Source organism: Pectobacterium sp. CHL-2024, assembly GCF_044751765.1.
GTDB lineage: Bacteria > Pseudomonadota > Gammaproteobacteria > Enterobacterales > Enterobacteriaceae > Pectobacterium > Pectobacterium brasiliense.
On record NZ_JBIXKO010000001.1, the window covers coordinates 115,343 to 173,013 of the forward strand.

Annotated in this window: 48 protein-coding genes and 2 pseudogenes (2 of these 50 running past the window's edge); 26 read left to right on the forward strand and 24 right to left on the reverse strand. The window is 51.8% G+C overall.

What is annotated here, in order from left to right:
• Positions 1–846, reverse strand: the start of a protein-coding gene (locus ACIPUG_RS00530) for an FdhF/YdeP family oxidoreductase (protein WP_400336852.1). Its footprint begins 1,467 nt before the window's first position; only the first 846 of its 2,313 coding nucleotides appear in the window; it begins with the start codon at positions 844–846; its stop codon lies off the left edge, out of view.
• A gap of 171 nt (positions 847–1,017) precedes the next feature.
• Here ACIPUG_RS00530 and ACIPUG_RS00535 point away from each other — a divergent pair, with 171 nt between their 5' ends.
• Entirely contained in the window at positions 1,018–1,920 is a 903-nt protein-coding gene (locus ACIPUG_RS00535) for a LysR family transcriptional regulator (RefSeq protein ID WP_400336854.1), read from the forward strand.
• Here ACIPUG_RS00535 and ACIPUG_RS00540 read toward each other — a convergent pair.
• Positions 1,911–2,981, reverse strand: coding sequence for a LacI family DNA-binding transcriptional regulator (locus tag ACIPUG_RS00540; protein ID WP_110163949.1), 1,071 nt, complete (start codon positions 2,979–2,981; stop codon positions 1,911–1,913). The two genes, ACIPUG_RS00535 and ACIPUG_RS00540, sit on opposite strands and share 10 nt — an antisense overlap.
• Before the next feature lie 320 nt (positions 2,982–3,301).
• On the opposite strand from ACIPUG_RS00540, the gene ACIPUG_RS00545 reads away from it, so the two are divergent.
• From ACIPUG_RS00545 to ACIPUG_RS00560, 4 genes are all read left to right on the forward strand, one after another.
• Positions 3,302–4,612 carry an MFS transporter gene (locus ACIPUG_RS00545; protein ID WP_014915704.1) on the forward strand — a complete coding sequence of 437 codons (1,311 nt, stop codon included), beginning with the start codon at positions 3,302–3,304 and terminating at the stop codon, positions 4,610–4,612.
• A gap of 33 nt (positions 4,613–4,645) precedes the next feature.
• On the forward strand, positions 4,646–7,009 hold the full coding sequence (locus ACIPUG_RS00550; protein WP_400336857.1) for a TIM-barrel domain-containing protein: 2,364 nt from the start codon (positions 4,646–4,648) through the stop codon (positions 7,007–7,009).
• 348 nt (positions 7,010–7,357) lie between these two features.
• Positions 7,358–10,234 (forward strand): flavocytochrome c, encoded by a 2,877-nt coding sequence (locus ACIPUG_RS00555; protein WP_400336859.1) that lies wholly within the window; start codon positions 7,358–7,360, stop codon positions 10,232–10,234.
• A gap of 115 nt (positions 10,235–10,349) precedes the next feature.
• Complete coding sequence (locus tag ACIPUG_RS00560; protein WP_400336860.1) at positions 10,350–11,321, forward strand: FAD:protein FMN transferase; 972 nt, start codon at positions 10,350–10,352, stop codon at positions 11,319–11,321.
• Between the two features lie 81 nt (positions 11,322–11,402).
• Here ACIPUG_RS00560 and ACIPUG_RS00565 read toward each other — a convergent pair whose 3' ends face one another.
• The 5 genes from ACIPUG_RS00565 to sapC form a co-directional block, all read right to left on the reverse strand.
• Positions 11,403–11,960 carry an inclusion body family protein gene (locus ACIPUG_RS00565; RefSeq protein ID WP_039503268.1) on the reverse strand — a complete coding sequence of 186 codons (558 nt, stop codon included), beginning with the start codon at positions 11,958–11,960 and terminating at the stop codon, positions 11,403–11,405.
• A gap of 389 nt (positions 11,961–12,349) precedes the next feature.
• Positions 12,350–13,138 (reverse strand): enoyl-ACP reductase FabI, encoded by a 789-nt coding sequence (gene fabI / locus ACIPUG_RS00570; protein WP_010276729.1) that lies wholly within the window; start codon positions 13,136–13,138, stop codon positions 12,350–12,352.
• A gap of 193 nt (positions 13,139–13,331) precedes the next feature.
• Entirely contained in the window at positions 13,332–14,147 is an 816-nt protein-coding gene (sapF, locus tag ACIPUG_RS00575; RefSeq protein WP_010276730.1) for a putrescine export ABC transporter ATP-binding protein SapF, read from the reverse strand.
• Complete coding sequence (sapD, locus tag ACIPUG_RS00580; RefSeq protein ID WP_109411180.1) at positions 14,147–15,139, reverse strand: putrescine export ABC transporter ATP-binding protein SapD; 993 nt, start codon at positions 15,137–15,139, stop codon at positions 14,147–14,149. Before sapD ends, sapF begins: the two co-directional genes overlap by 1 nt.
• Positions 15,140–15,155: 16 nt before the next feature.
• The gene (sapC, locus tag ACIPUG_RS00585; RefSeq protein ID WP_400336863.1) at positions 15,156–16,046 is read right to left on the reverse strand and encodes a putrescine export ABC transporter permease SapC; all 891 of its coding nucleotides are present in this window, start codon (positions 16,044–16,046) and stop codon (positions 15,156–15,158) included.
• Between the two features lie 497 nt (positions 16,047–16,543).
• Here sapC and ACIPUG_RS00590 point away from each other — a divergent pair, with 497 nt between their 5' ends.
• The gene (locus tag ACIPUG_RS00590) at positions 16,544–18,514 is read left to right on the forward strand and encodes an SIR2 family protein (RefSeq protein ID WP_400336865.1); all 1,971 of its coding nucleotides are present in this window, start codon (positions 16,544–16,546) and stop codon (positions 18,512–18,514) included.
• A 264-nt stretch (positions 18,515–18,778) separates the two neighbouring features.
• Here ACIPUG_RS00590 and ACIPUG_RS00595 read toward each other — a convergent pair.
• From ACIPUG_RS00595 to sapA, 3 genes and pseudogenes are all read right to left on the reverse strand, one after another.
• A pseudogene (locus ACIPUG_RS00595) lies at positions 18,779–18,975 on the reverse strand (transposase); the annotation flags it as partial.
• Positions 18,976–19,021: 46 nt separating this feature from the next.
• The gene (sapB, locus tag ACIPUG_RS00600; RefSeq protein ID WP_014915699.1) at positions 19,022–19,987 is read right to left on the reverse strand and encodes a putrescine export ABC transporter permease SapB; all 966 of its coding nucleotides are present in this window, start codon (positions 19,985–19,987) and stop codon (positions 19,022–19,024) included.
• Positions 19,984–21,672, reverse strand: coding sequence for an ABC transporter substrate-binding protein SapA (gene sapA, locus ACIPUG_RS00605; protein WP_400336867.1), 1,689 nt, complete (start codon positions 21,670–21,672; stop codon positions 19,984–19,986). Before sapA ends, sapB begins: the two co-directional genes overlap by 4 nt.
• A 171-nt stretch (positions 21,673–21,843) precedes the next feature.
• Between sapA and ACIPUG_RS00610 the strand changes: the two genes are divergently transcribed.
• From ACIPUG_RS00610 to ACIPUG_RS00620, 3 genes are all read left to right on the forward strand, one after another.
• Positions 21,844–22,284 (forward strand): antitoxin Xre/MbcA/ParS toxin-binding domain-containing protein, encoded by a 441-nt coding sequence (locus tag ACIPUG_RS00610; RefSeq protein WP_010276743.1) that lies wholly within the window; start codon positions 21,844–21,846, stop codon positions 22,282–22,284.
• On the forward strand, positions 22,281–22,769 hold the full coding sequence (locus ACIPUG_RS00615) for an RES family NAD+ phosphorylase (RefSeq protein ID WP_400336869.1): 489 nt from the start codon (positions 22,281–22,283) through the stop codon (positions 22,767–22,769). Before ACIPUG_RS00610 ends, ACIPUG_RS00615 begins: the two co-directional genes overlap by 4 nt.
• 381 nt (positions 22,770–23,150) lie before the next feature.
• Complete coding sequence (locus tag ACIPUG_RS00620) at positions 23,151–24,668, forward strand: cellulase family glycosylhydrolase (RefSeq protein WP_094433554.1); 1,518 nt, start codon at positions 23,151–23,153, stop codon at positions 24,666–24,668.
• Positions 24,669–24,738: 70 nt separating this feature from the next.
• Here ACIPUG_RS00620 and pspF read toward each other — a convergent pair whose 3' ends face one another.
• Positions 24,739–25,728 carry a phage shock protein operon transcriptional activator gene (gene pspF, locus ACIPUG_RS00625; protein WP_226292811.1) on the reverse strand — a complete coding sequence of 330 codons (990 nt, stop codon included), beginning with the start codon at positions 25,726–25,728 and terminating at the stop codon, positions 24,739–24,741.
• Positions 25,729–25,953: 225 nt separating this feature from the next.
• On the opposite strand from pspF, the gene pspA reads away from it, so the two are divergent.
• The 3 genes from pspA to pspC all read left to right on the forward strand — a co-directional run bounded on the left by pspA (position 25,954) and on the right by pspC (position 27,289).
• Complete coding sequence (pspA, locus tag ACIPUG_RS00630; RefSeq protein WP_010276756.1) at positions 25,954–26,619, forward strand: phage shock protein PspA; 666 nt, start codon at positions 25,954–25,956, stop codon at positions 26,617–26,619.
• 80 nt (positions 26,620–26,699) lie between these two features.
• Positions 26,700–26,924, forward strand: a complete 225-nt coding sequence (pspB, locus tag ACIPUG_RS00635) for an envelope stress response membrane protein PspB (RefSeq protein ID WP_010276759.1) — start codon at positions 26,700–26,702, stop codon at positions 26,922–26,924.
• Positions 26,924–27,289 carry an envelope stress response membrane protein PspC gene (gene pspC / locus ACIPUG_RS00640; RefSeq protein ID WP_336254249.1) on the forward strand — a complete coding sequence of 122 codons (366 nt, stop codon included), beginning with the start codon at positions 26,924–26,926 and terminating at the stop codon, positions 27,287–27,289. Before pspB ends, pspC begins: the two co-directional genes overlap by 1 nt.
• A 295-nt stretch (positions 27,290–27,584) precedes the next feature.
• Here pspC and ACIPUG_RS00645 read toward each other — a convergent pair whose 3' ends face one another.
• The 6 genes from ACIPUG_RS00645 to ACIPUG_RS00670 form a co-directional block, all read right to left on the reverse strand.
• Positions 27,585–28,076, reverse strand: coding sequence for a hypothetical protein (locus ACIPUG_RS00645; RefSeq protein WP_400336872.1), 492 nt, complete (start codon positions 28,074–28,076; stop codon positions 27,585–27,587).
• Positions 28,077–28,269: 193 nt separating this feature from the next.
• A complete protein-coding gene (locus ACIPUG_RS00650; protein ID WP_235208474.1) occupies positions 28,270–28,818 on the reverse strand; it encodes a hypothetical protein in 549 nt (182 codons plus the stop codon).
• On the reverse strand, positions 28,815–29,072 hold the full coding sequence (locus tag ACIPUG_RS00655; RefSeq protein ID WP_039279536.1) for a hypothetical protein: 258 nt from the start codon (positions 29,070–29,072) through the stop codon (positions 28,815–28,817). Before ACIPUG_RS00655 ends, ACIPUG_RS00650 begins: the two co-directional genes overlap by 4 nt.
• Positions 29,073–29,075: 3 nt before the next feature.
• Positions 29,076–36,449 (reverse strand): hemagglutinin repeat-containing protein, encoded by a 7,374-nt coding sequence (locus ACIPUG_RS00660; RefSeq protein WP_400336875.1) that lies wholly within the window; start codon positions 36,447–36,449, stop codon positions 29,076–29,078.
• Positions 36,450–36,476: 27 nt separating this feature from the next.
• Positions 36,477–36,992: a toxin-activating lysine-acyltransferase gene (locus ACIPUG_RS00665; protein WP_010295854.1), complete on the reverse strand. Its 516-nt coding sequence runs from the start codon at positions 36,990–36,992 to the stop codon at positions 36,477–36,479.
• Positions 36,993–37,003: 11 nt separating this feature from the next.
• Positions 37,004–38,746 carry a ShlB/FhaC/HecB family hemolysin secretion/activation protein gene (locus tag ACIPUG_RS00670; RefSeq protein ID WP_400336877.1) on the reverse strand — a complete coding sequence of 581 codons (1,743 nt, stop codon included), beginning with the start codon at positions 38,744–38,746 and terminating at the stop codon, positions 37,004–37,006.
• A 297-nt stretch (positions 38,747–39,043) separates the two neighbouring features.
• On the opposite strand from ACIPUG_RS00670, the gene ACIPUG_RS00675 reads away from it, so the two are divergent.
• The 4 genes from ACIPUG_RS00675 to tyrR all read left to right on the forward strand — a co-directional run bounded on the left by ACIPUG_RS00675 (position 39,044) and on the right by tyrR (position 44,890).
• Positions 39,044–40,441, forward strand: coding sequence for a YcjX family protein (locus tag ACIPUG_RS00675; protein WP_014915688.1), 1,398 nt, complete (start codon positions 39,044–39,046; stop codon positions 40,439–40,441).
• Complete coding sequence (locus tag ACIPUG_RS00680; RefSeq protein WP_400336879.1) at positions 40,438–41,481, forward strand: YcjF family protein; 1,044 nt, start codon at positions 40,438–40,440, stop codon at positions 41,479–41,481. Before ACIPUG_RS00675 ends, ACIPUG_RS00680 begins: the two co-directional genes overlap by 4 nt.
• Before the next feature lie 159 nt (positions 41,482–41,640).
• The gene (locus tag ACIPUG_RS00685; RefSeq protein ID WP_400336881.1) at positions 41,641–43,185 is read left to right on the forward strand and encodes a M20/M25/M40 family metallo-hydrolase; all 1,545 of its coding nucleotides are present in this window, start codon (positions 41,641–41,643) and stop codon (positions 43,183–43,185) included.
• A gap of 136 nt (positions 43,186–43,321) precedes the next feature.
• Positions 43,322–44,890, forward strand: a complete 1,569-nt coding sequence (gene tyrR / locus ACIPUG_RS00690) for a transcriptional regulator TyrR (protein ID WP_400336883.1) — start codon at positions 43,322–43,324, stop codon at positions 44,888–44,890.
• A 56-nt stretch (positions 44,891–44,946) separates the two neighbouring features.
• Here tyrR and tpx read toward each other — a convergent pair whose 3' ends face one another.
• On the reverse strand, positions 44,947–45,450 hold the full coding sequence (gene tpx, locus ACIPUG_RS00695; RefSeq protein WP_039496609.1) for a thiol peroxidase: 504 nt from the start codon (positions 45,448–45,450) through the stop codon (positions 44,947–44,949).
• 79 nt (positions 45,451–45,529) lie between these two features.
• The gene (gene mpaA, locus ACIPUG_RS00700) at positions 45,530–46,249 is read right to left on the reverse strand and encodes a murein tripeptide amidase MpaA (RefSeq protein WP_039509627.1); all 720 of its coding nucleotides are present in this window, start codon (positions 46,247–46,249) and stop codon (positions 45,530–45,532) included.
• Between the two features lie 165 nt (positions 46,250–46,414).
• Here mpaA and ACIPUG_RS00705 point away from each other — a divergent pair, with 165 nt between their 5' ends.
• The 3 genes from ACIPUG_RS00705 to ACIPUG_RS00715 all read left to right on the forward strand — a co-directional run bounded on the left by ACIPUG_RS00705 (position 46,415) and on the right by ACIPUG_RS00715 (position 49,809).
• Positions 46,415–48,031: an ABC transporter substrate-binding protein gene (locus tag ACIPUG_RS00705; RefSeq protein ID WP_400336885.1), complete on the forward strand. Its 1,617-nt coding sequence runs from the start codon at positions 46,415–46,417 to the stop codon at positions 48,029–48,031.
• Between the two features lie 124 nt (positions 48,032–48,155).
• On the forward strand, positions 48,156–49,139 hold the full coding sequence (zntB, locus tag ACIPUG_RS00710; RefSeq protein ID WP_039277455.1) for a zinc transporter ZntB: 984 nt from the start codon (positions 48,156–48,158) through the stop codon (positions 49,137–49,139).
• 493 nt (positions 49,140–49,632) lie between these two features.
• Complete coding sequence (locus ACIPUG_RS00715) at positions 49,633–49,809, forward strand: hypothetical protein (RefSeq protein ID WP_164671866.1); 177 nt, start codon at positions 49,633–49,635, stop codon at positions 49,807–49,809.
• 121 nt (positions 49,810–49,930) lie between these two features.
• On the opposite strand, the gene ttcA is transcribed toward ACIPUG_RS00715, so the two are convergent.
• Complete coding sequence (ttcA, locus tag ACIPUG_RS00720) at positions 49,931–50,866, reverse strand: tRNA 2-thiocytidine(32) synthetase TtcA (RefSeq protein WP_039550666.1); 936 nt, start codon at positions 50,864–50,866, stop codon at positions 49,931–49,933.
• Between the two features lie 322 nt (positions 50,867–51,188).
• On the reverse strand, positions 51,189–51,545 hold the full coding sequence (locus ACIPUG_RS00725; RefSeq protein WP_400336888.1) for a tyrosine-type recombinase/integrase: 357 nt from the start codon (positions 51,543–51,545) through the stop codon (positions 51,189–51,191).
• A gap of 298 nt (positions 51,546–51,843) precedes the next feature.
• Here ACIPUG_RS00725 and ACIPUG_RS00730 point away from each other — a divergent pair, with 298 nt between their 5' ends.
• The 3 genes and pseudogenes from ACIPUG_RS00730 (at position 51,844) to ACIPUG_RS00740 (ending at position 53,385) form a co-directional block, all read left to right on the forward strand.
• Positions 51,844–52,365, forward strand: a complete 522-nt coding sequence (locus ACIPUG_RS00730) for a hypothetical protein (RefSeq protein WP_379058729.1) — start codon at positions 51,844–51,846, stop codon at positions 52,363–52,365.
• A 216-nt stretch (positions 52,366–52,581) separates the two neighbouring features.
• Positions 52,582–52,860 (forward strand): annotated as a pseudogene (locus tag ACIPUG_RS00735) (2Fe-2S iron-sulfur cluster-binding protein); the annotation flags it as partial.
• The gene (locus ACIPUG_RS00740) at positions 52,855–53,385 is read left to right on the forward strand and encodes a lipid II-degrading bacteriocin (protein ID WP_400337565.1); all 531 of its coding nucleotides are present in this window, start codon (positions 52,855–52,857) and stop codon (positions 53,383–53,385) included. The pseudogene ACIPUG_RS00735 and the gene ACIPUG_RS00740, both read left to right, overlap by 6 nt.
• 9 nt (positions 53,386–53,394) lie before the next feature.
• Here the strand turns inward: ACIPUG_RS00740 and ACIPUG_RS00745 are convergent, their stop codons facing one another.
• Positions 53,395–53,748, reverse strand: coding sequence for a hypothetical protein (locus ACIPUG_RS00745; RefSeq protein ID WP_379058731.1), 354 nt, complete (start codon positions 53,746–53,748; stop codon positions 53,395–53,397).
• A 682-nt stretch (positions 53,749–54,430) separates the two neighbouring features.
• Here ACIPUG_RS00745 and ACIPUG_RS00750 point away from each other — a divergent pair.
• Positions 54,431–54,904, forward strand: a complete 474-nt coding sequence (locus ACIPUG_RS00750) for a terminase (protein ID WP_400336891.1) — start codon at positions 54,431–54,433, stop codon at positions 54,902–54,904.
• A gap of 617 nt (positions 54,905–55,521) precedes the next feature.
• On the opposite strand, the gene ACIPUG_RS00755 is transcribed toward ACIPUG_RS00750, so the two are convergent.
• A complete protein-coding gene (locus ACIPUG_RS00755; RefSeq protein WP_205541938.1) occupies positions 55,522–55,794 on the reverse strand; it encodes a hypothetical protein in 273 nt (90 codons plus the stop codon).
• Positions 55,795–56,337: 543 nt separating this feature from the next.
• Between ACIPUG_RS00755 and ACIPUG_RS00760 the strand changes: the two genes are divergently transcribed.
• From ACIPUG_RS00760 to ACIPUG_RS00770, 3 genes are all read left to right on the forward strand, one after another.
• Positions 56,338–56,490: a hypothetical protein gene (locus ACIPUG_RS00760; RefSeq protein ID WP_205563744.1), complete on the forward strand. Its 153-nt coding sequence runs from the start codon at positions 56,338–56,340 to the stop codon at positions 56,488–56,490.
• Positions 56,491–56,524: 34 nt separating this feature from the next.
• Entirely contained in the window at positions 56,525–56,863 is a 339-nt protein-coding gene (locus ACIPUG_RS00765; RefSeq protein ID WP_039467677.1) for a 2Fe-2S iron-sulfur cluster-binding protein, read from the forward strand.
• A gap of 376 nt (positions 56,864–57,239) precedes the next feature.
• Positions 57,240–57,530 carry a DUF333 domain-containing protein gene (locus ACIPUG_RS00770; RefSeq protein WP_039467674.1) on the forward strand — a complete coding sequence of 97 codons (291 nt, stop codon included), beginning with the start codon at positions 57,240–57,242 and terminating at the stop codon, positions 57,528–57,530.
• 33 nt (positions 57,531–57,563) lie between these two features.
• On the opposite strand, the gene ACIPUG_RS00775 is transcribed toward ACIPUG_RS00770, so the two are convergent.
• On the reverse strand, positions 57,564–57,671 hold the 3' end of the coding sequence (locus ACIPUG_RS00775; protein ID WP_014915622.1) for a 2-hydroxyacid dehydrogenase. Its footprint extends 885 nt past the window's final position; only the last 108 of its 993 coding nucleotides appear in the window; the start codon falls outside the window, past its right edge; its stop codon occupies positions 57,564–57,566.

Sequence of the window (57,671 nt, forward strand, 5' to 3'; positions counted from 1 at the left end):
GCCCAGATTGGGTTGCAGGTAGGTTTCACTAATGGTGCCAGACAGCGGCGTGAGCAGCTCCAGCGGGTTCTGCGGATTGGCAAAACGTTCCAGACCGCGCTCGCGTAGCGTATTAAACGAGACGACGTGCGCACCGCGATCGGCGGCATGGCGCAGGCTGTGCAGCATGCGTGGGTGATTGGTACCCGGATTCTGCCCGAAGACGAAAATCGCATCAGCGTGTTCGAAATCATCCAGCCGGATAGTACCTTTACCGACGCCGATACTCTGTTTCAGACCGATTCCGCTCGCTTCATGACACATGTTCGAACAGTCAGGAAAATTGTTGGTGCCCAGCATGCGGCCAAAAAGCTGATACAGATAAGAGGCTTCGTTGCTGGCACGGCCAGACGTATAAAGCTCCACCTGGTTAGGGTGTGCCATGTTACCGATATGGTGAGCGATCATCGCAAACGCCGCGTCCCAACTGATGGGGACATAGCGATCGCTGGCACGGTCGTAGCGCATCGGGTGGGTTAAGCGGCCCTGATACTCAAGGAAATAGTTGCTCTGCTGGCGTAGCGTCGTGACGCTGTGGGCGGCGAAAAAATCCAGATCGACCGCTTTGCGCGTCGCTTCCCAACTGACCGCTTTCGCGCCGTTTTCACAGAAGCTGAACGTGCTGCTGTTGTCATCACCCCAGGCACAGCCGGGGCAGTCAAATCCTTTCGATTTATTGACCCGCAACAAGTTTCGGATATTTTTCAGCGCTTGCTTGCTGTCGAGAACAAAGCGCGTGGTGGCTTCCAACGAGCCCCAGCCGCCAGCCGCATTGCGGTATGGCTTGATGGATGGTTTGAATTTCATGACATGTTCCGCAGGTGATTATGTTGTTTTTATGTGAACAAAATTTTAAATATTTGCTCTTGAGGGAAGTTTAGGTGCCGTCGGCGATCGCGTCTAATCAAATGCGGCTATGGTGGGATAGAGGCGGTTTATCGGTATATACTCCGGGCTTACCCACTACAGAGTCTGACGATGGATATTAAGCAACTGCAATACCTGTGCAATCTGGAGAAAGAGCGCCATTTTGGCCGGGCAGCGGAAGCCAGTTTTGTCAGTCAGCCAACGCTCTCCATGCGGTTGAAAAATCTGGAGCGAGAGCTGGATCTGGCGCTAATCAATCGGGGTAACAATTTTGAAGGCTTTACCGCCGAAGGTGAACGCGTGCTGGCCTGGGCGCGGGAAATCGTCTCGGTTTATCAGGGGTTAAAGCTGGAAGTCGCATCGCTGAAACGCGGTGTGAGCGGCGTATTACGCATCGGTGCGGTGCCGCAAAGCAGTATCGCGCTGTCGAGCCTGCTGGCAGCGGTAAACAAAGTTTACCCGCAGCTGGATTTTCAGATCTCGCTGTTCAGTGCGGATCAGTTGTTGGAGGCGCTGAATGCGCATTCGGTGGATGTCGGCATCGGCTTTTTTGAATTCTCGACGCTACAGGAGCTGCACTTTCAGGCGTCGCCGCTGACGGAGCAGGGCGTTGATCTATTGTTCCATCCGCACCATTTCCCGCAGCTGGTAGGGGAGACGCCGCTGCCTCTCGCTGCGCTTTCTGAGGTTCCGCTCTGTCTGGCGGAGGCAAGCCGCTATTTCCGTCGCTATCTGGATAGCCATTTTCGTGAAATGGGCATCTTGCCGTGGGTCAAGGTGGAAAGTTCTTCTGTTCTCCAACTGATCCAAAGTGCCTATGTCGGGCTCGGATGCGGCATTGTGCCCCACGGTAGCCTGATCCCGGACATGACGCCCGCATTAACGCTGCGACCGCTGCAATTTCCGCCGATGCGCCGTTGTGCGGCTGTTGTTGTCGCCCAGGCTGGCCGAGCGACGCCGCTGGCGCAGAACTTCTTTGACGCGGCACAGGTGTGGCTGCAGGATCAGTCGTAAAGGCTTTCATCCTGTATCGGAGCCACTGATTTACTGGCACGCAGTCGCCTGACGGACTGGCGAACCACCAGCGTACCGTTTAGTAGCAGATTGCCTAGAGGGGCTTCGGGGCGGATCAGGCGATATTGCAACAGCCTGACGGCCTCTTCGCCCAGCGCCTCACGCGGCACATGTACCGATGTGAGCGGGACGTCGTGAATGGCCGACAGATTGAATCCATCCATACTCATCACCGAGACATCTTGCGGCACGCGCAATCCTGCTTTGGTCAAAGCATTGACCACCCCGACCGCAATGAAATCGCCGCCTGCGAGAATAGCCGTAGGCCATTTATCTCGCGGGCAGCGGGCTAAAAAGGCCGTCATCGCCTGTTCGGCATCCGTCGTGCTGAAATTATCTAACGCCAGCAAATTATCCTCAGAGGAAAACGGCAGATTATGGTGCTGATAGGCATCGCGAATGCCGTCCAAACGCAGCTCCATCGTGTAGCGACGCAGGCACAGCAGCGTCAACACAGTATGGTGCCCTTGCTCGAAAAGATAGTGGGCGGAGAACTCGCCTATCAAACGGTGTGCGGGTGCCACACCCGGCAATCGCATCTTACGGTCAATGCAGTTAATCAATATGCAGGGCTTACCGCTGTCCGCCGCCAGCGCGTGAATATAGGGATCGTCGATGCCAATCAGCAGCGCTGCCTCCGTGGCCGGATCGCGCATTTTGTCTAAAAATAGCGCCGCATCGCTGTCATTTTCCTCCAGCCCACAGTAGCGCACTCGCACATCGTGCGGCTTCAGGGCATCAATGATGCTCTGTACCACTTTGTGGTAGAAGATGTCGGACCGAATATCAAAAGCACGCGGCGGGGCGAAGATAGTGAGTCCGTTCAACAGCAGACGGCCGTTGGCGAGATCGGCCAGTACGCCGCACTGGCGAGCGCAGTTGAGAATGTCCGCTTTTGCCTGCTCGCTGGTATTGGACTGACCAGATAGCACGCGTGAAACCGTACTGATCGAGTAGCCGGTCCGCTGTGCAATTTCGCGTATTTTCAGGTTTCCTTTCATTTTGTGATCCCGTTCACCTTCGAAAATGACAAAGTTTTCATGGCTATCTGTTACCTATTTTCAGGCGTGATAGGCAGGTTTTTGTCTGCATTTTGACCATAGCATGAAAATATTTTCAAAAAAGTGAGTGTTTCACGATTTTCAATTGTTCTACTCTCGATTTGGTAAACCAATTTCAGTGGTTAGAGGCAGTAAAACAGGATTTAACTCAATAAATACAATGATATGAAAATGGTTTGATTGTTCGATAGGCTATAAATACAAAAATGCCGTCGAGATATCAGACCAATGTAACCCTACTTTCCTGTAAAGGAGTCACCATGAGTCTCGACATCAATTCGTCCTCCATCGCTACCAAAGGTAAACGGACATTCAGAAACCTGCGTTGGTGGGTGCTGAGCCTGTTCCTGCTCGGCGTTACCGTGAATTACATCACCCGTAATTCGCTGGGCATTCTGGCACCGGAACTGAAAACCAGTATGGGCATTACCACCGAGCAATATTCCTGGATTGTCGGTGCATTCCAGCTGGCCTATACCATTTTCCAGCCGATTTGCGGCTGGCTGATCGATGTCATCGGTCTGAAAATGGGCTTTATGATCTGCGCGGTGATCTGGGCGCTGATGTGCATTTTCCACGCGGGAGCAGGAAGCTGGCTGCACCTGGCGATCTTGCGTTTCTTTATGGGTGCGTCAGAAGCGGCAGCGACACCGGCGAATGCCAAAACGCTGGGCGAGTGGTTCCCTAAAAAGGAACGACCGATTGCGGCAGGGTGGGCCGGTGTCGGTTTTTCCATCGGTGCGATGCTGGCACCGCCGATTATCGTTGTGGCGCATGCCTACCTAGGCTGGCAGGGTGCGTTTATGTTCACCGGTGGGTTGGCGCTGCTGTGGGTAGCGCTGTGGTGGTTGTTCTACCACAACCCCGAAGATCACCCGAATTTAAGCCGAGAGGAACTGGATTTCATCCGTCAGGACAATGAGGCGCCTCCGGTCAAACTGCCTTTCTTCACCGCACTGAAAACAGTCTCAAAAAACAAACGCTTTTACGGTATCGCGATTCCAGCCTTTATGGCGGAACCCGCGTGGGCCGTGCTCAGCTTTTGGGTGCCGCTCTATCTGGCGAATGAACGCGGGATGGATCTGAAACAAATTGCGATGTTCGCGTGGCTGCCGTTTCTTGCCGCCGATCTGGGCAGCGTTGCCAGCGGCTACCTCACCCGGCTCTACGTTCGCTGGTTCGGCTGCTCGCGCGTCAACTCGATTGTGGCGAGTTCGGTTACGGGCGCGTTTCTGATGCTGTCGCTGGCGCTGGTCGCCGTCAGTAAAGATCCGTGGGTGGCGATTCTGCTGATTTCCATCGGTGGGTTCGGCCATCAGGTGATTTCCTGCATGTTGAGCGCACTGGTGGTGGAATCGTTCGATAAAGGGCAGATGGCAACCGTGAACGGGATGCGCGGTTCGTTTGCCTGGATTGCCAGCTTCCTGTTCTCGCTGCTGATTGGCGTCACCGCCGACAAAATTGGGTTTAACCCGCTGTTTGTCGCGATGGGATTCTTCGATCTGATCGGTGCCATCTTCCTGATCGCATTTATTGCTGAACGTCGTGGGAAAACGCGGTCGCAGGCATAACGGCTCATTTATTTTTCCTGAAAAGGACGCTGTATGAAAACGTTGAAAAATTGGGTGTTCCGTCATCAGAGCGCCGACCATGTTGAGCTGCTGGTGGACGACAAGCATGTGTTTCGCCTGTACGTGCTGGAACCGATGCTGGCCCGCGTGCTGGTTAAACAGCATGGCGAGCTGAAGCTGAACCGCACCTGGAGCATTGCGCCGCAGCAGGATGTCCCCTGGCAGGGACGCAGCCGCGAAAGCAGCGATGGTTTCAGCCTGCCGGGATTCTCGCTGGAACAGCTGGACGATGCGCTGCGTATCAGCACTGCACGGATGCGCATTACGATTCATCAGCCGCTGTGGTTGGCGTGGGAATACCGCGATGAACAGGGTGAGTGGCAGCCGTTTGCCGCCGATAGGCCGACCAGCGCCTATTTGCTTAACTCACACGGTGACGGTGTGGCGCACTATCAGCGCCGTTTCCCGACGGAGCGCTATTACGGCTTAGGTGAAAAAGCGGGCGATCTTGAACGCACCGGACGTCGGTTTGAGTTCCGTAATCTGGATGCGATGGGCTACAACGCAGCGAGCACCGATCCGCTGTATAAGCATGTTCCGTTTACTATCACCCGACGTGACGATGTTAGCTTCGGCCTGTTTTACGATAATCTGAGCACGACCTGGCTCGATCTTGGCAATGAGATCGATAACTACCATCTGGCTTATCGGCGCTATCAGGCGGAGGCGGGCGATCTCGACTATTACCTGTTCATCGGGCCGCGCGTATTGGATGTAACGAAAGCGTTCGTTCGCCTGACGGGGAAAACGCTCTTTGGGCCAAAGTGGAGCCTTGGCTACAGTGGTTCCACCATGCATTACACCGACGCACCGGACGCACAGCAGCAACTGATGAAATTTATCGCGCTGTGCCGTGAGCACAACATTCCGTGTGATTCGTTCCAACTCTCCTCGGGCTACACGTCGATCAACAATAAGCGCTATGTGTTTAACTGGAACTACGACAAAGTCCCTCAGCCGGAGGTGATGTCGCAGGCCTTCCATGATGCGGGCCTCAAGCTGGCTGCCAATATCAAACCCTGTTTACTGCAAGATCACCCGAAATATGAAGAAGTGTCGGCGCAGGGGCTGTTTATCCGCGATTCCGAATCCGATGTGCCAGAGCGTTCCAGCTTTTGGGACGATGAAGGTTCACACCTTGATTTCACCAACCCGGCAACGGTGGCGTGGTGGCAGGAGAACGTCACCCGACAGCTGTTGGAGAAAGGGATTGATTCAACGTGGAATGACAATAACGAATATGAAGTCTGGGATGGTGAAGCCCGCTGCCACGGATTCGGCGAAACGATGGCGATCAAGCATATTCGCCCGCTGATGCCGCTGTTGATGATGCGCGCCTCGCTGGAAGCGCAGCAGCGCTTTGCGCCGACGCTGCGTCCTTATTTGATTTCGCGTTCCGGCTGTGCGGGAATGCAGCGCTATGTGCAGACCTGGAGCGGCGATAACCGCACCAACTGGCAGACGCTGCGTTACAACACGCGGATGGGAATCGGGATGAGCCTGTCCGGCCTGTTTAATATCGGGCACGACGTCGGCGGGTTTTCGGGCGATAAGCCAGACGCCGAGCTTTTTGTGCGCTGGGTACAAAACGGCGTGATGCACCCGCGTTTCACCATTCATTCCTGGAATGACGACCATACGGTGAACGAACCGTGGATGTATCCCGCGGTAACGCCTGCAATACGCAGTGCCATTGAGCTTCGTTACCGTCTGCTGCCGTATTTTTATACCTTGCTGTGGCAGGCTAGCGCGGACGATGAGCCGATGCTGCGCCCGACGTTCCTCGACCACGAGCAGGACAGCGCGACGCTGGCAGAAACCGACGATTTCATGCTGGGACGAGACATTCTGGTCGCCAGCGTGGTTGAAGCGGAGCAGCGCCAGCGCACGGTGTACCTGCCGGCGAATACGTCAGGCTGGTACGATTTTCATTCCGGCCAGTGGTTCAGCGGCGGACAGACGATCGTGCTGGATGCGCCGCTGGAACGGCTCCCGCTTTTAGTCCGGGCGGGCGCGATGATCCCGCTGTCGGGGCGAACGGCACACGTCAGCCCGCATGAAGATGATCTGCGTGAATTCCTGCTCTTCCCGCCTGTCGCTGGCGGCACGGACAGCGGGCTACTGTTTGAAGACGATGGTGAGACGTGGCAATGGCGTGAAGGACACGCGCTGTGGCTACGCTGGGAAATCCGCACGGATAGCCAACGGATTGACGTGACGTTTACATCGGAAGGGCGGTATCAGCCCGCCTGGCGACACGCGACGCTACGCCTGCCGGCGGGCGAGCAGCGTCAGCTGTACATTAACGGCGTTCGTACGACGACCTATCAACACTAATAATCAGTTTATTTCTTCCTGTTGCGCCCCGGTCTTATTTGTTTACCGGGGCGTTTTTTTTGTTATGCAGAATATCAATAATATCCGATTGGTTATCTTCAGGATAAAGAGATGTTAATGAAGTGAATGGAATATTAAATATAAAAAAGAGTTGTGCGAATACCCCTAATAAAATAGGATCTACAAAATAGTTTAAATAGTAAGAAAACATTTTATAACATCAAAAAAAATAGATACTTGGTAAGTAATAAGTTCGCAAATTATCAGCCAAAAGAATTAATAAAAACAAACATGGCAGCTTCTGATTCATTCGCGAACAGAGTTTTTATTTTAAGTGGAGTATTCGCTATGAAGAATAATCACCATGATCTATTTGCCGCTTTTACACTCCCCAACGGCGCGACGCTGAAAAACCGGGTACTGATGGCACCCATGACTACCTGTAGTGGATTTTACGATGGGAGCGTGACCAAAGAGCTGGTGGAATATTATCAGGCCAGAGCAGGTAGCATCGGCACTGTGATTGTGGAGTGCTGTTTTATTGATGACAAAGGGTTGGCTTTTCCCGGCGCTATAGGAATCGACAACGACGACAAAATTGCCGGGCTGGCCAAAATTGCGACGGCGATTAAAGAAAAAGGCTCGACGGCGATCCTGCAAATTTATCACGGCGGCCGGATGGTCGAACCGCGTTTTATCGGTGGCGCGACGCCCGTTGCGCCGAGCGCCATTGCCGCGCCGCGCACGGGGGCTATCGTTCCGATGGCGCTGTCTGGCGATGAGGTTGACGCCATGATCGGCAAGTTTGGCGATGCCGTTCATCGTGCCATTCAGGCGGGTTTCGATGGTGTGGAAATTCACGGCGCGAATACTTACCTGATCCAACAGTTCTATTCTCCACACTCTAATCAACGCTCAGATAAATGGGGCGGCAGTCGTGACAACCGTGCGGCCTTCCCGCTGGCAGTGTTGGATATCGTTCATGAGGTCGCGGATAAATACGCCGATCCTGCATTTATTATCGGCTATCGTTTCTCGCCGGAGGAGATCGAAGAACCCGGCATTCATTTTGATGATTCACTCTATTTGCTGGAAAAATTAGCGGCACGCGGGCTGGATTACGTTCATTTCTCTATGGGAAATATTCTGCGCTCGTCCATTATCGAAACAGATGACCCGACGCCGCTGATTAAAAAATATGTTGCCCGCCGTTCCGCGACATTAGCGGCGATTCCGGTTATTGGCGTAGGGGATATTGTCAATCAGGCAGACGCCGATGCAGCGCTGGAAAATGGTTATGACCTGGTTGCCGTCGGCAGAGCCTGTATTGCTTATCCAGACTGGACAGATCGTATTGCCGAACAGGAAAAACTCGAACTTTATATTGCCAGCGATAAACGTGAAGCATTAACGATTCCTGAACCGCTGTGGCGTTTTTCATTAGTTGAAGCCATGATTCGGGACGTGAATTTAACCGGCAAAAAATTTAAATCCGGGGTTTATCAGGAAAACGTTCAGGATGAATGTGGCGAGCTGCGAATTGCTATCCATTTTGAGCAGAATCGGGTCGCCGATATTGCGCTGGAGAATAGCGAAATTGATGAATCGCTAAAAATCAGTTTTGAAATTATCCGCGAACGCATTCTGGATACCAATAGTCCCCACGTTGATGCCGTAACAGGCGCAACGGCGCAGAGTGAAGCGATTAAAAAAGCCGTTACCAAGGCGATGGTGAAATCGAGCAAAGACGCCATTATTGCCGATGGCGGTAACCCAGACGCGCATCGCGAAGCGGATGTGGTGGTGATTGGCAGCGGCGGTGCGGGACTGGCGGCGGCGATTCAGGCCAGCGAAGAGGGCGCGCGCGTTATCGTCATTGAAAAGATGCCCGTCATCGGCGGCAATACCATCAAGGCCTCTGCCGGTATGAACGCGGCGGGCACTGTCTTCCAGCAAAATAAAGGTATTGAAGATAGCCAGGCGCTGTTCTATGACGAAACGCTGAAAAGTGGAAAACAGAAGAACAATCCTGCGCTGGTGCAATACTTCGTCGATCATGCGTCTGACGCGATTAACTGGCTGGCGCAGCACGATATTGAGCTGAGCGACATCACCACGACGGGCGGTATGAGCGTTGACAGAACGCATCGGCCTGCCAACGGCGCCGCGGTGGGCGGCTATCTGGTCAGCGGGCTGATTAAAAACCTCAATAAATACAATATTGAGGTGCTGCTGGAAACGTCGGTAACCGAAATTGTGCAGGAGAAGGGCAAGGTTAGTGCCGTCAGAGTCGTCAATGATGAGCAGGAAGCGAGCCTGATTGCGACAAAAGCGGTGATTGTCGCGACAGGCGGCTTTAGTGCCAATCAGGCGATGGTGGAGTCATACCGCCCAGACCTGAAAGGCTTTGTCACCACCAACCATAAAGGCGCAACGGGCGGCGGCATTCGTCTGCTGGAACAGATCGGCGCAGATACGGTGGACATGGGAGAAATTCAAACCCATCCGACGGTTGAGCAGACGACGTCTTATCTGATCTCCGAATCCATTCGCGGCGGCGGGGCTATTCTGGTGTCGCAGCGCGGAGAACGTTTCTTTAACGAAATGGAGACGCGGGATAACGTCTCGTCCGCCATCGTCAACCTGCCGGAAGAGTACGCGTACATCCTGTTCGACGAGCAGGTCAGAAATCGCAATCGGGCAGTCGAAGAATATGTCGCACAAGGGCTGACCGTCAGCGCGGACAGCGTCGCTGAACTGGCCGACAAGCTCGATATGCCGCCAGCTGCGCTGCACGCCTCGCTCGAACGTTACAATGCCTTTATCGCCGACAAACACGATGAAGACTTTGGCCGTACCACGGGGATGCGCGATCCGCTGAATCAGGCACCGTACTACGCGATTAAGGTGGCGCCGGGCGTACACCACACGATGGGCGGCGTCACCATCAACGAGAAAGCGGAAGTGCTGAACCGCTATAAAGAGACGATCTCCGGCGCTTATGCCGCGGGGGAAGTGGTTGGCGGTATTCACGGGGCGAACCGCATTGGCGGCAACGCCGTGGCGGATATCATTATCTTCGGCATTCAGGCGGGGGTTCAGGCTGCGGCCTATGCGCGGGCACCGCGTCGCTCGGACGTTTTTCCAACGAAGGCACGTAAAGCAAGGTTTGCGAAAGCGGCGGCGAAAACGGCTGAAAAGCAGCCGATACTGGTCGCAGAGTAAGTGATAGAAAAGAACGTGATAAAAGAGTAAGGCTGATGGCGGGCGTCTCAAAGGACGCTCGCGATTTTCCCACCGTTTCCTCTCTGTACCGCCATTCGATCATGGGAGTCACCGTATGCCTTCTGTCGATAACGCCTACGTCTATTCCGTTCACCTGATGGGCAGCCCCATTCTGCTCAAACTGTTTGTCCATGATGAAACCGCCGTGAGGCAGGTTTTCCAACGCATCAAACAGCTCGAAGATCGGCTAACCGTTAATCGAGCGCAGTCGGAAGTGATGAGCATCAACCATGCGGCGGGGAAAGAATACGTTTCGGTCAGCCCGGTGGTCTTTGAGCTGATTAAGCGGGCCAAAGCGGTCAGTCTGATTGAAAATAGCGGCTTTAATGTTGCGATTGGTCCTGTCGTGAAACTATGGAAAATCGGTTTTAGCGGCAGCACAGTGCCTGACCACGAGCCAATACAACGGGCGCTGGCATTAACGCATCCCGAACGCATTATTCTCAGAGAGCAGGACTGCGCCGTGTTGTTGGAAAGCGCCGGAATGGAGATCGACCTAGGGGCGATTGCGAAAGGTTATATTGCCGATATCGTCCGGGACGTTCTGCATCAACATGCGATTCAGGATGCGCTGATCAATCTGGGGGGAAACGTGCTGGCTATCGGCAGCGCACTGACGGATGAGCAAGGGCTATGGAGCGTCGGATTGCAGAAGCCCTTCGCGGATCGCGATAGCCTGCTTGGCATCATTAAGGTGAAGAACAAATCCGTGGTGACATCCGGCGTCTATGAACGCTTTTTTACCGTGGACGATCGTATCTATCATCATATTATCGATCCCCGGACGGGTTATCCGCTGGATAATGAATTGCACAGCGTAACGGTTATCTCGAATGATTCTCTCGACGGTGATATCTACACCACACTGCTTTATGGCATGGGCGTCAGCGCAGGCATTACCTTTCTACAGAACCAGCCGGATATCGAAGCGATATTTGTGACAAAAGCACGAGAGATTATTTTCTCTTCGCAGCGGTGTCATACGTTTGAATTATTGGATAAGGATTATTCGGTGACGATGTTGTAGTTATCATTATTCAAAAAAATAAATGGATGACCAATAAAACTCGGTCATCCATTTTATAATGCTATTACTGGCGATGTGTTTTTAATTTTTTACAGTGATGGTTGGATCCCATTGGAAATAACCATAGAGTTCTTGATTTCCGCCACGTGGACGATAATACAAGGCGAATTGTACCTGATACTGTTCTGTCCCTAATTTACTTATTGTTGCCTGAGCGTACCAGTGTTTTTGTTCAGTGAACGTAACAGGAAGCGGTGAGGTATTATTGGTTTCCCGAGGTTCTGCCTCTGAACGTCCGCTATTAACAAATTCAACTCCAGTAAAAACCGTGTCGCCTGCATATCGAGGCAACCCATAAATCAATACGCTTGAGTCTGAATTGGCAGATTCTGAAAGGCCTGTCCAGCGAATAACATCATCACGATTTGCTTTAATGTTGAGATCGCCAGTCCCTTCTCCTGATACGACAGACTGGTTAGGCGCAACCATATAGGAATACTGATGACCAATTGGCGTTGGATGGGCTTGATCCTTGCTGGCAGCACTGAATGAAACATCGCTCATAACACGATCTGTGTCGATAATAACAATAACGTTAATGACATTATTAGTTGAATTCAACTCATTACTATTACTCATGGAACGTCCTTATTTTAATAATATACGCAATGGGAATTGCATAGCAGGCGATTTAATTTGATTGAGGAATAGGTTTAACTCACTCGGATTTTATAATATTTATTTTACTTTATTTTTACAAGTGCGAAGTGATTGTATTACTAAAAATAATCAACTAGCAATGAAATTAATTATTAAATAAATCGTTTTTAATTTCTTGATTTATTATTTAATTATTTCACTTGAAATGATTATATTAAATGTAATGGGTGAAATTGAGAATGCCATCAATAGCTTGAGTGACAGGAAATGTTTTTTGAATAGCGACAATTAAGGAAAGAAGAGGATAGTGAATAGATATACTTTGTTGGGGAGAAGTAGCCTATCAGGGATAGGCTACTTTTGATGACTTACTTCAGTTCCAGCTCGTTCATTGCAGCGATGCTGAAACCGCCGTCAACGTGCAGAACTTCACCGGAGATACCGGCAGCCAGATCGGAACACAGGAACGCAGCAGAGTTGCCCACGTCTTCAATGGTAACGACACGGCGGATTGGCGTAACGGCTTCGCAATGCGACAGCATTTTCTTGAAGTCTTTGATGCCGGATGCAGCCAGTGTACGAATCGGACCCGCAGAGATGGCGTTAACGCGCACGCCCTGAGCACCCATCGCATTCGCCATGTAACGAACGTTCGCTTCCAGAGACGCTTTTGCCAGACCCATTACGTTGTAGTTAGGGATGGCACGCTCAGCACCCAGATAGGACAGGGTAACCAGCGCAGAGTTCGGGTTCAGCATCTTACGGCAGGCTTTCGCCATCGCGACGAAGCTGTAAGAGCTGATATCGTGAGAAATGCTGAAACCTTCACGGGTAACGGCATCCACGTAGTCACCGTCCAGTTGGTCGCCCGGTGCATAAGCAATGGAGTGCACGAAGCCATCAAAGTTCGGCCATACGTTAGCCAGTTCGGTAAACAGTGCTTCGATGCTGGCATCTTCAGCGACATCACACGGCAGAACGATGCTGGAACCCAGTTCGCTGGCAAAGCCTTCAACGCGTGCTTTCAATTTGTCGTTCTGATACGTGAAGGCCAGTTCGGCACCTTCGCGCTGCATTGCTTGTGCAATACCGTAGGCAATAGAACGGTTGCTGGCAACACCTGTTACCAGAATGCGCTTACCGGTAAGAAAACCCATAGCAGTAATCCTTGTGATCATTGTTGCTGCGATCGTCGTCTTTGTACCCGTAAACCTACGTGGCAAGTGACGACCGAGATGAATAAACCGCGCAATTCTACCATGTTGGGGACGGTAGGGGTACTCCGAGCAGTATCCGCCTTTTTACACAGCCCTGCGGCTGTCTCGGGGATGCTGCCGTGGTGCGCGGAGATTAACGTTGCGCGCCGTCACGTCGCCAAGCGTCGGCGCTGAGCGCTTCGCCGAAGTGGCTGGCAATCAAACGTTTCGTCAGGTCGTGGAGCGGGGCGGACAACACATCGGCAGTACTGCCGCGCTCGACCACTTCACCAGCCTGCATCACCAGAATCTGGTCGCTGATGTGTTTCATCATGCCCAGATGCTGCGTCACGTAAATATAAGAGATACCGTGCTTTTCCTGTAACTCCAGCATCAGATTGATAATCTGTGACCGCATAGACATATCCAGTGACGCCAGCGCCTCATCAGCGACAATCACTTTTGGTTGCAGGATCAGCGCCCGCGCCAGACCGACGCGCTGTTTTTGCCCCGGCGCGAGCGCATGTGGATAGTAATAGGCGTGATCGGGACGTAGCCCGACCTGATGCAGCGCCTGATTAATCGCTCTTTCACGCGCTTCGGCGCTGAGATCGGTATTCAGCCGCAGCGGGACATCCAGCAGTTGACCGATGCGCTGGCGCGGATTGAGGGCATTGCTCGCATCCTGAAAGATCATGCGGATGCGTTGGCTGCGGTAGCGGTAATCGCCATAGTGCAGCGGATGATCGTCGATAACCAGCTCGCCGGACGTCGGCGCGATCATGCCCGACAGCATTTTAGCCAGCGTTGATTTCCCCGATCCGTTCTCGCCGATGATGGCGAGCGTTTGCCGTTCACGCAGCGTAAAGCTGACGGATTTCACCGCCTCGACATGCTGGCGGCGGAACAACCCGGTCCGATAGCGGAACGTCTTGGTCAGGTTGCGGGCTTCAAGCAGCATCTCAACCATCACGGTTCCTCCATGTTGAGCGGAAAGTGGCAGGCATATAAGTGGTTCTTAACGGAGAGCAGCGGCGGCGTTTGCATACACTGTTTTTGTGAATAAGGGCAGCGTGGGCCGAGCCGGCAGCCAATCGGCAGGTGCTCTAACGACGGAATAGCCCCATTCAGGGTGTTCAGTCGGCTTTTGTGCGGCAGAGAACGACCGAAATCGGGCATTGCGCGAATCAGCGCCTGCGTATAAGGATGATGCGGCGCGGTGATCAAATCTTCACAGGTGGCGCTCTCCACCGTTTGCCCGCAATAGAGCACGTTAATCCGGTCAGCCCATTTGCTCATAGTTTGCAGGTCATGGCTGATGAGCAGAATCGTGGTGTTATTGTTCTGGTTCAGGCGCGACAGCAGGCGGAAAATCTGCGCCTGCGTGGTGGATTCCATCGCGTTGGTCGGCTCATCGGCAATCAACAGACGCGGCTGGTTCGCCAGCGCGATGGCAATCATCACTTTCTGACACTCACCGTCGCTCAGCTCATAGGGATAGCTGCCCATAATATCTTTATGGTCTTTAATCCCGACGCGGTGCAGCAGTTCGATCGCACGGCGTTTGCGCCAGTTAAACCGCTGCCACCAGCGGCCTTTGTACGTCCAGCTCGGAATCGCCTGTACCAGCTGCTTACCGACGCTTTCGGACGGATCGAGACAAGATTGCGGCTCTTGGAAAATCATGGAGACGTTATGGCCGACCAGCTTACGTCGTTCGCGCGACGACAGTTGCAGCAGATCGATATCATCGAAGCGGAAGCGATCGGCGGTCACGCGCCAGTTCTCTTTGGTGATCCCGCAGATGGCTTTAGCAATCAGGCTTTTACCGGAGCCGGATTCGCCGACCAGCCCGCGAATTTCACCTTCGCTCAGCGTCATACTGACGCGGTCGACGGCTTTTACCGCGCCGTCGGCGGTCAGAAATTCAATCGTCAGGTTACGGATATCAAGTAATGGCATAGGGAGTCGTCGCCTCTTATTCCGTTTCCGCGGCGAGCGCGCGGCGGATGCCGTCGCCCAGCAGGTTGACGATTAACACGCTCAGCGCGATAGCGGCACCGGGCAGCATTACGGTCCAGGGTGCGGCATAAACCAGCTCCAGCGAATTGCCAAGCAGGGCGCCCCATTCGGTCGTCGGCAACTGCGCGCCCAAATCGAGAAAGCCCAGCGCGGCGATATCCAGAATGGCAATCGACAGCGCGCGGGTAAACTCAGAAACCAGCAGCGCGGCGATATTGGGCAGCACGACGTACCACACCAGATAAAACGTGGACGCGCCGTCGAGGCGAGCGGCGATTACGTACTCTTTATCCATTTCATCGTGTACGGCGCTGTAGATAGTTCGCACCATGCGTGGCAAGAGCGCCAGCCAGACGGCGAGCATCGCGTGTTCGAGCTTGGGGCCGATAAAAGCGATCACTACAATCGCCAGCAGCAGCGACGGAATGGACAGCAGCGTATCCAGAATATGATTGAGCATTGCAGAGCGCAGCCCGCGTGTGACGCCCGCAAAAACGCCCAGTACGATGCCGCACAGCGCCGCCGCGTAGGTGACGATGAGCGATGCGCCGACGGTCGGCGCTGCACCGCTCAGCAGGCGGCTCAGCTGGTCGCGGCCTAAATCGTCGGTGCCGAGAAAGAACGAGACTTCGCCGTAGTGCGACCAGGAGGGAGGCAGCAACTGATAGCCTAAAAACTGCTGGTCAACTTCATAAGGCGCGAGAAATTTGCCGAACAGGCACAGACCGATCAGGAGCAGAAAGCCGTATAGCCCAATCATCGCCAGCATGTCCTGATGGAATGCCCGCCAGGTATCGCCTAGTCGGCTAGGCAGCCGTTTTTCGCTATAGACGTTATCGTAGGGCATATGGTCCTGCTTGAGCTTTTTTTAGTTTGTTTTGGTTTATTTAATTCAGTCATATCAATGTATTAGTTAAATAAATTTTTTCATAGTGTTTTAACATCGTTTCGTTTATGCATCTCCAATTGGTGACTTTTATGTATCCGTAAGTAATGTGTGCATTGCTTACGGATACGGAACTCAGAAAGTCACGAGGAAAGGCTAAGATAAACTAGAAGTAATCTCTGATTCATACATGTTAAATGCCAGATTTTCAATCGTCTATGGTGTTATTCCTTTTACCTCTACTCTCAGAATAATAGGTCTGTACAGTTAAGCATAGGTGATTATCCTTCTATATAGCTGTTGCAAGCAAGGGAACAGGATTAGCAATTTTGTGTGCCGATTACTGGAGTGTAAGTGATCTCTTCCCTTTGTTCAGTACAGAAAAAACCTTGTAAAGGTAAGATAGGATGTATCATATTGCAGTGATAAACAAAAAATCTTATTTTTGGTGAAAATTTATGAAAATTAGGCCGCAGCAGCATCTAATAAACATTTTGACCTCTACCAAGCAACATCATCCTAATTTTACTCTTTTTTTAGGCGCCGGAGCCAGCATTACCAGTGGTGTTGAAAGTGCAGGTGGAATGGTCAAACGTTGGAGAGTTGCTTATGAATCGATGCATGGAGAAGAAGAGTTACATTCACAACCGTGGTTTGGCAAGGACAATGAGTATTCTGAGTTATTTGAATCTCTCTATGATCAGCCTACTCAGCGAAGAGAATTTATTGAAAGTTGTATCACAGAAGCTAAGCCTTCATGGGGATATGTATATTTAACGAACTTATTAGATAAAGGCCATTTCAACACAATATTTACTACAAATTTCGATGACCTTGCTAATGAAGCTTGTTTTACATTTTCAAATAATTTACGCCCTATAGTATGTGCTCATGACTCTAGTATTGCTAGTGTTAGGCTGACAACGACACGCCCTAAAATAATTAAGCTTCATGGTGATTTTTTATTTGATAACATCAAAAACACAATTAGGGAATTAGAATCACTTGAAGATAATATGAGGGCTAAATTTAGACAGTTTGCGACAGAATTTGGAATGGTAGTAATTGGCTATTCAGGCCATGATCGCTCTATTATGGATACATTAAATACATTACTCCATTCTGGGACTTGTTTCCCTCATGGAATTTACTGGTGTACAAGAGATAATGTTGAAAACCTTCCCGATTCTTTGAAAAATCTTGCTCGCTTTCCTCATTTTCACCTTATAAAAATTGACGGCTTTGACGAATTCATGGCCGAATTGCACGAGGCATTGGGTTGCACTTTACAGCAGGAAGTTGTCGAACCTTATTCGGCTTTATCGAACAAGCTTGACAGATATTTTTTAGTATCGGAAGAGGACGACGACGATACCCAGCATGACATCATCAAAAGAGATATGAACAATCTCGCAGACCATGTAAGACGCGTCAATACGGTCAGCCAATTTGTAAAAAAAATAAAGCTACTTCTTTCTGATAACGCATCTGCTCTCGATGATGACTCAATTACTAAATCACTAGAAATTATGTTAAAGGAAACTCAATTCGCTGGTTCCTCTGAAAACGTACACTTCTATAATACACCGAACTATTTGATTGCTAGTTCTGCCTTTAGAACTGGTGATTATCAAGAATGCGTTGAGTATGCAACTAAGCATCTTTCTAATGGAAAATCGATAGAGACAGAGGCTCTATTGCTAAGATCTTACATTCATCTGAAAGATGAGAAACAAATTCTGCAATCTATGAAACGGTTGGCTACTTACAATAAAATTAAAGAAGGAGAATTTACTAAACTGATAAATGCTTTAGTTGAATTAATGAGAGCAAACAAGTTTGCAATTGCTGAAAGCTTAATGGATTTACTGGATTCTCACGTAATAACCTCTAGATATAAAAGCTTTATTATTATAAATCGTGCTCTTTGCCAAAAATTAACAGTACAAGTCATAAGTTCTAAGCTCAAAGCTGATTTAGAGAAACTACTTACTGAATCGATAGACAACAGTGAAGCTTGGCTAGCTATCGGGGCTGCTATACTTCTTGAAAAAGACGAAGTAGCTCAGGAAGTTGCTGAGTCGCTTGATGAAACAGAAATTGTAACTATCGTTACTCAGTCTATGCCAATTTTTAATTTGATTTCTGACGTACTTTATGAAAAGGTCAAGAGTATAGCTATCGAAAGGGGTTACGATGTATCATTTGAAGAGATTGATGAGTCAGATGAATCCGAAGAAGAATTATCTGGAAATGCGAATGATACTACAGATTCAGGCATAGATTCTGTTGGAGTTGATGTAGGTTCAGTTGCGGATCATCTACCATTAAATACTGATAAACTGGCTGAAAATGATGAAACATTTTCAAGCATCTCTGATGAGCCTGACAGAGAACGTATTGTTAGTATTTCAGAAAAGCCTGCTTAACCAGATTCCTACGAGCGTGTTGAAAATGAGGGAGATTATGAAGCCAAAAAAACATGATTCAAGCAGCAAAATTTCAGAAGAAAGTAAAAAAAAGTTGAAGGAAATGCTTAATAAAAACAATGGCATGAAATAATAAAAGGCCTTCCAGAGGTAACGCCAGTCAGTGAAACAACTGACTGGCTTTTTTTTCAGATTTTGCCGTACTTGTGTGATTTTTCCCTTACTGACCTTGATTCAAAATCAATGACGTGTTGAACCGGATATTTTCATCTTTTTGATATCAGAGGCTTCCATACCACCAAGTTTCGCTTTCCAGTTGTAGCAGGGGGCTTAGGATATCTCCGCTTCGCGGCAGACATCTTTACGGTACGCCCGACGTCAACGGGCTTCAAAACGGCGATAATCTGGTGCTCAGTAAATCGGTGCTTTGCGCATAGCGATCTCCTCAGGGGGAAGAACATTTTTTGGTAAGGTTATCTATTTTTATTTATTATATTATTTAATAAGTTATCGTAGGGCATACCATTCCTTATGTTTCAACGGATTTGCCATGGCGCCCCAAATATCGGACAGGATGTTGACCGTGATGACCATCGCACCAACCACCATCACGCCCGCAGAAATCGCAGCGAAGTCCTGCTGGCGAATGGCGTTCACCAGCCAGCGACCGATACCTGGCCAGTTAAAGACCACTTCGGTAATCATCGTCAGCGTCAACATGGTGGAAAACTGTAACCCTAATTTGGGAATAATCGGCGGCAGCGCGTTGTGAATCAGGTGACGACGAATGATCGTAAAGCGCGACAGTCCACGAGTCGCTGCCGCTTTAATGTAGTTTTTGCTGATAATTTCCGTGGTGCTGACGCGCATCAGGCGGATCACTTCGGTGGTCGGCCCGACGGCCAGTACGGTAATCGGCAAAATCAGGTGGCGGATGGCGCTGACGATCATTTCACCGCGATGTGGCGAATCTGACAGCCAGGCGTCAATCAGTGCAAATCCGGTGACGGTCTTCACCTGATAGAGCAGGTCGAAGCGGCCTGAAACCGGCAGCCAGCCGAGGTGCAACGAGAAGAAGAGTGTCAGCAGCAGCGCCAGCCAGAACACCGGCAGGGAGAAGCCGATAAGCGCCAGCGTGCTGATCACAATGTCCGCGCCGCGGTTCTGCATCACGCCAGCGGTAATCCCCAGCGGAATACCGACCAGCAGCGAGAGCGCAAATGCCAAAAGACAAAGCTCGATCGTGGCCGGGAACACTTCTTTCAGCAGCTCGCTGATTGCCTGTCCGTTAATGCTGGAGCGACCGAAATCTCCCTGAAGCAGGCTGGTGAGGTAAAAGTGATAGGCATCAAACAGCGCTGCGCCGTTGAGCGGGGCGTTGGGTGTGTAGTAACTGAGGCTAAAGCCAACCAGCGTCAGCAGTGACAAGGTCACTATCAGTAACACCAGACGTCGCAAGGTAAAGATAATCACGGCTGTGCTTCCTCCACGGTTTCCGGTGCAGAAGGCTTCTGCTGCGCCTGTTGATCCTCGCGGAAGACGCCCGCGAACGAGGCATTGCCGAAGGGACTCAATACCAGCCCTTTCATGTCATAGCGGTAAGCCAGCAGTCGTAATGACGACGCCAGCGGCAGAACGGGTAACTGTTCTGCCAGAATGCGCTGTGCCTGCTGATAATAGTCAATCCGCTTAGAAAGCTGCTGTGACGAGAGCGCGTTTTGCAGCACTTCATCAAACGTGGGATCGCACCAGTGCGCGTAGTTGCTCTGGGAGCGAATCGCCGCGCAGCTTAACAGCGGCCGGAAAAAGCTGTCCGGGTCGTTACTGTCCGTTGCCCAGCCTGCCAGCGTTAAATCGTGGCTAAGCTCCATCAGTCGCGCTTCCTGAAAACGGCCTTCTACCGGAACGATGGTCACGGTGACGCCAATTTGCGCCAGATCGGCCTGTATCAACTCTGCCGTTTTCAGCGGACTGGGGTTGTAGGACTGTGACGCGCTGGGCACCCACAGGCGCAGGTTGAGGTTAGTCAGCCCCAGTTCTTGCAAGATTTGTCGTGCTTTTTGCGGGTTATATTCCGTAATCTGCGATTCGTTGTCGTACGCCCACGACGCACGGGGCAGAATAGACGCTGCCGTTTCCGCCGTGCCGTAATAAATCGACTGCATTAGCCTGTCGTTATTGATCGCCAGTGCGATAGCTTCCCGCACGCGGCGGTCGTCCAGCGGCGGTTTACGCACGTTGAAGGCCAGATAGGCGACGTTCATGCCGGGACGCAGCGAGAGACGCAGACGTGGGTCATTACGCAGGATCGTCAACTGGCTGGCCGCCGGATAGGCGAGGACATCACATTCACCCGTCAGCAGCTTGGATAAGCGGCCCGTCCCGCCGGAGCCGAGATCGACAACCACCTGCCGCATGCGTGGCAGGCCGCGCCAATAATCGCCGTTGCGCGTCAGTCGAATGTATTGCCCATTGCGGTATTCGTCGAGCAGATAGGGACCGGTACCGACCGGTTCGCGATCCAGCAGCTCTTTCTTGTCCTCTTTCGCCAGACGCTGCGCGTATTCCGCGGACAGAATCGGCGCGTAGTGCGTGGCCAGATGCCAGAGGAAAGAGGCGTCCGGGCTGTTGAGCCGGATCTCAATACTGTACTCGCCCAGCTTACGGATGCTTTGCACCGAATCGGCGAATTGCAGGCTGTCGAAATAGGGATATTCGCCGCCGTTGACATCATGATACGGGTGCTTTTCGTCCAGCATGCGCTGGAAGCTGAATATCACGTCGTCGGCGTTCATATTGCGGGTTGGGCTGAACCAGGCAGTGTGCTGAAACGGCACATCGCGGCGCAGGTAGAAACGGTATGTCGAACCGTTGTCCGAGACTTCCCAGCGCTGAGCCAGTTCTGGCATCAGACGATAGGTATAAGGATCGACATCCAGCAGGCGATCGTAAAGCTGTGCCGCCAGCGTATCAATGGTGACACCGCTGCGCGCCATCTGCGGGTTAAACGTGTTCAGGACATCATTGACGCAATAGACAAAACCGCTCTGGCGAATATTTTCCAGCGGAGCAGGCGGCGTTAGCACGGACGGCTGTGCGGCCAGTGCAGGCAATGCCAGACAGGTGAGTGCCAGTGCGAAACAGGTTTTTCCGAACATACGGGATTTTTCAGTCAAGACGGTTATACACAGAGTGTATCGCACTCTTGGCATCCTCCCCACTCTTGTTATGCGCGTCTGGCGACTTTCCAACCGTTTGAGCCACCAGACGAATGATTGAAAACGTCATAATGAATGCTATAGTTAAGTCACAATGACGAGGAAATAACTATGAATGCAGAAATCAGTCTTAAAGTTGAAAACTTTGCTCGTGAAGCCGAGTTGCCTGATGGCGTTTTCCATGACCCGTTGATGTTCGTTAATGTCGTGCGCGGTGGGATCTCCGGCGCGATGCTGAAGCGCGGTGCGGATGCCAGCGGGCTAAGCCGTAAGCTGATTGGCTCGGCACTGTCCGTCGACCCGTCTAATATCTCCCGCTTATTCCGCCGTAAGCATTTAACGCTGGAGCAGGGGGAAGCGGCGCTGGAGACGTTCCGCCTGTGGCTGAAAGCCATGACGACGTTTGAAGATGAAGCGAAGGCGCAACTGTGGATGGAGAGCGGCATTCCGGCCTTTGGCGGAAAAACGCCGGCGGAAATGCTGGATACGCACAAAGGACGTCAGTTGGTTGATAACGCGCTGAATCGTATTGAATACGGCGAATTTATATGAGGCTTTACCGCATTACTAAAGCGGTCTGGCTGGAGGCGTTTTCAGGACAAACGGGCGTAAGCTTCCAGCACGGTGCGCGTTTCAATCAGCCCAACACCCCAGTGCTCTATTTCAGTGAAACGCCCGCCGTCGCGATGCTGGAAATGGGGAATTATCTTCCTTCGCCGCAGTTGCTGCCCGCCAGCTATCGTTTGGGCGTATATGAACTGCCGGATGACGTCCCGCAAGAATCCATCACGCTGGACATGCTGCCTGAAGACTGGCATCGCTATCCGTTTATGCCGGACGTGCAAGCACTGGGATCGCGCTGCCTGAACGCAGGGCAATCGCTGGTGATTTGGGTACCGACCAGCGCGGTTAAGCCATTTGGCAGCATGCGTAATGCGCTGATTAACCCGCTACATCCCGCGTTAAGCCAGCTACGTCTGATTGAGGTGATCCCGGATTTCTACAGTCATAGGCTGTTTAACCCGGTAGGACATTAAGCCTGCTATTGACAGCAATGAAGCTGGCAGGAACCCTATAGTCAGTATGGTAATGAGAAAAATTCTCAACAAAGTGCTTTACAGATGATACTGATAACTATTATCATCACTTTCGCACTTCGACGGTGGCTTCTCGCAGGCACTGAAGGAGAGCACGACATTGCTCACATTGCTTCCAGTATTATTTTAGCCAGCCAACGTGCTGGCTTTTTTTGCCTGAAAAATGACCTCACCAGATACTTACCTTGCTTTCTATTTATCTATAAATAATTAATAAAATCAATATGGTTAGGATGTTTCCTAAATTGTTGGCGGGAACAAAAATCTCCCTTATCATGCCTGTGCCCAAGATCATGGGTGTTCACAATGGAGATAAGGAATATGTGGATGAGAAGGAATCAAATCGTCAGGAAATTGACGTTAGGGGTGGTAACAACGGTGCTGGGGATGTCGCTCAGCTTTTCAGCATTATCGGCCACGCCGGTAGAAACGCATGGTCAGCTGTCCATCGAAAACGGACGACTGGTGGATGAAAAGGGGAAAAGGGTGCAACTGCGTGGGATGAGCTCACACGGTTTGCAGTGGTTTGGCGACTATGTCAACAAAGATTCGATGAAGTGGCTGCGTGATGACTGGGGGATTAACGTATTCCGCGTCGCCATGTACACGGCGGCGGATGGCTATATTTCCAATCCCTCTCTCGCCAATAAGGTAAAAGAGGCCGTTGCAGCGGCGCAAAGCCTCGGCGTTTACATCATCATCGACTGGCATATCTTGTCGGATAACGATCCTAATATTTATAAAGCACAGGCAAAAACCTTCTTTGCCGAAATGGCTGGGCTGTATGGCAGCTCGCCGAACGTGATTTATGAAATCGCCAACGAGCCAAACGGTGGCGTGACATGGAACGGGCAGATTCGGCCTTATGCGCTGGAAGTGACTGACACTATCCGTAGCAAAGATCCCGATAACCTCATTATCGTCGGTACGGGCACCTGGAGTCAGGATATCCACGACGCGGCAGATAATCAGCTGCCCGATCCGAATACGATGTACGCGCTGCATTTCTATGCCGGTACGCACGGACAATTCCTGCGCGACCGCATTGATTATGCACAAAGCCGTGGCGCGGCGATTTTCGTCAGCGAGTGGGGCACCAGCGATGCGTCCGGCAACGGCGGACCGTTCCTGCCTGAATCGCAGACTTGGATCGATTTTCTGAATAACCGCGGCGTAAGCTGGGTGAACTGGTCGCTTACCGACAAAGCAGAGGCTTCCGCCGCGCTGGCACCGGGAGCGAGCAAATCTGGTGGTTGGACGGAGCAGAACCTGTCGGCGTCAGGTAAATTTGTCAGAGCACAGATTCGTGCGGCTGCGAATCTAAGCGGTGGCGATACGCCAACCACGCCAACGGAACCGACCAATCCAGGTAGCGGAACCACGGGAGACGTCGTGCTGCAATATCGTAATGTGGATAACAACCCTTCCGATGATGCGATTCGCATGGCCGTCAACATCAAAAACACCGGAAGTACGCCGATCAAACTGAGCGATCTGCAAGTGCGTTACTACTTCCACGATGATGGCAAACCCGGCGCGAACCTCTTTGTTGACTGGGCGAACGTCGGTCCTCACAACATCGTGACCAGCACAGGAACCCCAGCCGCCAGCACCGACAAAGCCAACCGCTACGTTCTGGTGACCTTCAGCAGCGGAGCTGGTTCCCTTCAGCCGGGCGCGGAAACCGGTGAAGTGCAAGTGCGTATCCACGCGGGTGACTGGAGCAACGTGAATGAAACGAATGACTATTCATACGGTGCTAACGTCACGAGCTATGCCAACTGGGATAAGATCACCGTACACGATAAAGGTACGCTGGTATGGGGCGTGGAGCCGTAATCGCACGTCGCTGACCTATTAATCTACTAATCCTGCGGGCGTGAATTCGCCCGCTTTTTTTTCCTGTTTCTCACTCATTTACCGCAATATCGTGTTTCTTCAGCAATCCACGCAGTTGGTGATAGGTTAATCCCAGTAGCTCAGCGGCTTTGCGCTGGTTAAACTTGGCCTGATTCAATGCCCGATCGATCAAGCCTTTCTCCTGTTCCAATAGCCACGGTTTCATCTCCAGCGGTAAATTCGGCTGGCTGGTTGTCGCACGCGGCGACGTTTCCTGAACGGCAGGAGTCCGGCGGAAGGGATTGAGAATGATGGCATCGAGAGGCTGATCGCTGTCGCCGTGACGGTACACCGAACGTTCAACCACGTTTTTCAGCTCACGAATATTGCCCGGCCAGTCGTAATTCAGCAGCGTTTCGCACGCGGCAGGCGTAAAACCGGGAAACAGCGGCAGATGCAATTCACGGCACATCTGAATCGCAAAGTTATCCGCCAGCAGCATGATGTCTTGTTGTCGTTCACGCAGCGGCGGGAGCTGCACAACGTCAAAAGCCAGACGATCGAGCAGGTCAGCACGGAATTTACCGCTGGCGGCAAGCGCAGGCAGATCGTCGTTGGTCGCGCACACCAGACGCACGTCAACCTGTAGCTGATCTCTGCCGCCGACGCGCTCCAGCATGCCGTATTCGATCACCCGCAGTAATTTTTCTTGCACCAGCATCGGTGCGGTGGCCAGTTCATCCAAAAACAGCGTTCCGCCGTCGGCGCGTTCGAAGCGTCCCAGATGGCGTTTTTGTGCCCCAGTAAAAGCACCGGCTTCATGACCAAATAGCTCGGAGTCGAGCAGATTTTCGTTGAGCGCCGCACAGTTGAGGGAAACGAACGGCCCTTGCCAACGCGGGGAAAGGTAATGCAGGCGGCTAGCGATCAGCTCTTTACCGGTACCGCGTTCGCCAATCACCAGCACGGGCTTATTCAGCTGTGCCAACTGCGACACCTGTTCCAGAACCTCCAGAAAGCTGTTGGCTTCGCCCAGCAGGTTCTCTTTTTCCTGAAGCATGATGTTTCACCGTGTTATTTTTACTAACTGTTAGCGTATTTGACTAATCTAGCGGAAATGGGAAAATAGTCAAAATTATCTATTCTTTAATTTTCAGTTAGTTAAACTGAATTAAAAGTTGGCATGCTTATTGATATACCTATAGGGAGACCGCGACTGGCTCGGCTGGTCACGGTGATAAATCAGGCGTAATCAGACGCTGGAAATCATGAAGAGGATGTAATTATGGGTATTTTTTCTCGTTTTGCCGACATCGTGAACGCCAACATCAATTCATTGCTGGATAAAGCTGAAGATCCGCAGAAATTGGTGCGGCTGATGATTCAGGAAATGGAAGATACGCTGGTTGAAGTGCGTTCAACCTCGGCGCGGGCGTTGGCAGAAAAGAAACAGATTGCCCGTCGTATTGAACAAGCGCACGGTCAGCAGGATCAGTGGCAGGAAAAAGCTGAGCTGGCGCTGCGTAAAGATAAAGACGATCTGGCCCGTGCGGCGCTGATTGAAAAGCAGAAGCTGACCGACCTGATCGCGGTGTTGCAGCATGAAGCCGAAAGCGTGGATGAAACGCTGGAGCGCATGAAGCGTGAAATCGGCGAGCTGGAAAATAAATTGAGCGAAACCCGCGCTCGCCAGCAGGCGCTGACGCTACGCCATCAGGCTGCGGCATCGTCGCGTGATGTGCGCCGCCAGTTGGACAGCGGTAAACTGGACGAAGCGATGGCGCGTTTCGATCAGTTCGAACGCCGTATCGATACGATGGAAGCGGAAGCTGAAAGCCACGGATTGGGGAAACAAAAATCGCTGGATCAGCAGTTTGCCGAACTGAAAGCGGACGATGAAATCAGCGCGCAGTTGGCAGCACTTAAGGCTAAAGTTAAGCCAGCAGAGTAATAAACGCGTAAACGCCATCGGATGGGCTGTCGTTAGAAAACGGCAGCCACCGGCGTGTGAATAATAACTAAGGAGACACAATGAGTGCGTTGTTTCTTGCCATTCCGCTGACCATTTTCATGTTGTTTGTGGCACCGATATGGCTTTGGCTACATTACAGTCAGCGTAAAAACAGTGCTCAACTGGGACAAAACGATATGCAACGTCTGACACGTTTAACGGAAGAGTCCAACCGTATGCGTGAGCGTATAAGGGCGCTGGAAGACATTCTGGATGCAGAACACCCGGACTGGAGAAAATCGTAATGAAAAATACGTGGTCAGGTAAAACGTTATACCGCATACCGGAAGAAGGCATGCTGAAAGGGGTTTGTGCTGGTTTAGCGCGTTATTTTGACGTGCCGGTGAAGCTCCTGCGAGTAATCGTGGTGCTGTCGATGTTTTTCGGCCTGTTCTTTTTCACCATGGTGGCTTACATCATTCTGACCTTTATACTCGATCCGGCTCCATCGGGAATGGGATTTGAGGATGAAAAGACGGCCCGTACACCCAGCCAACTGCTGAATGAGGCGGATGCGACCTTGCAGGCCAGCGAACAGCGCCTGCGTAGCATTGAGCGCTATGTCACCTCGGATACGTTTGGCGTTCAGAACCGCTTTCGTCACCTGTAAATACGCGTCTGTTCGGTATTATCCACGACTCGTACCCACGAGGAGTCATTGGTTTCATGGGGCGGAATGAAAAAAGAGTTGTTTGGCATAATAGAACAGCCTGAAGAGAGGAGTGCTATCATTGCCAGATTATTTCGCAGTAACTTTTTCACTTGTTTCATTCCTAATAGGTTTGAAAAGTAATGGGTATTTTACAGTAACGCTGCGCTCAGATTTTAAGACTAAAAGCTCCCCACCAGAGGTGGGGAGTGCAATATTATAAAGGCGTCATTATTTTAATTAGCGTATTTCGTTATCATTTAATGGGTTGTAAAGAAATCGCTATTTCCAGCACGATATCAGAATGGCATTTATCGCCATTGGCTGATGTTCTCTTAAGTTCATCAAGTGCATAAACGATATCCACCCTGGCTCCCGGGCGGAACAGCTTTTTATCTTCATCATCGATATGGCTATAAATGCTTTCTTCAATGACAGAACCATCATCCAGCAGCAAACTGAAACAGTTATCTACCGGAGAGGGGTCTTGTCCTGCCACATAGGTTCTTGTGATCGTGCCAGATCTGTGCAGTAAACGCATTTTTCCCTGAGTGATATTTTCCCACCACTCTTTGGAACCAAAAAGACCATGTGTCCCTTTGAGTCCCATAAACGGTTTCGATTGATCCAGCGTTAATCGTTGCACCTGCATGACATACTCAGGGTTAGATTTAAGCTCGGTTGAAAGAAGATAAACAAACTTCATCAGAACAGGGCTGTCACGCAGTTCATCTGTGATTCTTCCCATAAGTAATCATTTAGTTGATCGAGTAATGATTCAGCATCAGTGATTGCAAGAAGGGCATCAGGTAAATTGCCAAAGCAGTTATTTACCATAACGGCGATTCTGCCGTGTTTATCCATCGCAAATCAGGTGAAAAGGGTGCCAAATTCAGGCACCCAGTTTTTATCCAGTACAACTATGCTTTAATATTTAAAAATTACATGCCACTGTGCATCGGATGCCAGCCACTGCCTGCCTTAGCTGTGTAACGTACCGTATTTAATGGCTTCAACTGCCACATACCATTACTGTCTTTCACGATTTCACTGGCATGAACGCGACAGCGGAACCGCAATGTATCGGTTTCCAGCTGGAACTGATAAAACTTCCCTTCTTCCGGCGTGAAATAAGTATCCACAAGGCAGGTATGCTTACCTTCAACGTAAACATTGACTACTTCGGTTTCTGCACCTGCAATGAGTTGCGTTTCGTAGTAGTCAATATTGTATTTCTCTCCGACAACTTTTGGCATCCCCCGATCCACTGTATTCTGTAATACCCACTCACTGGAGCGTATCAGTCCACCTTTGCTTTCACCATTGAGCATTTGATAAAGGCTGGTTTGCTCAGTGTTATCGACAATCCTCAGCCATGGGGCATGAGCACTTTGAGGTGGGGGGACGAAAAAAGTATGGTCTGGAATAAAGGCACAGCCCGCAGCGGTCAGAATGACCGCTGCGTTCGCAGAACGCAGCAACCGTTTCACCGTTTATCTCCTTTACTGTATTCCATGCGCATATGTATCCAGACACCTAGGCCAATGACTGGCCCTGAAGCGATGCCAATTCGCAGAGCCTTAGTCAGTAAAGGTTGCCAATGCATACCTGATGGCATTTGCAGGATAAACTGGTAGTAGAGCCATACCCCAAAATAGACGAGTGCCACCGTGCAGGAGAGCGCCAGGAAGCAGCCTGCCATCAGATAGAAAAGCGTACTAAAACCAGGTTTTTTTGTACTCACTGCTTATTTTCCTTGTTGATCCTGCGGCTTCTTATCAATCGCTTTCTGGATTACCGTCCCTGTACCTTCAGAAACAGCGGCTCCAAAAGTACTCCCCAGCATGTCCGCTGCAGGTTTCGGCAATTTCGTACCCGCTGCACCACTGATAATGGTCGACGTAGTGGCACCGGCAACGTTACCGATCCCAGCGCCGGTAACCGCGCCGGTAGAATCTTGGTCACCCTTAATTTTACTGCCAACATAGGCTCCGCTCATCCCCCAAACCTGGGTTGCCAGGAAACTCTTCCCTGTGGTGACGGCGCTGACGCCTGTAGCAATTAAAGCATCAGTGTAACTTATGCTTTCACCCGGTTTCATGGTGATTACCTGGTTATTGATATTGGCTGCGCCACCGATGAGTCCATTGACGGTGATTGCTCCACCCGTCACTGTACTCCCTCCACCGAGTGTCAGGGCATTAACCATAAAGAAGCCCCAGGCTTGCAGTAATCCTCTTACCGGATCCTGATTCTCGGAAAGGGTGCCTCTGTTGTAGATGCGTAATGATTCACTGACCTGCTCAGGCGTTTTGCCATGCTCAATCTCATATTTGGCGAGTGACACCGCACCAGAGCCCCAAGACATCATGCCAGGGCTTAACAGATCATTGTTGTCCACCGCATTTTTACTGGAATCATGCGCAGTGACAGCGCCAGCAGAAGTATCCGTGCTGAGTCCGCCAGCAAGAGCCCCTGCCAGCGATGCCAGATTGCTAATCTTAGTACGCTGTTCTGGTTTGAGATCTTCCGTTTTAACACCAGGGTATAAATATTCACGAATAGCACGTGCAGCGAGTTCTCCACTCGCCGCGCCGATGGCGCCTGCAGCAGCATTTGTTCCCGACAATTCAGCCACAACACCACCTAATACAGCATGCCCAATAGCATTTGCTGCAATTTGACCGGCCGTCGGGTCTTCATCAAAGCCTACTGTCATGCCTTTTACTACTCCAGCCATATAAGGCGCAGCTCCGGCGGCTAGCGCTTTCGCTGGGTCGCCACCAGCCAGAGCAGTAATTGCAGCAGCAGCCGCGCGAACTCCGCGGTCAAGATCACCTCCAGCCTTATACTGGTCACTCACGTTTTTATAAGCGTCTGTATTTTTGACACGATTCCAGTAAACATCACGCTTTTCTTTACCATCCCACTCACCAGCTTCTTCAATGCCGGCACTGTTAGCCATAATTTCACCCTGCTTGAGAGTAATATCGACGGCCTGATTCGCGATATCACTAATCAACCGCAACTGGCTCAGACGCTGCTGTTCCTTCGCCTTATCAAAGATTGGGCTAATACTTTGATTCGCATGCTCGACATCGCGGCTCAGCGTGCTGACATCCTGCTGCTGGTTCGCCTGGTCACGGATAATCAGCGATCCCGGCGAAACGGCGGCATAGGTGGTGCCGGAGGCATTCCCATCGCTGCCACCCGCACCCAGACCATTAGCCGCCAGATTCTGTACGGCATTTTTCAGTAGATCCTGCGCGCCCAGCCCGCCAGTGCTGATACCGACGCTGCTGTGCGATACTTCAAATTCTGCACTGTTGTCGATATTGCTGAAGCCCAGCGTGCCGGTATCGAGACGGTTTTTATCTTCGCTGGCAGTGCTGCCAATCACTGCGCCATCCAACTGGGTGTGGTTGCCGACGGTGATATCGAAACCGCCGTCACCGGCAAAGATACCCGTCTGCTCCTGCACGCTGTTGTAGGTACTGTGGATCTTATCTTTCGCCACGCTGGCACTGACGCTACCGGTCATGCTGCCAAAGGTAAAGCTGGCGCCTGCCGAGCTGTTCTTCTGCTTCGAATCATAGTTATTGACGTCCTGTTCGCTCTGCAGCGTCAGATCACGTCCGACATTCGCTACCACCTGATCGGCACTCAGCTGTGCGCCGCGCAGGGTGGTGTCACGTCCGCTGTTAACCGTCAGCTTATTCCCTGCATCGACCGTGGTTTCGGTGTGGGTCAGGCCATCGCCATTTTCGTTGCCGGAACCTTTACTGGCGTTAGCAAATACGCTGATCCCCGCGCCGCCCTGGCCAGCGCCGATGCTGACGCCCACGCCGCCACCGCTGCTGCTGTTCTTGCCGGTCTGCAACTGGGTATTCTGCGCCGACAGCAGGTTAATATCGCGGTTCGCCGACAGCAGCACATCGTTGCCTGCTTTCAACTGGCTGCCGCCGATGGTCAGATCGCCATCTGCGCCATTTTCTGAACCGGTCGCCACCAGATTGATATTGTTGCCCGCCTGCACGGTACTGCCGGAAGCGTTAACCGCTTCGCTGTGGCTCTCGCTCTTCGACTTTGAGGTACTCAGCGACAGGCTGACGCCAATGGCATTCTGATCCGCGGTATTCTGCGAAGCTAGCACCGCGGCCTGAGCGGCCTGTACGCCTGCCAGACCGGATTTCAGCTTCTGCAGCGATGCCATACGGCCATCCTGCTGCTCATCGGCGGCTTTCGCGCTGGTGTAGGCGGCATTAATCGCGCTACCGATCGCGCCGGACAGCGCCAGCGTCAGACCCGTCTGTTTACGCTCATAGGTGGTGTCGGTGGTGCTCTGATTATTCGCGGCATCAATGGTGATATTGTTCGCCACCATATTGATGTCGTTACCGGCGATCACATCGGAGCCCTGCACGGCGATATTATTGCCCGCCACCAGACTGGTATCGCCATTGACGCTGCCCAGCGTGCTGTTGTTGTGGGTCAGCGCCGCAGTATCGGAGGTCGAACTCTCTTTGATTGAACCGACAAAGAAGCCAATGCCGCCGCTGCTCATCAGGCCCGACTTGGTGGTTTTCTTCATCGACCAGCTGTCGCGGCTTTCTTCTGCCGCCGTGACGTTGAGGTCGTTACCGGTACGCAGTGCCAGATCCCGATCAGCCGCCACATCGCTGCCGGTGATATTCAGATTGTTACCCGCGCTGATGGAGATATTTTCCCCGCCCAGACTGCTGCCGTTTGCCAGCGTGGCATCGTAACCAGCGCGGGTGGTAGTGGTGCGTTTCGACAGGAAGCCGGAACCTTTCACCTTCGAATTCATATCCAGATATTCCTGGCTGCTGGCGCTGCCGAGGTTGATATCATTGGTGGCGGTCAGCGCAAGCTGCCGATCGGCATTCAGTTTTGCCGCCTGGGCGTTAATATTATTGCCGGCATTCAGCGAGATATTGCCGTCGCTGGTGACTTCACTGCCTTGTACCTGAGTCAGCGTCTGCGTGACGTGGTTATCTTTATCCCACACGACTTTGTCGCGGCTGCCGGTGGTGACGGTGGTCATAGTGATATCGCGATTAGCAGCGATCTGCGTCTGGCTGTTTTCACCGGAGCTGACCACCTGCGCGGCTTGCAGATTGACATCACGGCCTGCCTGCAGCAGCAGTTTGCCATCGTCACCCTGCACATACATGCCTGCCACACGGTCGATATTGTCGCGGCTGAAGTTGTTACTGCCGTTCTGACTTTCCGCGTGGTTGGTCTCGCTGGCAACGGTGATATCGCGTCCGGCTTGCGCCAGCAGGGTATCGGTGGCACGTATTGTACCGCCGGTGTTAGTGAGATCGTTGGTCGCCTGCAGCGACACGGATTTACCCGCAATGATGCCGCCGACGTTAACGATATCGTCGCCGGAAACGCTGACCAGCTGTGTGGCGCTGATGCGTCCGCTGTTCAGCATGCCGCCGCTGACGCCAATGCTGACGTTCTTACCGGCCAGCAGCGCACCGCTGCCGTCCATATCGCCTTGCTGCACCTGTGCATACACCTGTGGTACCAGCACGTTCTGGGTGGTGCCATCCGGCATCTTCACATCCTGCGCCACCAGCCACACCATATCCTGAGTGATCTGCTTCATCTGTTCTGCGGTGAGCGCCACGCCCGGCACCAGATTGAATTTCTTCGCGAAGCTGACGCCCGCTTCCATCAGGCCCTTATACTGCTCTTCATCGCTGGTGTAGTCGGCGAGATAGCGCTGGCCGACCAGCTCAACGATCTGCTCGCGCACCAGACGTTGCTCATAGAAACCATCGCCGAGGCGTTTTTGTGTGATCGACGGGTCGGTCTGCAACTGGCGCAGCATATAGTCGGAGCTCAGCCAGATTCTCTGATTGGTGAAGCGCGGATCGGTTTCGATCAGATAGCTGCTGGTGGCATCCGGCAGGGGGGTGAACAGGCTGCCGGTTGGCAGGGAAGCATCCGGTGTCATCGAGCGAATGACGTCAGTGTTCTGTCCGGCCACTTCCACGCGCTGCGCGGCATACTCAGCCAGCGATGGTGCGCTGCTGGTTGCCTGGGTATGCTCCTTCATCACGGTCGGACTGAGGCTGATGGACTGAATTTCCGTTGGCGGTGTATAGGCCGAAGCGCGTGCTTTCTGGCTGTCTTTGCCTTTTTTATGGATACGATCCCATTCGATGACCTGACCGACTTTTTCCGTCAGTTTCTGACCAGTGACTTCGGTATTCACCAGTTCCTTCACTGCCGTCAGCAGGGTGCCACCGGCAATAATCTGGCTCTTGTCGTTCAGCAGCTTATCGCCGGAGAGCGAAATCTGACCGCCCGCGATGATTTTCGCCGGGTCGCTCTGGGCGATCTGCTCTTCGCTGATGGTCTCGGTATAGCTGTACTGATAGTAATGGTCGCGACCACACACCACGCCTTCGATACAGATATGGCGCACTTCATTTTTGTAGAAGCTGATGTTGTAGTCGTCAGGGCTGTAGTGGACGCCATTATTCAGGTCCACCACCATGTACTCATCTTTCTGCCGCTGGGACAACTGCACCATACTGGTGGCGAAGTTGTCATTGATATTGTTCAGCGTGGTGAAGCTCAGCGCCATATTGCCCACAGATTCGATAGTCGAGCTGTGGTTGTTAATTTCGCCTGCCTTGCCGGTCGTCAGCATGTCCGCATCCAGCGCGCCGCCGATGGCTATATCACCATTGCTGTAGATCAGGGAGTGGTCGCGGTTATTCAGCGTACCGATGCCCAGATCCAGACGCTGGCGCGCCGCGATGGTGGCGCTGCTGTTATTTTCCGCCAGATTATTCAGCGTCGCTGCGCCGATCGCCAGGCCGTCGCCATAAATTCGGCCGGTGCCGATATTGTTGACGGTGCTGGCGTTGATGCGGGTTAGGACGCCGTCGATAAGGCCGCGGTTGCTCAGCGTATCGCTGGCGTTCAGCGTGGTCTGTTGGGAACGTAGTTCGCCAGTGGTCTGGTTGTCGATGTTGCTGGCCTGCACATTCAGCTTACCACCTGCGCCAAGCAGCGCCGTATTGATCAGGCTGTTATTGACGTTCAGCGTTAGATCGCCATTTGCCAGCGTTTTATTGTTGTTACTGAAGTCGTCCGCGAAGCTGAGATCCATATCGCCAAGCGACAGAATTTCACCGCTGCCATTAATCTCGCGACCGCGGAAGGTCAGTTGCTGACCCGCCACCAGACGACCACCTTCATTGCTGATACGCAGATCGCTGCTGGTGGCTGCGGTGCGGGCGAGGGCGCTGCTGTTTTGCTGATCGAGCGTCAGCTGCTTATTGGCGGAGATCTGTCCTTGGTTGTTATTTAGCACCGGCGTGGCGATCGCCAGATCGCTGGCTGCGGCCAGCGTACCGCTCTGGTTATTCAGTTCACTGCTGGCCGCAACATCCAGCGCGCCGGAACCGGCCGCCATAATGGTGCCGGCCTGGTTATTCAGGCTGGCGCTCTGTACGCTGAATTTTTTGGCATTGGCGGCGATGCGGCCATTCTGGTTATCAATGCTGTTAATGCTGAGTTGCAGATCGCTGTCACCGCTCTGCAGTAACTTGCCACCGCGGTTACTGATAGCCGGCGTGTTGACCTGCAGTGCATTGGCGTTAATCACGCCGCGATCGTTGCTGAGTTTACCGGCGGCGGAGAGTTTCAGATCGCCGCTCGCCAGCAGCTGTGCGTCGTCGGTGATGATATCGCTGCTGCTGGTCAGCGTGGCGTGATGTGCGGCGGTATCGCTGCCGCTGAGATCAATCTGGCTGGCGCTGGCGTTCAGATTGCCACCGGCCAGCGCCTGACCCCGGCTGGTCAGTTTACCGTCGCTGGCGAGTGTCAGATTGCCGCTGTCGGCTAGGGTGCCATCGGTTTTCATTCCGGCGGCTATGGCCGCGCCTTTGCTGTTGCGGATGCTGGCACCGCGCACACTGGTGTTGCTTTTGGCGGCAATAAGGCCGGTATTCGTCACCTCCTCGCTGGCGGTAGTGCTCTGATCGCGCTGGGCAAACAGGGTGCCGCTGTTGTCAACTTTTTTACCGCCCAGCAGCAGATCCTGACCGGCATTGACCGTACCGCTGTTGACGATATCGCCATTGGCGTTAATGGTGATGTCACCCGCCTGACTGCCAAGCGTCCCTTTGTTGCTGACGCCGACCCCTTGCTCGGTCGCCACCAGGCGGATTTTACCGGCATACATGCCGCCCAACTGGGCGACGTCGATCGCCAGCGTCGGTTTGACGTCGCTACTGTCGCTGTCCGTTGCGCTGCTGGCTGTGGCCGTGCTGTTATCGGCGGCCACCTCGTTTTTGCCGGTGGTGACGGTCACATCTTTCGCCCAGATACCAGCATTAACTTTCACGGTGCGGGCAATCAGATCGGTGTAATCCTGACGGCTGCTGTCCATGCCAGCACCTTCCACCACGATTTCACCCTTGCCCACGCGGTAACCGCGCAGTTCACCGTTGGCCATCTGCGGCGTGCCGGTGGTCAGTGTGGCGCGGTTGGCGTTAATAAAGCCACAGCCGTCGCAGCTGATGCCCGCCGGGTTGGCGATGACCACCTGCGCCTTACGGCCTGCCACTTCGACATAACCATTCAGCTTGCTCGGGTCGCGCGAATTGACCTCGTTAAGAATAATTTTGGCTTCGCCTTTCGCCAGCCATGGGTTACCCGCCACCCAGCCGCCCATCTGAGTCTGCACCTGTTTGTGCGAGTTATTAAGAATCGCGCCTTTGTTATCAACGTCAAACTGGGTGTATTTGTTATGCGAAACACCACCGGCGCTCGGCGTCTGGATATTGACCTGCGGCGTGCCGTTGGCGCTCTGCATCACATTCGGCTGCTGGCCGCCCGGGGCGCTCTTGTCGGCGACAATTCCGGCCGCCAGCGCCTGTGGCGCGAGCGTGACCAGACCGAGTGCGGTCATGGTCAGGAAGGCGGTGGGCTTCATGCGGCCAATCAGCTGGCTCAGCGTATGGCCGACGCCGTTGGCACCGCTTTTACCCTGGCCGCGGTTGATTTCTGATACCACCATTAACAGGCCGCGAGCCTTGTTGAAAATGATGCGATAGAGGTTCTTATTCACGAAAAGTTATCCCTGCTAAAAGTGATGTTAAGCAACCAGCGGCGTGTTCTGCTGCCAGAGTCTGAATTGTTGTTGGGTGACGTCATCGCCACGAAATTGCAGTACCCGTTGTCCGCGTTCCGCCCCTTTGTGGTACAGCGCACGGCCACATAAGTGGGGAAACAGCGTGCCGCCGACGATGCGACGAAATGCCTGCTGATCGCCGAAGGGCGCGACCCAGTCGCGGAACCATAGGCGGTTGCCGCTGGTCCAGTCCTGCGGTTGCACCAGGATGCCGGGGCCGGTGAGGTAGCGCTGTTCCGCTTCTTCGTCCATCCACGCCCAACTGAGGAAAAACATGGGCTTGTCATCGCGGCTGGCAATAACAAACTGCTGATGTTTGATGGCGGGTAGCAGCAGCGTCGGTAGCACACTGAGCGGAATATCGCGGTGCTGTTCCGAATGCATCCACAGCCAGACCGCCGCGCCAAGCGCTTCCGCTTCGCTGAACTGACCGCCGAGCAGCGGGGCGGTTAACTGATAGCCATTAACAGGAATCTTCATCACGCGCCTCCTTAGTACTGCCAGCTGAGGTTGAAACCGAGGGTGACCGGGCTGGTGTGGAAACCTTCCGGTTTGGAGAACGGCACACCGACAAACAGGTCGTAGCCGGTGTTAAAGGCGTTACCGCGTAGACCAAGCACGCCGCCCGCCAGATGTTTTCCAACGAGGTAATCACGCGTGCCGTCTACTTCGCCGTAGTCAGCGCCGAGATACAGTTCCTGGTTAGGCAGCGGGGTGCGCCAGGCCAGATCGTTGCGCACGAACCAGCCGTTGTCGGCCGTCAGGGTGCGTTCACCATCAAAGCCGCGCACGGTCCAGCGGTTACCAATCGACAGCTGATCCTGTGGCGTCAGTTTGGTATGGTTAATCTGACGCAGATACTGCACGTTGTAGCGGAAGGTCTGATTGCCCAGCGTAAACGGCATATCGAGTTGTGCATTGAGTTGGATAATTTTCGCCAGCGCGGTGCCTTCATCGAAATACTCTTCCTGCGCCGGAATCGCGCCGAACCAGCGGGTGCCGCGCTGGTAGCTCACTGCGGCATCAAGGGTGGTAGCGCCGAAGTAGTGGCGATGCTGCAGACCCAGACGCCAGGCGCTGGTTTTACGCCTCTGCACATCCACTTCGGTATCGTTGACGAAGTTCTGCGATTCGCGCGTCAGAATTTCATAGCTCATTGAAGTTTTCTGACTGCCGCTGCGGTGCAGCACCCGGCTCAGCTGGAAGTTAAGGTTTTTGCTGTTGCCGCTGTAGTTGTAGTCTTCATACGCGCCCGCCACATTCTGGTTGTAGTCGTAGCCGCTGGCGGTGACGCCCGCCATCCAGTAACCGAACGGTACGGAATAGTGCAGCATGTAGTTCTTGCTGCCTTTTTCGCTGCCGGATTCAAGGTCATGGTTGCCGGAAATGTAGAACAGGTCGCTGAGTGAGAAGGGATTATCGATATACAGCGTCAGGCCGCCCTGATAACGACCGGTGGTTTCGGTGCCTGAATCATCGAGCGTCGCGCCGAGACGCCACATTTTTTCCTGTTTCCAGGTGACGTCAATGTCGCTTTCGCCGGGCTGTTCACCTGGCACAATCGCCATCTCTGCCTGTACGGTGGGCACGCGCTGCAGGTTTTCCAGTCCCTGCTCAATATCACGCAAATCCAGCAGTTCGCCTTCACGCGCTGGCAGGGCGCTCCAGAGGCTCACGTAGCGATCGCTCTCTTTGGTCAGTTTGATCTGGCGCGTTTTGCCCGGAATCAGAGTAATATGCAGGGTGCCGGTTTTCAGGTTTTGCGGCGGCGCCATTACGCGCGCGGTGACGTAGCCATGGTCGATCAGACGGTTTTGCAGTGCGCTCATCAGCAGGTTGACCCCCTGAGCACCCAGGCACTGACCTTTACCCTGATCGGCCAGCTGTTGCAGCGGGATACGCAGCCAGGAGGGGAAATCTTCCTTGCCGGTCAGTATGATGTGATACAGCGTAAAGCACTGTTGCTCCTGCGGAAATTGCAACTTAGTAAAGAATGAGGAAGGTGGCTGCAAACGCACATCAGGCGTTTGTGGCGCTAATTGCTGCTGCATCGCACGCTGGCGATCCTGCTGATTGATATTTAGCTGTTCATCCACCCGGTTCGGTGCGGCAATAGGCGTAAGATTATTATCTGCCGCCCAACTGCTTGCTGAGGTGGTCAATAAAATAAATAGCGCAAGCTGGCTGAGACGCGCAGGTTGATACCCGTCAGTGAATGACGCATTCCGTAGCATAATGAATTAACCTGAATTATTAATTGTTATTGGGATACCATTCGTTTCCAGAAACAATTGGTTACTTGGTACAATTTCAGGTTATATACGTTAACAATTTGTTTGCTAAGAGTTGTCTTATTGCTTGCTAAGAGTTGTCTTAAAAGTATCGTTTCTTTACATTTTGGCGGTAAAAATACGGTATGAGATAGGTGAGCGGGGTTGAACTTATATCGACGTGAGCGTGAGGCGTTTGTCTGATTTTATTATTATATTGATACGATATATCTCTCAACCAAAGGAGTGATGGTTCATTCGATGAGTCGACTACAGAACGAAATTAACTCACTGGTCAATCGCGGCGTGGATCGCCACCTGCGGATTGCCGTCACTGGGTTGAGTCGCAGTGGCAAAACCGCGTTTATCACCGCGTTCGTCAATCAATTATTGAATACCCACAGCGGTGCACACTTGCCGATGTTTTCCCCCGTGCGCGAAGAGCGTTTGCTGGGGGTGAAACGTGTGCCGCAGCGCGATCTGGGCGTACCGCGTTTTGCTTATGATGAAGGCATGGCCGCGCTGTATGGCTCGCCGCCGGCTTGGCCAACGCCGACGCGCGGCGTGAGTGAGATTCGTCTGGCGCTGCGCTATCGCTCTAAGGATTCGTTGCTGCGTCATTTCAAAGACACCTCGACGCTCTATCTGGAAATTGTCGATTACCCCGGCGAATGGTTGCTGGATCTGCCGCTGCTGGAGCAAACCTATTTGAGCTGGTCGCAGCAGATGGGCGGTTTGCTGCAAGGGGGACGCACCGAGTGGGCTAAACCCTGGCTGGCACTGTGTGAGAAAGTCGATCCGCTGGCCCCGGCGGATGAGAACCAGCTTGCCGAGGTGGCGCAGGCTTACACCGACTATCTGCACCGCTGTAAACAGGAAGGACTGCACTTTATTCAACCGGGACGATTTGTATTGCCGGGAGATCTGGCGGGCGCGCCGGTGCTGCAATTCTTCCCCTGGCCGCAGGTGAATCAGATCGGTGAAGCTAAGCTGGCGCAGGCGGATGAGAAAACCAACATCGGCATGCTGCGCAAGCGTTTTGACTATTACTGTCAGTCGGTCGTCAAAGGATTTTATAAGGATCACTTCGTACGCTTCGACCGGCAGATTGTTCTGGTCGATTGCCTGCAACCGCTCAATAGCGGCATTCATGCGTTTAACGATATGCGGCTGGCGCTCACCCAACTGATGCAAAGTTTTCATTACGGGAAGCGCACGCTGTTCCGGCGTTTGTTCTCGCCCTGCATCGACAAACTGATGTTTGCGGCGAGTAAAGCGGATCACATTACCGCCGACCAGCACGCCAATCTGGTGTCGTTGCTTCAGCAACTGGTGCAGGAAGCGTGGCAGAACGCGGCGTTTGAAGGCATCGACATGCGCTGCGAAGGCATTGCGTCGATCCAGTCAACGCAGAGCGGGGTGGTCGATCATCAGGGACAGAAAATTCCGGCACTGAAAGGACATCGGCTCAGTGACGGCCAGCCGTTGACGGTCTACCCTGGTGAAGTGCCTGCGCGTTTACCAGGGGCGGCATTCTGGCAAACGCAGGGCTTCCATTTCGATCAATTTCGTCCGCGAGAAATGACGGTAGACACGCCGTTGCCGCATATCCGGTTGGATACGGTCATGGACTTTCTGTTAAAGGATAAATTGCGATGAACGAGCCACTGAAACCCCGCGTCACGTTCGATGACGTTTCACCGCAAGAGCCACAGCCGCAGTTGCGTGCCGGGTTAGCATTTGACGAGCAGAGCGGCACGCCGTTTTCCCCGATCAGCCGCGAAGAAGAAGTGCCGGAAGAAGGTGCGGCGGAAGAGGCGATCAGCGCGGCGCTGCGACCAAAGCGCAGCCTGTGGCGGCGTATGGTGATGGCGGGAATCGGGCTGTTTGGTGTTAGCGCGCTGGCACAGGGCGTGCAGTCACTGCATAACGCCTGGGTACAGCAGGATTGGATCGCGCTGGGCGGCATTACCGCAGGCAGCCTGATTGTGGTGGCGGGCGTCGGCTCGTTGGCTGTCGAGTGGCGACGCCTCTACCGCTTACGGGAGCGGGCAGAAGAGCGCGACGTGGCTCGCGATCTGTTACATAGCCACGGCGTGGGGCGCGGACGCGAATTCTGTGAAAAGCTGGCACGTCAAGCGGGGCTGGATAGTGGCCATCCGGCGATACAGCGCTGGCAGGCTTCACTCCATGAAACCCACAACGACCGCGAAGTGCTGGAGCTTTATGCACGTCTGGTTCAGCCCGTACTGGACACGCAGGCGCGGCGTGAAATCAGCCGCTCGGCGGCGGAATCCACCTTGATGATCGCCGTCAGCCCGCTGGCGCTAGTGGATATGGCCTTTATCGCCTGGCGCAACCTGCGCCTGATTAACCGTATTGCCGCGCTGTACGGCATCGAACTCGGCTATTTCAGCCGCATTCGCCTGTTCCGGCTGGTGCTGGTCAATATCGCGTTTGCCGGCGCATCGGAGCTGGTGCGGGAAATAGGTATGGACTGGATGTCGCAGGATCTTGCCGCGCGGCTATCAACTCGCGCTGCACAGGGCATTGGCGCAGGGCTGCTGACCGCGCGCTTGGGTATCAAGGCGATGGAATTGTGCCGCCCGCTGCCGTGGCTGGATGACAAACCGCGCCTCGGCGATTTCCGCCGCGAACTGATTGGTCAGGTAAAAGAAACGCTGCAAAAAGGGCGTTAGGGGTGAAGACGATGGTACAGGCAATGTGCCATCGTTGTTTTATCGTGGCTTAACAATGAAATGCAGTACAAGCCGCGTGCTATTTTGGCAGACAGTACCCTTGTTACAAAATCGTGTGTAGGATAAAAACTCCTCATTTCTGTATAACAGGACGTTTTTATGATTCCCGGTAAAAAATTGACGCTGGCAGCACTGTCGCTGTCGGCAGCCATACTCTGCTTACCTGCCAGTGCACAGCTGGTACTGGCACCCGCCGATGCGGAACGTTACGCGCAAAACAGCTTCCCTGAATATCTCGAATTACTCACGTTGCCCAATGATGCTGCCGTGCCTGCGGATATCCAGCGTAATGCCGACTGGCTGGAAAAGGCTTTTCAGAAGCGTGGTTTCACCACGCAACAGCTGACAAATGGTGATAAGCCGCTGGTGTATGCTGAGCTGGGCACGCCAAAAGCCGATCGTAAAACCATCTTGTTCTACATGCATTTTGACGGACAGCCCGTGAATCCCGCCGAATGGCAAACGCCGCCGTGGCAGCCCGTGTTGAAAGAAAAAGACGCTACGGGTAAATGGCAGACGCTGCCTGAGTCACGTCTTCTGAAAGGGGATATCAATCCAGAATGGCGCCTCTTTGCCCGGGCATCGGCCGATGATAAAGGGCCGATCGTGATGTTTCTCGCCGCCATGGACGCAATGAAAGATAAAGGCGTTGAGCCTGCGGTCAATATCAAAGTGCTGCTGGATTCTGAAGAGGAAAAAGGTTCGCCCGGCCTGACAAAGGTCATGGCCGACAATCTGACGCTGCTGAAAAGTGACGGTATGGTGATTTATGACGGCGCGATGCCGTCCAGCAATCGTCCTGGCATCAACTTTGGCAATCGTGGGTCAATCCAGATCGATATGACAGTTTTCGGTGCAAACGCGGCGGCGCACAGCGGCGGTTATGGCAATGTCATTCCCAATCCGGTGCAAAATTTGGCCACGCTGTTGGCAAGCATGAAAGATGCGGACGGTAAGGTCACGATCCCTGGTTACTATGATCGCGTCACGCTTAGCGAGAGCGATAAAAAACAAGTCGCAGAGACCGCACCACCTGCGGGTTCGCTGGAGAAACGCTTTGGTGTCGCTCAGTTAGAGAAGGTCGCCAGCAATGCGGCAGAGGCGGTGCAATATCCTTCGCTGGATATTCTCGGCATTAAAGCGGGCGACACGGGTAAAAAGGCTTCGAACGCCATTCCATCAACCGCGACGGCCAGCGTGAATATTCGCACCGTGCCGGAGACGCCGCCGGACGATATGTATGCGCTGTTACGCCAGTATATCGCCAGCAAAGGCTTTCATATCATTGCCGGTGAAGCGCCTACGCAGGCCGAACGCGAACAGTATCCGCATCTGATTTCCCTTAGCCTGACGGCCTATCCGAGCAGCGCCTATGCGGCCAGAACCGAGATCGATTCCCCGCTGGGTCACTGGGCGGTTGCGACAACAACCGCACCGCGCGGCGTTGCACCGGAGAAGAATCGTATGATGGGCGGGACGCTGCCGATGAGCGGCGCGGTCAGCGTATTGAAAGTGCCTTACGTCATCGTTCCTCTGGTGAATGCCGATAATAATCAGCATAGTTTTGATGAGAATTTACGCCTCGGTAACTATCTGGAAGGTATTCGAACCATTGTGGCGATGGCGACGACGCCGCTGTCTTAACCCCGTTTCGTCATTGACGTGGAAAAAACGTACAGATGTGTCAACTTTTGCTGCCACCTTACTTCATCCGGTGCAAACGAAAGGGTATTATCAGTAGCAATAGCCATATCGTGTCTCTTGAAGAAGGTAGCCGTTGATGCATCTGGAAGTGATTTGTGAAGACCGCATTGGTATGGTCCGTGAATTGTTAGATCTACTTGCGTCACGCAATATTGATTTACGCGGCATTGAAATTGCGTCTATTGGTCGTATCTACCTCAATTTTGCCACCCTCGATTTTGATGATTTCCGTCTGCTAATGACGGAAATCCGCCGTATTGACAGCGTCAGCGATGTGCGTACCGTGGCGTTCATGCCGTCTGAGCGCGAGCATCGGGCGTTGAATGCGCTATTGGAATCGATGCCTGAACCCGTATTCTCGCTGGATATGAAAGGAAAGCTCGAGCTGTTTAACCCCGCGGCGCTGGCGCTGTTTGAACAATCGGCAGAGACCATCAGCGACTTGACGATTGGCAGCATGATCCCCGGTTTCAATTTCGCCAGTTGGCTGGAGAAGAGCAGCGCCGTCGTGGCGGAGCGTGTGGTGATCCGTGGTCAGGATTTCTTGCTGGAAATGACGCCCGTCCGTCTGGAAGATGATGCCGGTAAAGTGGCAACGGCGGGCGCGCTGGTGATGCTGAAATCGGCCGCTCGCATGGGTCGCCAGTTGCAGAACCTCGCCGTGAATGATGAAAATGAGTTCGATCATATCGTGGCTGTTAGCCCGAAAATGCGTCAGGTGGTGGAGCAGGCGCGCAAATTAGCGATGCTGGACGCGCCGCTGCTGATCGTGGGCGATACAGGGACGGGCAAGGATATGCTGGCACGTGCCTGCCACCTGCGCGGGCCGCGTGGCAAAAATCCTTTCCTGGCGCTGAACTGCGCGGCGTTACCAGATGACGTGATGGAGAGTGAGCTGTTCGGCCATGCGCCCGGCGCGTATCTCAACGCGCAGGAAGGCAAAAAAGGCTTCTTCGAACAAGCGAACGGCGGTTCGGTTCTGCTGGATGAAGTCGGTGAAATGTCGGCGCAGATGCAGACTAAATTGCTGCGTTTCCTGAATGACGGGACATTCCGCCGCGTCGGTGAAGATCACGAAGTCCATGTCGATGTGCGGGTGATTTGCGCGACCAAGAAAAACCTGTTGGAGCTGGTGCAGCGCGGTGAGTTCCGGGAGGATCTTTATTATCGCCTCAATGTACTCTCACTGACGTTACCGCCGCTGCGTGAGCGTCCGGCTGATATTATGCCGTTGGCCGAGCTTTTTGTGGCGCGCTTTGCCGACGAACAGGGGATTCCTCGCCCCAAACTGGCCGCAGATGTGGAGCATTTCCTGCCGCAGTACGGCTGGCCGGGTAACGTTAGGCAGCTGCGAAATACCATTTATCGCGCACTGACGCAGTTGGAAGGTAACGAACTGCATATGCAGGACATCGATCTCCCGGCGTTTTCGATTGATGCCCCGCAAGATGAAACCCTGCTTGATGGCTCGCTGGACGACATCAACAAACGTTTTGAGCGTTCCGTGCTGACCCGCCTTTATCAATCTTATCCAAGCACACGTAAACTGGCGAAGCGGTTAGGCGTATCGCACACGGCGATAGCTAACAAACTGCGGGAATATGGACTCAGCCAACGCAAATTGGCAGGGGACGACGAAGAGTAAATAACAAAACGGCTGCTTGCGCAGCCGTTTTTCACGTAATTTCAGCGTAGCTTAGCTTATTTCAGAACAGCCAGTGCTGCGTCGTAGTCTGGTTCAGTGGTGATTTCGTTCACCAGCTCGCTGTGCAGCACGTTGTCGTTTTCATCCAGTACAACAACCGCACGAGCAGTCAGACCTTTCAGCGCGCCATCGGCAATCGCCACACCGTAGCTTTCTTTGAACTCACCGCCACGCAGAGTAGACAGTACAACGACGTTGTTCAGACCTTCCGCGCCGCAAAAACGGGACTGTGCGAACGGCAGATCGGAAGAGATACACAGAACAACGGTGTTATCCAGCTCAGAACCCAGTTGGTTGAATTTGCGCACGGACGTGGCACAAACACCGGTATCGATGCTTGGGAAAATGTTCAGGATTTTGCGTTTGCCAGCATAGTTGCTCAGCGGGGTATCGGACAGATCTTTAGCCACCAGAGTAAATGCTGGGGCTTTGCTTCCTTTGGCTGGGAATGACCCTGCTACTGGCACAGGATTGCCTTGAAAATGTACGTTCTGTGACATGTTTGCGTCCTTAATTACAGGTGATTAACACGCTGCTCAGTTTAGGGCAACATTAGCAACATTGGTATAAAAATTACGATTAAAATTGCTGGCTTAGCAACGCCACCATCGCTTTCAGATAGCATTCGCTGGCAGCATCTGCCGAGACTGGCGGAAGCTCAGCGGTAATACAATGAAGCGAGCGATCGGCGCACCAACTTCCGAAAGAGCCAGGCGTGTCGTAACCGATACTCGATACTAACGGCAGTTCGCACCGCTGCGCTAACCAGCGACCGAGTTCGGAATGATGTGGATCTTCAATACACGCGAGTGGCTCATGAAAAGAGACAACCCAGTGAGGATTAAGTTTCTCAATCAGCGTGCAAAGGGCTTTTGTTTCTGGCTCTGAACCTGCCGTTTCGCCCGTGGATAGCTCGACATCGCGTTCATCTGCGGCGCTATTCCAGCGGTAGACTGTCTTCCCCGGTTGCCAGTTACTGGCCGGAAAATTGCGATTGAGATCGACACCGTTAGCGTTGGCACGCAGTCCCAACTGACAGCCATCCGGGTTCACCGCGAGAATCACGTGATGGCGGCGCTGGCCTGAAAAGAGGGTGCGCAGCGCACAGGAAAGCGCCACGACTGCTGCGGTTTCATCGCCGTGTGTTCCGGCAATAATCAGCCCGCTCTCTGAGGGGGCTAATTCGGCGGGGAAATACAGCAACGGCGCGCCCAGCAGCGATTTCCCATACGGTTCGCCCAGCGAAGGTAAATTGCCTCGTTGCTGGCGCGCCTGAAGAGGAATGATCGGGTTTTCCATGTTGTTGCCCTGTGGTTACCTATGCGTTTCATCATAAAAAAATCAGTCCGGAGACGCAAACGGCGATGCGGGCTGACAAATTGCGGGGGTATCGCTGGATGATAGCGCTGATTTCTGACTATTATATTCTTCAATCAATTCATTACGCTTTCAGGTCAAATCATCATGCACTATGGATATTCTGCATTTTATGCCGCGTTGATGGCGGCCATGACGGGCAATGCTGTCGCGGCGCAGGTTCCCGCAGGAACGGTTCTGGCTGAGAAGCAAGAAATCGTCCGCCACATTAAAGATGAGCCCGCATCTCTCGATCCGATAAAAGCTGTGGGGTTGCCCGAAGCTCAGGTGGCGCGCGATCTGTTTGAAGGGCTGGTCAATCAGGACGCGAAAGGGAATCTGGTTCCCGGTGTAGCGCTGCGCTGGCAGACGACCGATAACCGCACGTTTATCTTTACCTTGCGTGATAATGCCCGCTGGTCTAACGGTGAACCCGTTACGGCAAAAGATTTTGTCTACAGCTGGCGTCGTCTGGTCACCCCAGAGAACAGCTCGCCGTTCGCCTGGTTTGCTCGACTGGCGGGGATTCAGAATGCCGAGCAGATTCTCGCGGGCAAGCTGCCCGTCGATCAGCTTGGCGTGACGGCCGTCAATGATCACACGCTGAAAGTGCAGCTCAGCAAACCCGTGCCTTATTTTGTCAGCCTGACGGCAAATTTCAGCCTGTTTCCGGTGCATCAGGCCACGATAGAGAAATTCGGGAACGACTGGACGAAGCCAGGCAATCTGATTGGTAATGGCGCGTTTAAGCTGGATCAGCGCATCGTCAATGAGAAGCTGGTGCTCACGCAGAATCCATATTATTGGGATAACGCCCACACGCGCCTGACAAAGGTGACCTTTGTTCCGATCAATCAGGAATCGAACGCGACGAAGCGCTATCTGTCTGGGGATATCGATATCACCGAGTCGTTTCCTAAAAATCTGTACCAGAAACTGCTGAAAGACTTGCCCGGCCAGGTTTATACGCCAGATCAGCTTGGCACCTATTATTACGCGTTTAACACGCAGCGTGCGCCGACCAATGACGTACGAGTGCGAAAAGCACTGTCTTACGCCATCGATCGTAAAGTGATTGCGGAAAAAGTATTGGGCACGGGAGAAAAGCCGGCCTGGCACTTTACGCCGGATGTCACCGCGGGCTTCAAACCGACGGAAAGCCTGTTGCAGCAGTATTCTCAGGATGAACTGGACGCGCAGGCAAAAGCGCTGATGGCAGCGGCGGGCTATGGCCCCAATAATCCGCTGAAATTATCGCTGCTGTACAACACGTCGGAAAGCCACCAGAAGATCGCGATTGCCGTGGCATCCATGTGGAAGAAAACGCTGGGCGTAGACGTGCGTTTGTCCAACCAAGAGTGGCAAACCTATATCGACAGCCGTAATAGCGGTAATTTTGACGTCGTGCGAGCGTCCTGGGTTGGCGACTACAACGAACCGTCGACATTCCTTTCGTTGCTGGCTTCGCACCACAGCGGGAATATCGCGCGCTTTAAAAATGCGAATTACGATCGCGTCCTGGATGAAGCGGGTAATCAGACTAACCCGCAGGCGCTGAATGCGGACTATAACCGGGCAGAGCAGATTTTGATGGATGAAGCACCGATTGCGCCGATCTATCAATACACCAACGGACGCTTGATCAAACCGTGGGTGAAGGGCTATCCGATTACTAACCCGGAAGACGTGGCATACAGCCACATGCTTTACATCGAAAAGCATTAAGTGCCGTAGTCATACATTGAATGATGTAGCAATAAAGCCGGAGCGATCGTGATGGTCGCTCCGGCTGACAGAGTACAACACTGATAGCAAAAGAACTGATAGCAAAAACCGTTGGAGGCAAGACGTGGAATCCTTGGCAGGAAAAGAGTTGCAACACAGCGGTGCGGTTCATGCGTATCAGTTGGATGGAAAGGGGGGCGTGACTCCGATTGGCGAGCAGGATGTGGTTAACAGCGAGAAACCCTGCTGGCTACACCTGGATTCTACCTTGCCTGCCAGCGTGCGCTGGTTGAATAAAACGATGCTGGTGCCAGATAGCGTACGCAATGCGCTGGCGGGGGAAAGCGCTCGTCCCAGAGTGACGCGTTTGGGTGAAGGTACACTGATCACGCTGCGCAGCATTAACCTAAATGCCAATGCGCGGCCTGATCAACTGGTGGCCGTTCGGGTATTCATTACCGACAAACTGATTATTTCTACCCGACGCCGTAAGGTCTTGGCTATCGACGAGATTCTCACCGACCTGAAGGAAGGTAACGGCCCGACGGACAGCGGCAGCTGGCTGGTCTCCATTGCGGAATCGTTGACCGATCATACCAGCGAGTTTATTGATGATTTGCATGAGAAAATCATCGATCTGGAAGAGGATTTGCTGGAGCAAAAAATTCCGCCGCGCGGCGAGCTGGCGCTGATTCGCAAACAGCTTATCGTGTTACGTCGCTATATGACGCCACAGCGTGACGTATTTTCGCGTATTTCCGGCGAGAAACTGCCCTGGATGCAGGATGACGATCGCCGCAGAATGCAGGAAATTGCCGATCGATTAGGGCGTGGGCTGGAGGATTTGGATGCCAGTATTGCGCGCACCACGGTACTGTCGGATGAAATCACTGCGCTGATGACCGAAGCGATGAACCGCCGTACCTATACAATGTCGCTTTTGGCGATGGTTTTCCTGCCGACGACGTTCTTAACTGGGCTATTTGGCGTCAACTTAGGGGGAATTCCCGGCGGCGATGCACCGTTTGGTTTTTTCACGTTCTGCCTGATGTTAGTGATATTGGTTGGCGGCGTTGCATGGTGGTTAAAACGCAGTAAATGGCTATAACGACTTGCGGTGTGTGGGTGCGCAGATAATCACAAACTGTCGCGAGCGGCTAAAAAACCACGCGTAAATTGAGCAATATCAACATTTTTTACCCTGTTGTGCGGCACTATCATTCCCGCAGGTGAATGCAGCGTCAAGCGATGGGCGTTGCGCTCCATATTGTCTTACTTCCTTTTTTGAATTACTGCATAGCACAATTGATTCACACCATGCCGACAGTTTTGTCGGCTTTTTTTTGCCCCTCGATCCTGACCTTTTCCGTCATCCTTCAAGCGACGTTATAAAATGCCTTTGGCATTTTATTATGGTGGGCTACCGCGCCACACCCTTCGGGCCGTCGCAGGCGACGTTGTAAAATGCCTTTGGCATTTTATTCATTAGCTTACTACGCTTAAAGGGACGCGCTGGCGTTGTTTGACCAGCCGTAACGCATGTCTGTACTGCTTCAGTAGCTGGATTTGCCTTAACATTATCCAACACCGAGGAGGAAAATATGCTCACTCAAGACGCGACGGATTATCTGCAAGCTGACACGGTTCCGGTTGAACCGATTCCCATTATACCGAACGATCCGATACCTCGTCCGCTTCCCGATCCACCGCCCATTCCTGATCCGCCGCCAACAGGGCCGGAACACGAACCTGTCACTGAACCACCGCAAGCCCGATAGCGGCGCTCTACGCGGCAGAAAATGGCAATAAAAAACACGGTGGTGAAACAGCAACCGCTGCTTCTTACCACCGTGTCTCTATTCTTTAGGGTAATGCCATTCCTGCACTGGAATGTCGCGCTTATTTTATTTCCAGCACGTCAAGGCGGGTCACGGATGGCGCATCGTCGTCATCTTCCGGCTGCCAGCCAACGGGCTGTAACGGCAGTTCTTCACGGTCAAAAGCCAGATCGCCACCATCCACCACGTCGCTACCGTGACGAATGCCTTTAAAATCGAACAGCGCATGATCGGCAAGATGAGAAGGCACAACGTTCTGCATGGCGCTGAACATGGTCTCAATACGGCCAGGATAGCGTTTGTCCCAGTCGCGCAGCATGTCTTTAATCACCTGACGTTGCAGATTTGGCTGCGACCCGCACAGGTTGCACGGAATAATCGGATATTGACGGGCTTCAGCAAAGCGTTCGATATCTTTTTCACGGCAGTAGGCGAGAGGGCGGATGACGATATGCTTACCGTCGTCGCTCATCAGCTTCGGCGGCATGCCTTTCAGTTTCCCGCCGTAGAACATGTTCAGGAATAGCGTTTGCAGGATATCGTCGCGGTGGTGACCAAGGGCGATTTTTGTTGCTCCTAGCTCCGTCGCGGTACGATACAGAATCCCGCGACGCAGGCGTGAACACAGTGAGCAGGTGGTTTTCCCTTCTGGAATCTTGTCTTTCACAATCCCGTAGGTATTTTCTTCGACGATCTTGTACTCCACGCCAATACTATCAAGGTACTGCGGCAGAACGTGCTCCGGGAACCCTGGCTGCTTCTGATCCAGATTCACCGCAACCAGAGAAAAGTTAATCGGCGCGCTCTGTTGCAGATTGCGCAGAATTTCCAGCATGGTGAAGCTATCTTTCCCGCCGGACAGGCACACCATAATGCGGTCGCCTTCTTCAATCATATTGAAATCAGCGATAGCTTCGCCGACGTTACGCCGCAGGCGCTTTTGCAATTTGTTCAAATTGTATTGTTGTTTCTGGTTAATTTGTTGATTTTCTGACATTTTTATCTGTGCTCGTTGCAAAAGGCGTTGCGGATGGAAAACGGTTCAGTGCAGACGCCAACACGGTCTGCACGATCATGGCGTGTATGGTACGGATTACGGCGACGAATGCCAGATCGTTTTACAGCGGTGTACCAGAATTACCCCGTAGGTGAAGGGGGGTTGCTACTTTTACTCATCTTTGCGCGCTTGAGGTAGAAAAACGAAGCGTAAACGCTGGATTTCAGTAAGGCCATATTCTTTGTGGTGATAGACAATATCATTCGCACGCTTGTTCCCCGTGATTTTCATTTGAGAATGAATGCTTCCAGTGTCGGTTTAACTAAGGAGACTGTACGGATGCCAGCCTGAGTTTTAGGCGGGCCAAAGTGCCGAGGATGGTTAAATTACGTGAGATATGGATAACACCGGCATCCAGGTCGATATCTTCCCAGACCAATGCAGCTAACTCACCATGTCGCAGCCCCGTATAAACCGCCAACTGCCACAGGTTCTTACTTTGCCCCGACAAACTACCGATAAGCTGTTCAAACTCATGTTTAAGCATCGGATCGGGGCGTGGGCGGCTTTTTTGCAGCTTCTTTATCCCCTCAAATGGCCTACCTGATATGAAGCCAGAGCGGTGCGCAAAGCGGAGTAGTGAGAAGAGCAGGGCAATGTAGTTATCGACAGTTCTCACCGTGCGACCTTCTTTATTACCTCGCACGGCAGCGGGATAGCGTGTTTACCCGTGCAGTAGCTGGCTTCTGTAGTCCAAAACATCATTTTGGCTAATATCGGCAATGGATGTTTGATCACCGATAATATTGACCAGCGTGTTTAGCTGAGAGCCAGTTTTCCGCAGTGTATTGGCTGTCAGTTCTATTTCACGGTTTTTTAGCCAGATAGAGGCCATTCTGTGGGCTGTTTTGGCGACGCTACGTGAAATCTGAATTCCTCGCCCTCATTCAATCCTCTCACTTTTTAACAGAGAAACCATGTTAACCATGAAAATGAAAGCGCTGCTGTTATGCGACGGGTTGGCTGCTGCGTTCGGCGCAGGTTGGTATGTGCAAGGATTGCGGTGGGATACGGATATTACGCAACGGGATAAGCAGCAGTCGGACGATATCAGTACAGGCCAGCAAGCTGTTATCACCGGACAGTCACTTCAGTTCCATAGCTACAACGAGATAGCACGCAACGTGAATCAACACGGCGCAATTATTAAAGCGAATTCTAATGAAAAGCAGATTGTTTACAGGACAATTATTAAACGTAGTCCTGCTAGTCGTGAGTGTGTGTCTGATGATGTCGCTACTGGGTTGCTCGACTACGCGCACCGTCTACGTGCCAGCGCAATGCGTGCCACTGCCAGTGGAGTTGACGCAGCCAGTGTTAGTACCGCTGCCTCCGAGTGCCGATTGACGTATGGGCAGGCCGTTTACTGGATTGACCCGTTACTGACGGCGATTGAACAGGTTAATAGACAATTGGATGCTATACGAGAAAACATTTAAACCAAAACTCGCGATAGCGAGCTTTTTACAATAAGAGGAAAAAATATTGAAAGATAAATACGTTCAATCAGAGCAAGACTCTAAAAAACTCGATACAAAGGAGGAAAAAAATGAATCGGTAAATATTCCCACCGATAATGCCAAAAGGCAGAGCGGATGTAATAGAAAGAAATGCCACTGCGCACGATAAATTTTTTTAATAAAAGGATAATGAGTATGGCTATTTATAAAATTAAAGACTTGACAGGTAATATTGATTTTGAATGTTCTGACGATACTTATATACTGGATGCTGCCGAAGAAGCAGGGCTTGATTTACCCTATTCTTGCCGTGCTGGATCATGCTCATCATGTGTAGCTCTACTTATTAGTGGGAGTGTTGATCAACGCGATGCTTCTTTTTTAGATGAAGAGCAACAGAAATATTTCGTATTGACTTGTGCGGCATACCCTAATAGCAATTGTATTATTAAAACTGGGGTGGAGGAAATGCTATTGGGTTATGATTCATATCGTGATATGTCTGAGTATTTATTCGGGTTACTTGGTGGCAACGATTCTCCAGAGCTTTTAGATGGGTTATTTACCCCAGTAGATGCTTTCCGACATTATTTGTTTGGTAATGGCGCTGATAAATCCATTAATATAAATGACGTAGGGCTTTCTATTGATGTTAGTCAAATCCCACCGATCATGAATATTATCAACCAAGGTTTTATTGGCCGATTTGACATTAGCAGTGATTTCAATCGTAATACTTCGCTAGACGGTATTATCCCTGCTTCCTATCTTGGTAATATTACGCTAAAAACAGAAGGGGTTCTTAGTATTTCACCCGATGGTGCATGGAGTTATAATGGTGGGGTTCGTGCTTATAATGATCTTTATGATGCTAACCCCAGTACCCATCGTGACAGGTTAGGAGAGTGGTCAACAGGAGTACTTGATAAATTCAACGGTACTCCTTATGAAATTCAAATCCCTGGCACGCTTGACATTTCTGGTCGTGGTCAACGTTGAGAAATCCGGTCAGTTCTTGACGCTATATTCAATAGAACCGCTTTTGCATTCATACATGGCAAACAATTGATGAGATTCTTTTGGGTAGGATACGGTTACGGGCAATAGATAAAAATCTACTGTTCTAGATGTATTTTCTTTATCAAAAATGATATCGGGTGAAGCCGCGCTGGGAGAGACTGGTTTCAGTTTGGGCCAACGTGGTATGAGACTCTCGATTAGATCATTTTGTACATCAGTTGCCACTTGCTCATAAGTGATCTCGTCACATGAGGGCCCAATGAACTGAGCGTAATATTTATACACTGATAGAGAAACCACCGCTATCAGGACACTGAATGTTGCTTTTTTTTTCCATCCCATAGTTTGCATTCCTTATTGAACATAGCTATGCATCATCTATTTAAGATAATAACAGTTATCACAATCTAATTGTTATGATGAATTTCAGTATGAAAAGTGCCGGTCAACATCCACTGGTGCTTTCATCGTCCCAACAAAAGGTAATCCCATGACACAAGCCACCGATCAATACATTGAGAAAGAGATTCAGGCCAAAGGACTAACTGCGCCAAGTGTTACGTCACCGTCGGAGTGTGGAAAGTAAAGCATTCCAGAGTCACTTCCCAGAGGTGGCTCGATAATGCTTACTCAGTAGGACGCTATAGCAAAGTACGATTGGAAAAAGCTGCTGGCCGATTATGCCGCTGCATATTCAGCAACGGGAATCTCTCCAGTAAAGTGGTGTGCTCAGAATGAGGTGCCGTATAGCTCTGCGAAGCGTCATATCACGATAAAGGCTGCAACGGATTTCATTAAACAGAATTCGCAAATTATCTGTTCGCAAGAAAGTGATTTGCATATTCGCAAAGAGAAAAACGCGAATCGCAAAAGCGAGAAAAAGTGAGGTGATTCTGGCGATAACAACATTCAGGAACCAGCAAACGCAGACGAGCATAGCGGCGAAGCCTCAGCACCTGAAACGAAAAGGCATGGCAGGGATTCCAGCGGTCGCTTTACTGAGGGAAACTCCGGCAATACAGGCGTGCCGACAAACGCATTTCCACGCGGTAATCAATGCGCCAGAACACACGGTGCTTACGCCAAATATCTGGATGCCGATGAGCTGTTCGATGCAGCCAAAGATTCCGATCTGCGTGATGAGCTGATTTTCACCCGCGCTCGTGCGCTGTCAGTGACGAAAACGCTGAACAAAATTATGGAGGATTTGCAGAAAGCTGAATCAGTCGAAGCGAGCATCGAGCTTTACGATAAATTCATCAAGGCCGAGCAAGGGCTTGATCGCAACATTGCCCGGATTGAGTCGATCGAGAACAGCCTGAGCAAGTTACAGCTGGATACGGTGAATGTTCCGCGTCTGAGTACTGATACGCTGCGCATTAAGGCGGCGACCGCCAAGCTGAGAGCCGAAACGGAGGAACTGACGGCGGAAAGCAAGGATGCGACGGCGCCGCTAAATGTCGGTGGAAAAAAAGGGCAATTTATGGGGGAAAGGTAGCTTGTGGTAACAAGTTTATTTATCTAACACCATGAAATATCTATAAGATATATATTTTTTCAGTTATTTATATTTCAGAGTGAAACTTGTTGAGGTTGTACTGAGTTTTTGGGTTAATCTATTGTTTTTCTGACATTTTTATCTGTTCTCGTTGCAAAAGGCGTTGCGGATGGAAAACGGTTCAGCGCAGACGCCAACACGGTCTGCACGATCATGGCGTGTATGGTACGGATTACGGCTACGAAGGCCAGATCGTTTTACAGTGGTAACAGGAAAGCAGAGCGTCTCTTTTGTTTTGCCAGTAGTGAAATACCGCCCTTTTTGGCAAAGATATTGCTTATGACTATCCTAAAAGATAAGTGTTCAACCAAAAAGAGGAATATATCGTGAGTAACAACACATCAAAAGGAACATCGTCAAGTCACCCTCAACAGGGAGGGAACTGGCCTAGCACAACTGGAAATCCATCGGGTGGCAATAGAGGTAACGCTCCTTCATCTCCAGGTGGAAATTCAGGTAAGGCAGGAGGTGGCTCTGGCAAAGCAGGGAAGTAGGAGATATATAACCACGCTACAGCTAGTGAGTTAAATCCACTAGCTGTAGCGTTATTTATTGCATTATTGCGGCAGGACTTCTTCAATTTTAGTAATGTGCGAATCGCCACTCAGCGGCTTATAAATATGAATTTTGACAATTTTTAGTGGTGCCTCTGGTGTCGTTACCGTACCTTTGGTCAGGAACGAGTAGTTCGTGCCCGATACCACCTGTGTTGCAACAAATAGCGGCGTATAAGCCACACCCAGTAAATGTACGGTAGATTTAAAAAGTGATTTATCAGCATCATTCAAATCACGGAAAGCAGTCCATCCACCAGAAAGTTGATCTGACATCATTTCACCTCATTTAATTTGATCGATAATATATCGCTGTGTTGCCCTGTTAATATATTCACAGGGCAGTAAAATGAGACTAGGTTATTTAATTTTATTTGGCAAGGCAGAACACTATTCTCTTTATATGAATAAAGTGAAAGTATATCAAAAAACAAAATAATGGATTTTATGTGTTTTTTCAGTGATTGATATATTTAAAATCTCTATCTCTAATCATTAAAATAATTATATGTGAAATTATTTGTTTTGATATAAATATAAAAAATATGCAACAAACCATCGACTAACCACGTTACGTTCTGAACGCTGTTTCCTTGGCCCTGCCATTGAAGGTTGTCGTTCATTTCTGCTGTCGCTTACTCATCCGGTAATACAAGCTGAGTCGTATTTAGTGCTGACCAGCAACCGTCTGATTAGTAAGGCACTTTAAAATAATAAAATAGACATTAAACGTAATATATCTCTCGCGCTGTGACAGCTGTCATCGGTTGAGCGGAAATTTCCACCATGCTCACGAATAAACTTAATAAAGAGGGAATAATGGAAAAAGAAAACAATGAACGTTTGAAAAATGAACATGCCTTAGAAGGCATTAATAAAAAAGAGGAGGCCGTTGATAAAGAAAATCGCGCCGATGACTCAAATAAAAGACGCCCTGGCTGCAATCGCGTGAAGTGTTTTTGCGCGCGATGAAGTAAATATCAGCATCTAGAAAAGGATAAAAGTGATGGGATATACTTATACAATTAGAGATTTAACCACGGGGGCTGAAATTCAGGCTCCTGATGATGTTTACATTTTGGATTCACTTGAAAAGGCTGGTGTTAATTCACCTTATTCATGCCGTGCTGGGTCATGCTCTTCATGTGCTGCGCTACTTATTACCGGTCTCGTTGATCAATCGGATGGTACGTTTCTAAGCGATGGGCAGAAAGTTAGATTTATATTAACCTGTTCAGCATATCCTCAAAGTGACTGTACTATTCGAACAGGGGTAGAAGATCTCCTGGAAGATGAAGAAAAAGCACACAAAGTCTTCTTTGAAGACTGGCAGAGGTGGAACTGATTCCGGCTTTTTTAAGCTTGGATCTTTAAAATGGCAAAATATGTTCCCTTCATAAAGAAGGGGACATTATCAAAACATGTGGTGTTCCCCAGAACGGCACGCTGCAAAAAATTATTTATATCGACTTTCCCATAAATGCTGCCCCAAAAGTGGGTGTCCAACTTTTGGGGCAGACCATAATGCTTGTGCTTTATCGTTGTCCCACTTCCTATGTAACCCACCATTTCCTTGATCTTTTCCCTGTTACCCGCATTGAGCCCTGTGTTGTCGGGGCGAGGTATGATAGATATAGTCTTCGTCTGAAAAGTCTATTCGATAAGTGTTGATGCCAAACGTGGTGTCAGAACTTTTGCTCCACCCGATCCGAGGCCAAAACATGAAATTATTGCCATGGCTATGTACTGCCGCTGCGCTCCTGCTGGCAGGATGTAGTAATCATAGTGAGAACACTGCCGCTACCCAGCAAAATGCCACGCAAAATGATGACACAAGCGCCGTGGTGTTGCTGAAAAGCAGTTCACCGGTTGACGTTAACTGTACGTTGATTGGTGGAACGATGGCGATCTCCCGGCAGCTTGATGGTGCGAGCGTGGGAGCCTGTCAGTTAGCCAACGGTAAGCGCTGTAGCGAACAATCTCTGATGAATGGAAGTTGTCCGGCAGGGTGAGTGTTGCGGCAGTCAGCACTGCCGCAGGAAAACTTAAGAGGTAACCAGATTTGCGCAAGGCGCGTTCTGGCTGATGTCTTTCAGGTTTTGTAGCGTGGTTTGGGAAATGCTGATTAGCGCTTCTTCCGTCAGGAACGCCTG

Bases quoted from the DNA above. Each gene is read 5' to 3' on its own strand.
- ACIPUG_RS00535 (WP_400336854.1), top strand. From the start codon at position 1,018: ATGGATATTAAGCAACTGCAATACCTGTGCAATCTGGAGAAAGAGCGC.
- ACIPUG_RS00540 (WP_110163949.1), bottom strand. From the start codon at position 2,981: ATGAAAGGAAACCTGAAAATACGCGAAATTGCACAGCGGACCGGCTAC.
- ACIPUG_RS00545 (WP_014915704.1), top strand. From the start codon at position 3,302: ATGAGTCTCGACATCAATTCGTCCTCCATCGCTACCAAAGGTAAACGG.
- ACIPUG_RS00550 (WP_400336857.1), top strand. From the start codon at position 4,646: ATGAAAACGTTGAAAAATTGGGTGTTCCGTCATCAGAGCGCCGACCAT.
- ACIPUG_RS00555 (WP_400336859.1), top strand. From the start codon at position 7,358: ATGAAGAATAATCACCATGATCTATTTGCCGCTTTTACACTCCCCAAC.
- ACIPUG_RS00560 (WP_400336860.1), top strand. From the start codon at position 10,350: ATGCCTTCTGTCGATAACGCCTACGTCTATTCCGTTCACCTGATGGGC.
- ACIPUG_RS00565 (WP_039503268.1), bottom strand. From the start codon at position 11,960: ATGAGTAATAGTAATGAGTTGAATTCAACTAATAATGTCATTAACGTT.
- fabI (WP_010276729.1), bottom strand. From the start codon at position 13,138: ATGGGTTTTCTTACCGGTAAGCGCATTCTGGTAACAGGTGTTGCCAGC.
- sapF (WP_010276730.1), bottom strand. From the start codon at position 14,147: ATGGTTGAGATGCTGCTTGAAGCCCGCAACCTGACCAAGACGTTCCGC.
- sapD (WP_109411180.1), bottom strand. From the start codon at position 15,139: ATGCCATTACTTGATATCCGTAACCTGACGATTGAATTTCTGACCGCC.
- sapC (WP_400336863.1), bottom strand. From the start codon at position 16,046: ATGCCCTACGATAACGTCTATAGCGAAAAACGGCTGCCTAGCCGACTA.
- ACIPUG_RS00590 (WP_400336865.1), top strand. From the start codon at position 16,544: ATGAAAATTAGGCCGCAGCAGCATCTAATAAACATTTTGACCTCTACC.
- sapA (WP_400336867.1), bottom strand. From the start codon at position 21,672: ATGTTCGGAAAAACCTGTTTCGCACTGGCACTCACCTGTCTGGCATTG.
- ACIPUG_RS00610 (WP_010276743.1), top strand. From the start codon at position 21,844: ATGAATGCAGAAATCAGTCTTAAAGTTGAAAACTTTGCTCGTGAAGCC.
- ACIPUG_RS00615 (WP_400336869.1), top strand. From the start codon at position 22,281: ATGAGGCTTTACCGCATTACTAAAGCGGTCTGGCTGGAGGCGTTTTCA.
- ACIPUG_RS00620 (WP_094433554.1), top strand. From the start codon at position 23,151: ATGTGGATGAGAAGGAATCAAATCGTCAGGAAATTGACGTTAGGGGTG.
- pspF (WP_226292811.1), bottom strand. From the start codon at position 25,728: ATGCTTCAGGAAAAAGAGAACCTGCTGGGCGAAGCCAACAGCTTTCTG.
- pspA (WP_010276756.1), top strand. From the start codon at position 25,954: ATGGGTATTTTTTCTCGTTTTGCCGACATCGTGAACGCCAACATCAAT.
- pspB (WP_010276759.1), top strand. From the start codon at position 26,700: ATGAGTGCGTTGTTTCTTGCCATTCCGCTGACCATTTTCATGTTGTTT.
- pspC (WP_336254249.1), top strand. From the start codon at position 26,924: ATGAAAAATACGTGGTCAGGTAAAACGTTATACCGCATACCGGAAGAA.
- ACIPUG_RS00645 (WP_400336872.1), bottom strand. From the start codon at position 28,076: ATGGGAAGAATCACAGATGAACTGCGTGACAGCCCTGTTCTGATGAAG.
- ACIPUG_RS00665 (WP_010295854.1), bottom strand. From the start codon at position 36,992: ATGAAGATTCCTGTTAATGGCTATCAGTTAACCGCCCCGCTGCTCGGC.
- ACIPUG_RS00670 (WP_400336877.1), bottom strand. From the start codon at position 38,746: ATGCTACGGAATGCGTCATTCACTGACGGGTATCAACCTGCGCGTCTC.
- ACIPUG_RS00675 (WP_014915688.1), top strand. From the start codon at position 39,044: ATGAGTCGACTACAGAACGAAATTAACTCACTGGTCAATCGCGGCGTG.
- ACIPUG_RS00680 (WP_400336879.1), top strand. From the start codon at position 40,438: ATGAACGAGCCACTGAAACCCCGCGTCACGTTCGATGACGTTTCACCG.
- ACIPUG_RS00685 (WP_400336881.1), top strand. From the start codon at position 41,641: ATGATTCCCGGTAAAAAATTGACGCTGGCAGCACTGTCGCTGTCGGCA.
- tyrR (WP_400336883.1), top strand. From the start codon at position 43,322: ATGCATCTGGAAGTGATTTGTGAAGACCGCATTGGTATGGTCCGTGAA.
- tpx (WP_039496609.1), bottom strand. From the start codon at position 45,450: ATGTCACAGAACGTACATTTTCAAGGCAATCCTGTGCCAGTAGCAGGG.
- mpaA (WP_039509627.1), bottom strand. From the start codon at position 46,249: ATGGAAAACCCGATCATTCCTCTTCAGGCGCGCCAGCAACGAGGCAAT.
- ACIPUG_RS00705 (WP_400336885.1), top strand. From the start codon at position 46,415: ATGCACTATGGATATTCTGCATTTTATGCCGCGTTGATGGCGGCCATG.
- ACIPUG_RS00715 (WP_164671866.1), top strand. From the start codon at position 49,633: ATGCTCACTCAAGACGCGACGGATTATCTGCAAGCTGACACGGTTCCG.
- ttcA (WP_039550666.1), bottom strand. From the start codon at position 50,866: ATGTCAGAAAATCAACAAATTAACCAGAAACAACAATACAATTTGAAC.
- ACIPUG_RS00730 (WP_379058729.1), top strand. From the start codon at position 51,844: ATGTTAACCATGAAAATGAAAGCGCTGCTGTTATGCGACGGGTTGGCT.
- ACIPUG_RS00740 (WP_400337565.1), top strand. From the start codon at position 52,855: ATGCTATTGGGTTATGATTCATATCGTGATATGTCTGAGTATTTATTC.
- ACIPUG_RS00745 (WP_379058731.1), bottom strand. From the start codon at position 53,748: ATGGGATGGAAAAAAAAAGCAACATTCAGTGTCCTGATAGCGGTGGTT.
- ACIPUG_RS00755 (WP_205541938.1), bottom strand. From the start codon at position 55,794: ATGTCAGATCAACTTTCTGGTGGATGGACTGCTTTCCGTGATTTGAAT.
- ACIPUG_RS00760 (WP_205563744.1), top strand. From the start codon at position 56,338: ATGGAAAAAGAAAACAATGAACGTTTGAAAAATGAACATGCCTTAGAA.
- ACIPUG_RS00765 (WP_039467677.1), top strand. From the start codon at position 56,525: ATGGGATATACTTATACAATTAGAGATTTAACCACGGGGGCTGAAATT.
- ACIPUG_RS00770 (WP_039467674.1), top strand. From the start codon at position 57,240: ATGAAATTATTGCCATGGCTATGTACTGCCGCTGCGCTCCTGCTGGCA.